Consider the following 54562-nt stretch of genomic DNA (forward strand, 5'->3'; position numbering starts at 1 on the left):
GAGGACGCTGAACCTGGTGGGTGCGTAGACGACCAGCAGGTCTAGCCGACAGGCGCACCTATCTCCTCTATCGAGAGGATTCTCCCCTCCCGAACTCGCAGGGTTACCATGGTGCCGATTCGATACATGTCCTGCTTGATTTCCAGCCCATCTTCCAGCGGGTAGCACTGGACGGCTTTTACATCACTCGGATTGGGCGCTTCGATGCATGCCTGCTGCCTGTCCAGCGAACGCAAGGGCCCGGACAGCTGGGACGCGGCGGTCGTACATGAGACCAAGAGAAGTCCGGCCAGCACCATGAGGCTGCTTTTGGGTGCATGCACAGCTTCTCCCCATTGAGTCGATCAGCCGAGTGTGAAGGGGAGCCTTGCGGCCAGCTCGCCGAGTTCTGCCTTTTCGGCCGCGGCCGGGGCACGCCGCCCCGTGCCGACCAGCAGCGCGTCCGTGTCGGAGAACGACGCGGGGAAGGCGGCGCCGGCGATCTTCTCCAGCATCTCACGCGACCGGGCGAGCCCCTCGGGGGGCGGTCCCGCCACGTCAGGGAGGTGCGCGACCAGGTCGAGGTGGTGCAGGGTCCACTCCAGGACGTACGCAGAAAGGTAGTCGCCGGCGGTGAGAACCTCGCCCCGGGTGCCGACCCGAAGTCGCGGGTCGGCGAGCCCCGCGGCGCGGCCTGCCGCGGAGCCGACGTCGTCGAGGTGGAACTTCAGCAGCCGGGGCTCCTCATAGGCGGCGGCCAGCCGGACGATCAGCGCGTCGAGCGGATCATCGCCGGTCGGCGGCGTCGCCGAGACCTCCCAGTAGGTCACCGCGTCACGGGTCGGTTCCTTCTCCTCCGGGGTGGCCAAGGTGATCAGGACGTCCTGAGCGTCGATCACCAGATGGCACACCAGGTCCCGTACAAGCCAGCCGGCACATCCGGACGGCCGCGCGAAGTCCTCGTCCGGCAGTTCGGCGACCGCCCTGCGGAGTGCCGTCCACGAGTGCGCGAAGAGATCCACACCGGCACGGTAATGCGGTGCCTCTACGGCGGACAAACGCATTCGGGCGACCCGCTCGCGCGCTCGGCACGCGACAGCCGGCCCGCCACCCCGGCTCCCGCCGGCCCGAACGGGGTGTCGAGGCAGGCCCGGAAAACCGCCGGCGTCGCGAGACCGTCCGCCCCTACTGGTCCTGGTTCCCCTCCGTCTGACGCTGCTGCTCGCGGTAGGCGCGGCGCTGTTCCTCGGCCCGCTGGCGGCAGCGGCGGAGGAACTCCTCATCGTCGTCCGGATTGGCGGGGACGAACCTGCCCGGCCGATCGTACTCGGGGAAGGCCCCGGTGTTGCCCTTGTACGGCAGCCCGCCGGGCCGCGCCATGGTCTGCGGACGGCCCGCGAGCAGCCACAGGATCGACCCGACCTCGGGGAGGAACAGGACGATCAGGATCCACGCCCCCTTGGGCAGGTTCCGGCAGTCCTCCTCAGCCGTGACGATCACGTCGAGCAGACAGAAGATCCACAAGGCGAGCAGAACCAGACCGAACCCGCCATATAAGAGGGGCATCCCGAATCCTCCCAGTTTCAGACGCGCAGAGCGTAGCGGCTCCGACCTTCGTCCGACGGGACCTTCGCCGACACGTGATCTTTCCCGATGCGGCAAATCCCCGCGCCCACGGTGGCGCGGCCGCACCCGCCCGTGCCAGACTCACTGTTATAGAACTCTCCAATGAGTTATAGAACGACAGGAGCACGACATGCGAGACGTGTTGCCGTGGCGTGAGCCGGCCCCGCCCGACGGGACGATGGGCGAGCCGGGAGCGCGGGGCCGGTTCGGCGAGTACGGCGGGCGGTACGCGCCGGAATCCCTGGTGGAGGCGTGCCGCGAGGTGGGCGAAGCGTTCCGGGAGGCCTGGGCCGATCCGGGGTTCCGCGGCGCCCTGGCACGGCTGCTCGCCGTCCACGCCGGGCGGCCGACCCCGCTCACCCCGGCCCTCCGGCTGTCGGAGGAGCTGGGCGTGCGGCTCCACCTCAAGCGCGAGGACCTCACCCACACCGGATCCCACAAGATCAACAACGTGCTGGGCCAGGCCCTGCTGGCCACCCGCATGGGGCGGCGCAGGCTGATCGCCGAGACCGGTGCGGGCCAGCACGGGGTGGCCACCGCGACCGCCGCCGCGCTGCTCGGGCTGGAGGCCACGGTGTTCATGGGCGAGCGCGACATCGAGCGACAGGCGCTGAACGTCTTCCGGATGCGCATGCTGGGCGCCGAGGTGATCCCGGTGACCTCGGGCAGCCGTACGCTCAAGGACGCCACCAGCGAGGCCATGCGGGCATGGGTGGGCGCGACCGGCGACTCCCACTACTGCATCGGCTCGGTCATCGGACCGGATCCGTACCCCTGGATGGTCAGAGAGTTCCAGCGGGTCATCGGCGACGAGGCCCGCGCGCAGTGCGCCGCCGAACTGCGCACCGGCGTGCCGGACCACGTGGTGGCGTGCGTCGGCGGCGGCTCCAACGCGGCCGGCACGTTCGCCGGATTCGCCGACACCCCGGCGCGCCTGGTCGGCGTCGAGGCGGAGGGCGGCGCCGGGGCGGCCCGCGGCCGGCTCGGCGTCCTGCACGGCTGCCGCTCGCTGTTCCTGCAGAACGGCGACGGGCAGATCACCCAGGCGCACTCCATCGCCCCCGGGCTCGACTATCCGGGCGTCGGCCCGGAGCACGCCCACCTGCGCGACCTGGGCCGGGCCCGCTACGTCACGGTGACCGACGACGAGGCGGTCGCCGCGGCCGTACGGCTCGCGCGCACCGAAGGCATCCTCCCCGCGCTCGAATCGGCGCACGCCCTCGCCTGGGTGATCCGCGCGGCGGGCGGCGGCGAGCTGCCCGCGGGATCGACGGTGCTGATGACGTTGTCCGGCCGAGGCGACAAGGACGTCGCCGCCCTGAAGGAGCTGCTGTGACGAACCCCACCCTGGCCGCGGGCGCGGTCGAACGCCACCTGCGCGCCCAGCGCGACACCGGCCGCGGGCTGCTCATGCCGTACGTCACCGGGGGCATCACGCCCGGCTGGACGGACTGTCTGCGCGCGTTCGCCGACGCAGGGGCGGACGCGATCGAGGTCGGCCTGCCCTTCTCCGACCCCACGCTGGACGGCGTCACCATCCAGCAGGCGAGCGACCTCGCGCTGGCCCGGGGGGCGAGCACCCGCCGGATCCTCGACGACCTGTCCGGCCTGCCGGACCTGGGCGTGCCGCTGGTCGCCAGCACCTACTACAACCTGGTGCTGCACGACGGCCCCGAGGCGTTCTGCGCCGCGCTGCGCCGGGCCGGCGTCACCGGCCTGATCGTGCCCGACCTGCCGGTGCACGAGGCGGACGAGCTGACCGGCGCAGCCGCCGACGCCGGGATCGAGCCGGCCCTGCTGGCCTCGCCCGCGACCCCGCAGCCGCGGCTGGCGGAGATCGCGCGCCACAGCCGCGGATTCGTCTACGCGGTGTCGCTGATGGGCACCACCGGTGAGCGGGCCGCCCTGGCCGCCTCGGCGGCGGAGCTCACCGGGCGGATCAGGCGCGTCACCGACCTGCCGGTCTTGCTAGGATTCGGCATCTCCACCCCGGACCAGGCACGCGAAGCCCGCCGGCACGCCGACGGCGTGGTGGTCGGTGCCGCGGTCATGCGGCGGGTGCTCGACGGGGCCGGACCGGACGACCTGCGGGTCTTCCTCACGACCCTGCGGCAGGCCCTCGACCAGGAGTGTGACCTACCACGATGACCCCCGACGCCGGCCACGAGGCGAGATACCGCGCCATCGCCGCCGACCTCGCCGCGAAGATCCGGTCGGGACACTACGCCCCGGGGGAGGCCCTGCCGCCGCAGCGCGAGCTGAGCGCCTCCTACGGGGTGACCCTCATGACGCTGCGCCAGGCGTTGCGGCAGCTCAGCGACGAGCGGCTGATCGTGCAGCAGCCCGGCAAGGGCACGTTCGTCGCCCCGCCCCATCTGGCGTACCAGCTCGACTCTCTCCGCAGCCTGGTCGACGACCTGCGCAAACAGGGCCACGACGTACGCACCTCGGTGGCCGGGCGGGCGGTGCGCCGGGCCCCCGCCCGGATCGCCGCCGAGCTGCGGCTGCGTCCGGGCGAGACCGCGCTGCGGCTGGAGCGGGTCCGCGAGTTCGGCGGGCGCCCCGCCGTGCACCAGGTGTCCTGGGTCCGCCGGCCGGTGGCCGACCGGATCCGCGACCGCGACTTCACCGTCGTCTCCCTCTACACGGCCCTCGCCGACGCGGGAGTGACGGTCGCCCGGGCGTCCGAGGTGGTGCGGCCCGGTCTGCTCGACGCCACCGCCGCCCGCCACCTCCACGAGCCGCCGGGCAGCCCGGTGCTCGTCAGCACCCGCATCACCTACACGCTCGACGCCACGCCCGTGGTGTCCGACCATGCCACCATCCTCGGCAGCATGATGGAGATCCGCACCGAACGCGCCGCCACCGGCCTGTCCCTCACCTGGGGCGCCACCAGCTGAATCGTGCCCGGCCTCGCCGGGCCCGTACGGCCGTCAGGTGGCCGGCGCGACCCACAGGCGGACCGCCAGGCCGAGGCCGATCAGGGCGACCAGCCAGCGCAGCAGCCCGGCGGGCAGACGCCGGGTGACCAGGGGACCGAGCGTCGACCCGGCGAACAGGCCCACGGCGAGAGGGACGACGGCGGCCCACTCGACGGGCCCGAAGAGGACGAATCCGGCGGCCGAGACCAGGGCGCCGGCGCCGAGGAGCATGTTCTTGAGGGCGTTGGCGGCGGGCAGCCGCGGCTCGGCGGTCACCAGGAGGAGGGCGAGGATCATCACCCCCGACCCCGCGCCGAAATATCCGTTGTAGACCGACAAGGCGGTCAGCCCGAGCGGCAGGACGGCGTCGGGTGAACCACGCCGTTCGTGCCGCAGCGCGAGCCGGGGCTGTGCGAGCAGCGCCAGCGAACCCGCGGCCACGAGGAACGGCACGACGCGGGCGAAGACGCCGGGCGGGGTGGACAGCAGCAGCGCCGACCCGGCCGCCCCGCCGAGCGCCGCCAGCGGCACCCATCTCCGCAGCCACGGCGCCCTCCCGCGCAGCTCGGGCTGCGATGCCAGGGCCGAGCCTGGCCAGCAGGCGACGACCGCGACGATGTTGGCCACGTTCGCCGCGAGGGCGGGAAGGCCCGCCGCGAGCAGGGCCGGATAGGAGATGAGCGAGGTGATGCCGCCCGCGGTGCCGACCAGCCCGGCGAGCACTCCGGCGGCGGCCAGCAGCGCGGCGTCTCCGAGCCCCGTCACGAAACCGGTCACGAGGCCGGGCGTGCCCCGGCGTCCGGCGGGGGCGTCTCGACCGGGAACAGGATCGGGCTGAGCAGATGCCGCCTGCGCCGAGGCTCGGGCTCGTTCGTCATCCGCGCGACGATGACCGCACGCAACTCCGCGATCATCTCGGCGCGTTCCTCGGGGCTCAGCCACAGCACGTGCTGCCGATACCCCACCTCGTCGGCCACGGGATCGGCGCCGTCCAGGCCGAGGTAGGCGTCGAACTCGGAGATCAGGGCGGCCATCGCCGTGGCGAACGTGCGCCGGTGGTCCTCCGGCGTCATCGCCGCCACGGTGCCGGCGTCGATCACCACACGCTCGCGCAGCCGGTAGCGCCGTTCCACCGCGCCGCGCACCCGGTGCTCGCCGTCCACCTCCAGCACGCCGGCATCGGCGAGCGCGGCGACGTGGCGATAGACGGTCGCCTTGTGCACCTCCGATATGCGCTCGCACAACTGCGCGGTCGTGAGAACCCGCCCACCGGCGAGCGCCTGCACGACGCGCAGCCGTACCGGATGCGCGAGCACCTCCATCACGTCCATGGTCCGAATGATCGCACGTGTGCTACCGTTCGCAGAAATGCGAACGATCAGAGGAGAGGGCGGCATGGGACGACCGGCATCGGAGACGACGGCCCCGCCCCTGGGGCGCCTGTACGACGTCGGAGAGCGGCGGCTGATGCTGCACCGCTCGGGCTCGGGCGGGCCGAGCGTGGTGTTCCTGCCCGGCGCGGGACTGGTGGGCCTCGACTTCCTGAACGTCCATGAGGGCGCCGCGGCGTTCGCCACGAGCGTGCTGTACGACCGCGGCGGCACGGGCTGGAGCACGCCGGCACCCCTCCCCCGCCGCGCGGCCGAGGTCGCCGCCGAACTGCGCGACCTCCTGCGGGCCGCGGCGGTCCCCGGGCCGTTCCTCCTGGTCGGCCACTCCCTCGGCGCGTTCTACGCGCGCCGCTACGCGCAGCTCTTCCCTGACGAGGTCGCCGGGCTCCTCCTGCTCGACCCCGGCCACGAGGACATCCTCGGCCACATGCCGGCACAGGCCGCCGAGCTGGCCGAGCAGATGCGGCCCGACCCGGCGCGGATGCCGGAGCTGACCGGCGAGCAGCGCCAGGCCGCCCGCGAGGCGTACGCCCGCCTGTACGCCGAGTGGCCCGCGCCGGTGCGCGAGGCGCTGATCGGCCACCACCTGGCGTCGTGGCGGACGAGCCTGCGCGAGACGGAGAACTTCGAGACCGAGGTCTACGACGAGCTGCGGGCCGGTGGGCCGCTGCCCGGCGTCCCGTTGATCGTGCTCACCGCGGGCGGCGTGAACCCCTACTGGGCGAAGTTCCTGCCCGAGGAGGTGATGCGCGAGGCGCACGACGGGGTGCGCGCGCTGCACGCGGCGATCGCCCGCTCGGTGCCGGGGGGACAGCAGCGCGTGGTGGACGGCGCCTCCCACCAATACCTGCACGTCGAGCGGGCCGATGAGGTGCTGCGGGCGATCCGCGACCTGACGGCGGCCGCCTGACCCCTGCCGTCTTCACCCACGGCGTCACGAGACGGCCCGGATCTCCTCCAGCAGGACGGAGAGGTCGGCCTCGGTCGTGTCCGGGTGGAGCACGCAGGCGCGCAGGGCCGCCGCGCCGCGCAGCCGGGTGCCGGTGAGGAAGGCGCGCCCGCGCCGCTGCACGGCGGCGGGAATCGCCTCGTTCAGCGTCTCCACGGCGGCGGAGTCAAGGCCCGTGGGCCGGTGCCGGAACGCGACGACCGAGGTGACGACCGGGGCGAGCAGGTCGAAGTCGGCGGAATCCTCGATCATCGCGGCCAGGACGCGCGCCAGCCGGGTGGTGTGCCGCACCAGCCCGGCGACGCCGTCGCCGCCCAGGTGCGCGATGGTGGCCCACACGCGCAGCGCGCGGAACGGCCGGGTCTGCTCCGGACCGTACTCCGAGAACCACCCCAGCTCTCCGGCGTCGTCGTCCCGCAGGTAGGGCGGGACGAGGCTGAACGCCTCGCGCGCACCGGAGGGGTCGCGGAACAGGACGCATCCGCAGTCGACAGGGACGCCGAGCCACTTGTGCGGGTCCAGCACGAGGGAGTCCGCCAGCTCCAGCCCGGCGTACGCGGGCCGGCACTCGTCCGCGAGCACGCCGAGCGCGCCGTAGGCGCCGTCGATGTGGAACCACAGCCCGTGCTCGCGCGCCACCTCGGCGACGTCTACCAGGGGATCGACGGCCCCGGTGTTGACCGTCCCCGTGCTCGCCGCCACGAAGAGCGGGCGCACTCCCGCCTCACGGTCCGCCACGACGAGGCGGCGCAGCGCGGCGGTGTCCATGCGGAACGCGTCGTCGACGGGGACGGTGCGGATGTGCCGGCTGCCCAGGCCGAGCAGTTCGGCCGCCTTGCGCAGGCAGCTGTGGCCCTCCTCCGACAGATAGAGAGCCAGCGGAGGGTGCCCGGACAGGCCCGTCTCCCGTACGTCCGGGACGGCGCGCTGGCGGGCCGCGGCGAGCGCCACGACGGTGGCCATGGACGCTCCGCTGGTCAGCAGCCCGCCGGCCGGCCGGTGGGGGAAGCCCGCCAGCTCCGCCAGCCACCGGACGGCCGTCCGCTCCAGCAGGACCCCCGCGTGCTCGCCCCCGGCGCAGCTCGGGTTCATCGCCGCGGCCAGCGGGGCGACCACGACACCGGCCGCCGAGGGCGGGGAGTTGACCCAGCCGAAGAACCGGGGGTGCCCGTTGCCCATCGGGTAGGGCAGCACGTGCCGGTCGACGTCGCCGAGCAGCTCCGCGAGTGGGCGCCCCACGGCGGGGAGCGGCTGCCGGGTCAGCCATTCGACGTCCGAGCCGGCCACCGGACGCCACACCGGCCCGCCGGGAACGGCCGCCAGGTGGCCCGTCGCCGCGTCCGCGGCCTGACGTGCCGCCTCGCGCAGGTCGTCCGTCATGGCGTCACGGCGCCGACCGCCGCACGGCATCGATCACGGCACGCTCCTCGGCGGGGTCGAGCCCGGGCGGGAACGCCGGGATCTCGTCCGGCCCGGTCAGCCACGCCCAGGTGTCGGCGACGGTCTCCACCACCGGACGGCACCGCAGGCCCGTGGCCAGGGCCCGGCCGACGTCGGTGCGGATGAACCCGGCCAGCGCGGGACCGGGCGGGATCCAGCCCGGCAGCGCCGCCCACCGGTCGATCCCGGCCGCCTCGATCGCCTCGGGCTCGACCCAGACCGGCTCGGCGAGCCCGCCGGTGACCGCGACCGCGGACTCCAGCAGGTCGCGGGTCGTGCAGTGCCCCTCCGGGTTGACCAGGTTGACCGGGCCCCGCACACCGCGCTCGGCCGCGTCGAGCAGCCAGGCGACGAGGTCGCGTACGTCCACGTAGCGGAACGGCTGGCCGGCCGGGCCGGGAGCGAGCATCTCCCCGCCGCGCGCGGCCCGCAGCAGCCAGCGCGGCAGCTGCCCGGGGCGCTCGTGCGGCCCGAGGATCAGCCCGGCGCGGGCCAGCACGGCCCGCTCGCCGAACGCCTCCTCCACAGCGAGCTCGCCGCCCCGCTTGTTGTGGGCGTAGTCGACGTCCTCGGCGTCCGACGACGCCTCGACCGTGGGCCAGTCCTCGTTCAGGCCGGCCGGCGTCGGGGGCGCGTACACCGCCCTGCTGGAGACGTACACATACCTGTCCGCGCACCCGGCCAGCGCGCGGGCGCTGTCGCGGACGACCCGGGGCGCGCCGGCCCAGGTGTCCACCACGGCGTCCCACCGGCCCTCGGCGAGCGGGGCCAGGTCGGCCGGGCGGAGCCGGTCGCCGGTCACCGCCTCCGCCTCGGGGTGGGACCATCCGGCGCGCCCGCGGGTGAACGTGGTGACGTGCCAGCCGCGCTCCACCGCGGCCGTGACCACCCACCGGCCGACGAACGTCGTGCCGCCCAGCACGAGCAGCCGCATGCCGTTCATCACTGCCTCCTGATCCGGTACAGAACGTGGCGGCGCAGCGGGTGACCCGCGGGGAGCGCCGGGTGGTCGAAGTCCTCGGCCGGGTCGTGGGTCATCCCGAGCCGCCGCATGACCGCCTGCGAGCGGACGTTCGGCACCGCCGTGAACGAGACGACCTCGGTCAGACCCACGCGCCCGAACCGGTCGTCCAGCGACGCCCGCGCCGCCTCCGTGGCCAGCGTCGCAGCACGAGCCGTTCTGTTCTGATCGAATCGGCCACCCGCCGACGATAGTGCACGCAGGCTTTGGCCCCCGATGACGGTCCCCGATGCGGGGGGCGGGAGAAAGCAGAGGCGGAAGTCGGCTAGAGTCGTTCCTGGCCGATGTGGTTTGTGTCCCCCGGGCCGCAATCACTGCCTTCACGGAATACCGTCCGGCTGGAGCCGTGTTGTGCATCTCGCCGAGGAGGCGACCGCCACATCGGCCCTCGACGTGGGCGCCCCGCGAGACCCGTTCTCGCGGGGCGCCGCTGTCTTTTCCCGGCCTTTTCCCGCCTCCTGTCTTCTCACCAGGCCCGGCCCGAGGGCAGGCCCGCCAGGCCGGGCGCGGACAGGTGCAGCACCTCGTAGCGTTCCGCGTCCCCGTACGCGCCCGGCACCTCCCGCTCCCACAACGCGAACGTCAGCAGCCGCCAATGGTGCGGGTCAACGGCGAGGGCGGCGGTGTGCAGGCCCTCGGCGCGGCCCAGCTCACGCAGTTCGGCGAGGCCGTCGGCCACCTGCTCTTGCAGGTCGGCCGTGGCGGGCAGCTCGGTCAGCCGGCGCGACGCCGCGCGGGGCCGCGTCCCCCGGGCCTGCCCCGCCTCGGCGGCCAGACCCGTCCAGTGCCGCACGACCGGCCTGCCGAAGTCGGCGACGATGCCCTGGAAACCGCCCCCGCCGACCAGGAACTCGCCCATCCTCCCGGGGTCGTTCCACAGGTAGAAGGGCGCGTACTGGTTGACCGGCGACCCGGCGACGCCCCGCTCGCGGATCAGGTAGGCCTTCAGTCCGAGCCCGGCCCGGTCGTCGAGGGCGTGGCCGCGGGTGGCCGCCCGCTCGCGGATGATCGTCATGTCGTAGTCGGCGGGCAGGGTGATCTCGTACTGCATCGCGTACACGGCGGGTTTCTCCGGCGGCTCAGGGGTGGGACAGCAGGGCGAGCACGCCCTCGATGGCTTGATGGAACGGCTCGGGCGTGCCGGCCGCGCGGGCCAGGACGTATCCGCCCTGCAGCACCGCCACGATCGTCGCGGCGGTCGCGCCCGGATCGAGACCGGCGTCGAGCTCGCCCAGGTCGCGCCCCTCGGCCAGCACCTCCGCGAGCCGGTCGCGCAGCCACGCGAACGTCTCCTCCACGGGCCACCGCAGCGCCGGATCGGCCATGACGTCGGGGTCCTGGGTGAGCCGGCCGATCGGGCAGCCCCGCAGCACCTCCCGCTCGCGCCGCAGGTAGGCCGACACGCGCTCGACGGCCGTGCCCGGGCCGCCCAGGATCTCCTCGACCCCGGCGCGCATCTCCTCGGCCGTACGGGCGATCGCGGCCAGCGCGAGGTCGGGTTTGCCGGAGAAGTGGTGATACATGCTGCCCTGACCGGCTCCCGCCCGCTGCTGGATGGCCCGCGGGCTGGTTCCGACGTAGCCGCGTTCCCAGAGGAGTTCCCGGGTGCTCTCGATCAGGCGGTCCGGCGTGCTCATGCCGTACATACTAGTAGGTACAGAAAACTGTTGGTGAAGCCGTACAAAACACGAGGCGGTGTGTTGCAGGGGTCATACACCTGAACGGGGGTCAGGGCGGCCTAGGGTATTCCCGTCGGACCGGAGAAGGAGAGGCCGTGCTCTACCCCGCCCTGAAGTTCGTCAGCGTTCCCGTCATGCACGCACTGTGGCGGCCGCGAATGGAAGGACGCGAGCACGTCCCCGCTCACGGGCCCGCGATCCTCGCCTCCAACCACCTGTCCGTGCTCGACTCGTTCTTCATGCCGGCCGTGGTGCCGCGCATGGTGCGGTTCGTGGCGAAGAAGGAGTACTTCACCGGCAACCTCGTCGCGGCGGCGTGGATGCGCGCGATGGGGGCGATGGAGATCGACCGGGAGAACGTCTCCGCCGCCCAGGACATGCTCGACGCCGCGGTGGAGGTGCTGAAGGCGGGCGAGCTGTTCGGCATCTACCCCGAGGGCACCCGCTCCCCCGACGGCCGGCTCTACCGGGGGAAGGTCGGCGTGGCCTGGCTGTCGCTGACCACCGGCGCCCCGGTCGTGCCCGTCGCCATGATCGGCACCGAGAGGGTGCTGCCGCCCGGCACGTCGGTGCCGCGCCTGCACAGCATCGGCGTGCGGTTCGGGGAACCGATGACCTTCACCGGCGACGCGGGCAACGCCCGGGACCGGCGGAGGGTGACCGACGAGGTCATGGCCGCGATCCAGCGCCTGTCCGGCCAGGAGTACGTGCCCCGGTACGGCGCCAGCGTCAAGGGCGCAGGCGAAGCCGGAGTGTGAACGACGACGGACCCCGCTAGGCTCTGAACCCGACCGCAGGGCCGTCGTTGGGAGTGCGCGTGCCGCGAGGACGTACCGTCGCGATCTCGGCTGCCGTGGCCGTCGTGCTGGCCGGGGCGGCCGCCGGGGGCGCCTACTACGTGTTCCACACGCGCGGCACGCCGCAGGAGACGGCCGCGCGGTTCGCCGCGGCCTGGTCGAAGGGCGACCTCGCGGCGATGAAGGCCGAGCTCGCCTCCCCCGCCGCCGGCTTCGACGCGGCCTACGCCGAGCTCACCAAGAACCTCGGCGTGGCGAAGGTCGCCGTGCGCGACGTGCGGGCCGGCGCGGCGAAGGACGACCGGGCGACCGCCTCCTACACCGCCACCGCCACGGTGAAGAACGTCGGCGACTGGACCTACAAGGGCTCGCTCAGGCTCGTGGTCAAGGACCACTACTGGAAGGTCGACTGGTCGCCGTCCGCGGTCCATCCCGCGCTCGACGGGACCAACCACCTGGCGCTGAAGACGTCGTGGCCGCAGCGGGCCGCCATCACCGACGCCGACGGCGACCGCATCGACGGCGGCGACGTGGGCGGCTCGGTGCAGCAGCTCGTGGGCTTCCTGGACAAGGCGACGGACAAGGACGTCGAGAAGCTGGGCACCGCCTACAAGAAGGGCGACGCCGTGGGCCGCGGCGGCCTGCAGGAGACGTTCCAGAAGCAGCTCGCCGGCACACCCACCACCGAGATCCAGGTGGTGGGCGACAGCCGCAAGACCCTGCACACCGTCACGGGCTCGCCCGGCAAGGACCTGCGGACCAGCCTCGACCTGAAGGTGCAGCAGGCCGCCGCCGACGCCGTACGCGACCTGGACAAACCCACCTCGCTCGTCGCCGTCAGACCCTCGACGGGCGAGATCCTCGCCGTCGTGAACAACCGGGGCGGGTTCAACCGCGCCCTGGACGGCAAGTACGCCCCCGGATCCACGTTCAAGACGGTCACCGCCGCCGGGCTCCTGGCCGAGGGACTGACGCCGTCGAGCCGGGTGACCTGCCCCAAGGAGGCGGTCGTCGGCGGGCTGAAGATCCGCAACTCCGACCACGAGGCGTTCGGGTCGCTGTCGTTCCTCGACTCCTACGCCCACTCGTGCAACACGACGTTCGCGCCGCTCGCCGCGGAGAAACTCGGCGCGCGCAAGCTGTACGACATGGCGACGGACCTGGGCTTCAACCGGCCGCTGCGCATCGGCGTGCCGGCGACCCCCGGCAGCATGCCGAAGGCCACCAGCGACGCCGAGCTCGCCGCGGAGTCGTTCGGGCAGGCCAGGATCACCGCGAGCCCGCTGGTGATCGCGACCGTGGCCGCGGCGGTGGCCGACGGCTCCTGGCGGCCGCCTACGCTGGTGCCCTCGCTGGAGCAGAAGACCGCTCCCAAAAAACTGCCGGACGAGGTCGTCGAGAACCTGCGGTCGATGATGCGGGCGGTCGTCACCAAGGGCACCGCCCACGCCGCCGGGCTGCCCGCGGGGACGGCCGGCAAGACGGGAACCGCCGAGTTCGGCACCGGGCCCGAGCTCGACTCGCACGCCTGGTTCATGGGCTTCCGCGGCGACGTGGCCTTCGCCGTCGTCGTGGAGGCCGGCGGCATGGGCGGCTCGGTGGCCGCCCCGGTCGCCGCGCACTTCCTCAAGTCCCTGTCCTGAGGCCCGGCCGGCGCGAGTCAGAGCGTGCGCCGCCTCACGGCCGCGTCGAGGTTGTCGAGCTCGTTGCCGCGATGGGCGCGGTGCTGCCGCGTCCAGGTCTCGTCGTGGAGGGGATCGAGCGTCATGACCAGGTTCGTACGGTCACCGGCGGGCTCGATGTCGATGGTCGTCAGGTGCTCGTACGGCTCGTGGCCGGGCACGAAGTCGATCAGTGACAGGTAGGCGAGGCGGGTCGGCGACGCGACCTCGGTGAACGTCTTGCGAAACTCCGTCGACAGCGCGTTGTCGGTGTTCCGCAGGAACTCGACCTGTTCCGGCGAGGTCGCGGTCAAGGTGTAGCGCAGCAGGCCGCCGGGCCTGAGCTCGATATCGCTCACCCGGATGTCGAAACCGTCGGGGACCCACCACTCTTCGAGGCCGGCGGCGGTGGTCAGCAGCTCCCAGACGAGCTCCGCCGGAGCGTCGTAGGTGCGCGCGATTCGCGCGGCGTCCGAGCCGGGCGGGCGTTCGGTGATCATCGGTTCTCCTCTTCTCCGGGTTCCTGCGGTTATGAGTGCCTGGGGGGCTTCGGAGGTCTGCCGGTCTGCCCGGCGGATCCGCATCAGTGACGAACGGGCGAGCGCCGGACGGACACCCCCGATGGAAAAAAATCGGCCGGCGGTCGCTGTCCGTCCGCGGCGACGCCGTTCGTCTGATACTTGACGCGGCACCGGCCCGTGACTGGAGGACTCATGCAGTACGCGTTGCTCGCCTACAACCCCTCGGAGGACACGGACCGGGCGAGCCGTCCGATATCGGGTGCTCTCGCCGGCATGCTCGACCGGCCGGACGTCACCGGCTGGGCACGGCTCCACGCCGCCGGGTCGGCGACGACGGTGCGCAACGACGAGGGACGGATGCTGCTGACCGACGGACCGTTCGTCGACAGCAAGGAGTATCTCGCCGGCCTGATCCTGATCGAGGCCGACGACCTCGACGGCGCACTCGCCACCGCCGCGGAACTGCTCGGGACCACAAGGCCCGGCACCGCGATCGAGGTGCGGCCCATCCTCGACGGGCGCTTCCGTGGCGCTTGACGCCGTCTTCCGCGACCAGTGGGGGCGCGTGCTGGCGACCCTGGTCGGCATCCTCGGCGACATCGAACTGGCCGAGGACGCCGCCGCCGAAGCGTTCGCCGTCGCCGCGGAACGGTGGCCGGGCGACGGGGAACCGGCCAATCCCACCGGCTGGCTCGTCACCACCGCGCGCAACCGCGCGATCGACGACCTGCGCCGGCGGCGGATCCTGGCCGGCAAGACGAAACTGCTCATCCGCGACATCGAGACCGGGCCGCGGCCGCAGGGGGCAGTCATGGACGAGGCCACCGTCATCCAGGACGAGCGGCTGGAGCTCATCTTCACCTGCTGTCACCCGGCGCTCGCCCTCGATGTGCAGGTGGCGCTCACGCTGCGCACCCTCGGCGGCCTGTCCACCGACGAGATCGCGCTGGCGTTCCTCGTGCCGTTCGAGACCATGAGCAAGCGGCTGACGAGGGCGAAACACAAGATCCGCGACGCCGGCATCCCGTTCGCCGTGCCGCCCGATCATCGGCTGCCCGACCGGCTGGCGGCCGTGCTCGCCGTGGTCTACCTGATCTTCAACCAGGGCTGGGGCGGCGGCCGCGTCGACCTCGCCGCGGAGGCGATCCACCTCGGCCGGGCGCTCGCCGGCCTGATGCCGGACGAGCCCGAGGTCCTCGCGCTGCTGGCGCTGATGCTGCTGCACGACGCGCGAAAGGCCGCCCGCCTGCGCGACGGGCGGATCGTCCCCTTGGACGACCAGGACCGCTCTCTGTGGGACACGCGGCAGATCGACGAGGGCCGGGCGCTGCTGCGGCGGGCCATGGCACGAGAGCGCTCCGGCCCCTACCTGGTGCAAGGGGCCATCGCCGACCTTCACCTGCAGGAACCACGCGACTGGCGGCAGATCGCCGCGCTCTACCAGACGCTCGCCCGGCAGACCGGATCGCCGATCGTCGAGATGAACCGGGCCGTCGCCGTGGCCGAGATCGACGGGCCCCAGGCCGGCCTTGCCGTCCTCGACGGCCTCGACCTCGGCCACTATCGCTACTTCCACTCCACCCGGGCCGAGCTCCTGCGTCGCGCCGGCCGTGACGCCGAGGCGCACCACGCCTACCGCCGAGCGCTCGACCTCGCGCAGACCGAGCCGGAACAGCGTTTCCTCGCCGACCGGCTGGCCGAGACGGCACCCTCCCCTAAACCGGGAGAGCGGCGGCGTCGTGCCGCAGGGCCATGACCAGCAGGGTCGCGATCAACGTGGCGATGAGCAGCCAGCTCACCGCGATGATCACGGTGGAGCGGCCCGGCAGGCGGCGGCCCGCGCCTCGCCCCTGCCGTCCGCGCTCCGCACGGTGGTTGAACGACTCGAGCCTGGCCGCAAGCTTCGGGTCCTCATCGGTGAGGTGCCGCTCGATCATCGCCAGCATCCGCTCTTCGTCCTGCGACCAGGCCATCGCGCAACTCTCCCAGAACGCAAGGTATGTGCCGACGTTCTGCCCAACGATGAAGATCGTTAGCCGTTTCCAGGGCCGCCATTTACGACGTGTTGCATGTTGCGATCTCCATCGAACCTCTGTTCTAATCGGAGGGTGCGGTGGGACGGGTTGCGCCTCGAAACGGGGGAAGGCGAGCAGGGGGAGACGACTCCCCTGTTCGCGCGGTCGGCCGTGACCCGGACCTTCGACACCCCCGAGTTCCGGGGCGTCACCTTCTATGAGATCCACGCGCGGTCGATCATCAACCGGGTCCCCTCGGCAAGCCGGGTCCCGTTCGAGTGGACGATCAATCCCTACCGAGGCTGCACGCACGCGTGCACATACTGCTTCGCCCGCAGGACCCACGAATACCTCGACCTGGACTCCGGGCGGGACTTCGACTCGAAGATCGTCGTGAAGGTCAACGCCCCGGACCTCGTACGCAGGGAACTGGCGGCGCCCCGGTGGGGCGGGCACCCCGTCGCCATGGGGACCAACGTCGACTGCTACCAGCGGGCCGAGGGGCGCTACCGGCTGATGCCGGGCATCCTCGCGGCCCTCCGGGACGCCCGCAACCCGTTCTCGATCCTCACCAAGGGCTCACTGATCCTGCGCGACCTCGATCTGCTCGCCGAGGCCGCAGAGGTGACCGACGTCAGCACGGCCGTCTCGATCGGGTTCACCGACGAGTCGCTGTGGCGGGCCGTCGAGCCGGGCACCCCCTCGCCGCGCAAACGGCTGGAGGTGTGCGCCACGCTCAACGAGCACGGCATCCCCTGCGGCGTGCTCATGGCGCCGATCCTCCCCTACCTGTGCGACTCTCCTCAGGCCCTGGAGACCACCGTGCGCCGCATCGCCGAGACCGGCGCGACGCACGTCACGCCGATCGTGCTCCACCTGCGGCCGGGCGCGCGCGAGTGGTTCATGGCCTGGCTGTCGCGCGAGCACCCCCGGCTCGTCCCCCGCTATCTGGAGCTGTACGGCCGGGGCGCCTACGCCCCCAAGGCCTACCAGGAACGGATCGGCCATGCCGTGCGCGCGCTCGCCCGCACGTACGGCATCGGCCGCTCGGCCCCGCGCGGCGACCGCGCCCCAGAGGCGGGCGGCGGCGATCGCCGGCTACCGGCGCGCGGCGGCGCCGCAACGGGGACACGCGGTAGCGCCGCGGCAGAGGCGCGTGGCGGTGCCGCATCGGAGTCGGGTGGCAACGCCGTGACAGAGGCGGGTGGCACCCGTTCCTGGCGACGGCCCGGCGAGCGACCGGCTCCCCCGCCCGCGCCGCCCGAACAGCTCACGCTCCTCTAGCCGGCCGCTTCGATCCTCCTCGTGGGCGGATAGCCCCACCGCCGGGTTGTCCGTGCGGATACGATCGGCGGCCGTGGGGGACGTCGCCGAGGACGCTGAGGACTTCGTCTGTGCGCATACCCGGCTCGCGGCCGTGCCGTACGTGCCGGAGATACGGCTGCGCCTGGTCACGCACGGCGCCATGCCCGGTGCCATGCCCGGTGCCATGCCCGGTGCCATGCCCGGTGGTGCGCCCGGTGCCATGCCCGGTGGTGCGCCCGGTGGCGTACCCGATGGCGTGCACGGCGTCGCGCCGGACGCGGGCGGCGACGACCACGTGTACGAGTTGTGGGAGCGCGCCGGGCGGCTGCCCTTCTGGGCCTGCCCCTGGGCCGGAGGGCAGGCGCTGGCCCGCCACGTGCTCGACCATCCGGAGATCGTGCGGGGCCGCACCGTCCTGGACCTCGCCACCGGCTCGGGGCTGGTCGCGATCGCCGCGGCGCTGGCCGGAGCCGCCCTGGTCGTCGCCAACGACGTCGACCCGTACGCGCTGGCGGCGGTCGCCATGAACGCCCGCGCCAACGGCGTGGCGGTGCGGGTCGCCGGGGGCGACCTGCTCGACGGGACGCCGTCCCAGCAGGTCGTGCTGGCGGGGGACGTCTACTACGAGGAGCCGCTGGCCCGCCGGGTCACCCCGTTCCTGTCCCGGGCCGGCGGCGAGGTCCTTATCGGGGCGCCCGACCGCGCCTGCTCCTATCTCCCGGAGGGCGTGTTCGAGCAGGTGGCCGTGCATCAGGTGCCCGCCTTCCTGGAGGACACCCCCAGCAAACGGACGACCGTATATCGACTTTCCAGGCGCTCTGTGACCTAGCTCACAACAACGCGACAGCTGCCGGTTACGTCACAGGGAAAGGGGATCTTCACCTGACACGAATCGGGGCGTAACAGTGTCTTCTCTTCACCGCATGGTGGCCAGGAAAGCGGCGAGGGCGGTCGTACGGGCCCTGGAGGCCCGTGACCGGCGGCGTGCCCGGTCGGCGCCGCCGCCCGACGGTCACGAGATCCGCATCCTGCTGCTGCACGCCAACGGCATGGGCGGCACGATCCGCACGGTCTTCAACCTCGCCGGACATCTGGCACACACCCACGACGTCGAGATCGTGAGCGTCGTACGCGAACGCGAGGAGCCCTTCTTCCCCGTTCCTCCCGGCGTGCGCATCCGCTACCTCGACGACCGGCTGCCCCGCCGCAAGGGCCTGCTGTCGCGGTTCCCGAGCAGACTGGTGCCGAAGGACGAGGCGGCCTACCACTGGTTCACCCTGCGCACCGACCTCAAGCTCGTCCGCTACATCCGCTCCCGCCGCCGCGGCATCCTCATCGGGACCCGGCCCGGCCTGAACCTGATCGCCGCGCGCTTCGCACCCCCGGAGATCATCACGGTCGCCCAGGAGCACGGGAACCTGGCTTCGCACCAGCCGCAGGTGCGCAAGCAGATCACCCGCGGCTACGGCAGGCACGACGCGGTCGTCACCCTCACGCAGGCCGACCTGCGCGTCTACGAGCGGACCTTCGAGAAGGCGCGCACGGACCCGCCCGCCGTGCTGGCGCAGGTGCCCAACGCGACGCCCCGCCTCGGCGGCGGCGTCTCCCCGCTCACCGAGAAGACCGTCGTCACGGTCGGCCGGCTGACCTGGGGCAAGGGCTACGACCTGCTCATCCGCGCGTGGGCGCATGTGGCCGCCCGGCACCCGGACTGGACGCTGCGGATCTACGGCGGCGGCCCCCGGCAGGAGAAGCTCCAGGCGTCGATCGACAAGCGTGGGCTGTCCGGGCGGGTGTTCCTCGAAGGCCCGGCCGAGGACGTCGGCGCCGTGCTGGCGGACGCGTCGATGTTCGTGCTGAGCTCCCGCCACGAGGGCATGCCGATGGTCATCCTCGAAGCGATGAGCAAGGGCGTCCCCGTCGTCAGCTACGACTGCCCGACCGGCCCCAGGGAGATGGTCACCCACGGCCACGACGGCCTTCTGGTGAAGGCCGAGAAGATCCACGCGATGGCCGACGCCATCTGCACCCTGATCGAGGACGAGGACCTGCGCCGCCGGATGGGCGCCAACGCGCTGAAGACGGCCGCCCGCAACGACATCGACGTCATCGGCGCCCGCTGGGAGGACCTGCTGTCGGACCTTGTGGCCCGGCGGCGGGGTCTCCCGCCCGGCGGCCCGCTCGCGTACGAGCCGGCCGGGGCGGGCGACCACGACAGCGGGGAACGGTCCGGCTCTCCCGACGCCGCCGCGCTCCACGTCGCCCGTACGCCGGAGGGGCCGGTGGCACACCTCAGCCGGCAGGCGTGAGCCACGGGCGGGCGGCCGCGTCCGGGGCACGTGGCAGGACCACCGGCGGCTGCAGGACCACGGTCACATCCGGGAGCACGGTCACATCCGGGGGGACGGTCACATCCGGGGGGACGATCACAGGAAGATGCCGCCGGAGACCTCGACGCGCTGACCGGTGATCCAGCCGCTCCCGTCGGCGAGCAGGGCACTGATCGCGCCCCCGACGTCGGCGGGCTCCCCCACCCGTCCCAGCGCTGTCTGTGATGCGAGCATGGCGCGGAACCCCTCGTCGTCGCGCATGATCCCGCCTGCGAAGTCGGTGGCGACCGGGCCGGGGGCGACGGTGTTGACCGTGATGCCGCGCGGCCCGAGCTCCTTGGCGAGGTATCGCGTCAGCACCTCCACCGCGCCCTTCACCGACCCGTACGCCGCCTGCCCTGCGCTCGCGAACCTGGTCAGCCCGGTCGAGAGGTTGACGATCCGGCCGCCGTCCGCGATGAGGGGCAGCAGCTTCTGCGTGAGGAAGAACACGCCCTTGAAGTGCACGTCGATCAGGGCGTCGAAGTCGCTTTCGGTGGTGTCGGCGAACGCCGCGGTGACCGCGATGCCGGCGTTGTTGACGAGGAAGTCGAAATCGTCCCGGTGCCACCGCTCGCGCAGAGTGCGCCGCAACGTGTCCGTGAAGTCGTCGAACCCCGCCACAACCGCGGTGTCCAGCGGCAACGCCGCCGCGGTGCGCCCGAGCCGGGTCGCGGACTCGACGACCTCCTCGGCCTGGTCCTTGCCGGACCGATAGGTGACGACGACGTCGACGCCACGCTCGGCGAGGGCGAGTGCCGTGGCCCGTCCGAGGCCCCGGTTGCCGCCGGTGATGAGGGCGATTCGCGGAGAGGTCATGATGGAAGCTCCTGGTCATCGGGGGAGACGGCCCCTGGCGGGGCCGCCACGCCCAGTTCACCGGGTCGCGCGCCGGGCTGCCACGGCCCACATGTCCACGACTCACACAGCCATGACTCACACAGCCACGGCCCGCACAGCCGTGGCCTTCTTATCCGGGGATCGGCAGGCCGTGGATACGCGGTGACCGGCGCGCAAGGATGAGCGGAGATGTGAGAAGGCGAGGAGGCAGAGGGTGGACCGCGAGGGACTGGCGGACTTCCTGCGCAAGCGCAGGGAAGCCCTGCAACCCGAGGACGTCGGGATGGTCCGCGGGCCACGCCGGCGCACCAGCGGCCTCCGCCGGGAGGAGGTGGCCGCTCTCTGCGGCATGTCCAGCGACTACTACAGCCGTCTGGAACGCCTGAAGGGACCGCAACCGTCGGAGCAGATGCTCGCCGCGATCGCCCGCGGGCTGCGCCTGACCCTCGCCGAGCGCGACCACCTCTTCCGGCTCGCCGGGCACAGCGCACCTCAACGGACGCTGCGGGGCGACCACGTGAACCCGGGGATCATGCGCGTCCTCGACCGGCTCTGCGACACACCTGCCATGGTGACGACCGCACTCGGCGAGACGCTCCGGCAGACCCCGGCCGCCGGGGCCCTGTTCGGCGACCAGACCGTCTTCGGCGGCATGGCGCGCAGCCTGTTCTACCGCTGGTTCACCGACCCCGGCGAACGGCGCCTCTACCTGGCGGACGACCACCCCCTGTACGGACGGGTGTTCACCTCCCTGCTGCGGGAGGCCGCCACGCGCGAGGGGCCCCGCTCCCGGGCCGCCGCCCTCGCCCGCGATCTCCTCGGCCGCAGCGCCGAGTTCGCCGCGCTCTGGGACAAGCACGAGGTCGGTCTCGGGCACCCGGACACCAAGCGTCTCGTGCACTCCGAGCTCGGTGTGCTGGAGCTGCAGTGCCAGACGCTGCTCGATCCCGACCAGTCGCAGGCGCTGCTCGTCTACACGGCCACGCCGGGCACCGAGAGCTACGACAAGCTGCGCCTGCTCGCCGTCATCGGCAGTCAGACGCTGGGCAACGGCGACTGGCGGTAGCCTCGGCCGCGCCTGACGAATACGCCGGCTGCCACGTCAGCCCTCCGGAGCCCGGTCGGCCCACTGCTCCAGACGACGCGCGAGCGCCCGGACCTCTTCGCGCAGCTCGGGCGGGCCGACCACGGTGAACGGCACGCCGAGGCCGGCCAGCACCTGGGCCATGCCGTCCAGCCGTTCAGCGCGGCCGGTCATCCGTACGCCGCCGTCCACGGGAGCCAGGGCGGCCACCGCCGGCGGGATCCGCCGCCGGGCCTCCTCCATCGTCATGGCCAGCACCACCTCGACCTCATACCGGTAGGGCACGGCGGCCAGCGAGTCCATGACGTGGGCGACCGCGTCGAACTCCCCCGGCGCGGGAAACTCCTCCTCCGTCGTCTCCGCCCGGCCGATCCGGTCGAGCCGGAACGTCCGCACCTCGCCCCTGCGGTGGTCGTGGCCGGTCAGATACCAGCGGCCCGAGTGGAACACCAGCCCGTACGGATCGACCGTCCGCTCGCTGTCCTGTCCCCGGAAGGACCGGTAGGCAAGTCGCACGCGGAGACGACGGCGGGCGGCGTCGGCCAGCGTCAGCAGGGTGGCGCCGCTCGGCCGGGTGGTCGCGGCGGTGCGGGCGGTCAGGCCGACCATCTCCTCGACGGCGCCGACGCGGTCGCGCAGGGCGTCGGGCAGCACCCGCTGGATCTTCGCGAGCGCGCTCCCGGCCGCCCCCTCGCCCACGGTGAGGCCCGCGCGGCGGCCCGCGAGCAGCCCGAGCACGACGGCGGCGGCCTCGTCGCCGGTCAGCATGAGCGGCGGCAGCCGATATCCCGGCCTGAGCCGGTAGCCGCCGTAGCGTCCCCGCTCGGCCTCCACCGGAATGCCGAGGTCCTCAAGCCTGCGCACGTAGCGGCGCACGCTCCGCACGTCCACCTCCAGGCGCTCGGCCAGCTCGGGGCCGGTGAGCCCCGGCCTGGCCTGGAGCAGCTCCAGGAAGGCGAGGATGCGATTGGTGGACATATCAGGACCGATTCTGCCCTGTTTCGGCCCTAGCGTCGACCCATGACGACATACGTACTCGTTCCTGGTTTCTGGCTCGGCGCGTGGGCGTGGCGGGACGTGACCGCCGCCCTTCGCGGCATGGGGCACGAGGTCCACCCGCTGACCCTCACCGGCCTCGCCGACCGCGCCCACCTCGCCTCCCCCGCCCTGGATCTGGACACCCACATCCGCGACATCACCGGCCTCGTCGAGGCCGAGGACCTGCGCGACGTGGTCCTCGCCGGCCACAGCGGCAGCGCCGCCGCGGTCACCGGGGCCGCCGCCCGCGCGGCCGGCCGCGTGAGCCGTGTCGTGTACGTCGAGAGCGGCCCGGTGCCGGACGGCATGGCCCAGATCGACCTGACCGGGCGGGAGTTCGTCGAGAAGCGCGTCGGAGACGACTGGCGCTACCCCATGCCGTCGTGGGACGAGCTGCAGGAGTCGGGCGCGAGCCTGGAGGGGCTGGGCGAGCGGGAGCGAGCGCTGATGGCCGCCCGGGCCACCGCGCAGCCGCTCGGCACGATCACGCGGCCCCTCACTCTCGGTGACGACGGCGCCGCGTTCGCCGCGCTGCCCAAGACGCTGGTGACCTGCTCGTTCCCGCTCGCCCAGGTCACGGAGCTGATCGCGGCCGGGCATCCGGCGTTCGCCCCGCTGGGCGAGCCGGAGTGGGAGCTGCGTGAGTTGCCCACCGGTCACTGGCCAATGCTTTCTCGCCCCGGCGACCTGGCTGTGCTTCTCGCCGAGCTGGCGTGAACCAACCCGGCGCCTTTACATCGTAGATTTCCTGGGCAGGACAAATGTCCTGCCCAGGGCTGTATCGATCTCTCTACCTGGGCCGACGGCGCCTGCCTACCGTCGTTTCCATGACCACGAATACCGCGGACGCCGTGTCCCTGACCTCGGCGACCAAGCGCTTCGGCCCCGTACGGGCCGTGGACGGGCTCACGCTCGCCATCCCCCGCGGCCAGACGGTGGCCCTCCTCGGCCCCAACGGCGCGGGCAAGTCGACCACCATCGCGCTGCTGCTCGGACTGCTGCCGCCCGACTCCGGGCAGGCCGCGCTGTTCGGGCTCGACCCCGAGCAGGCCGTGAGGCAGGGCCTGGCGGGCGCGATGCCGCAGGAGGGCGGCCTGGTGCCCCGGGTCACGGTCCGCGAGTTGCTGACCTTCGTGGCCGGGACCTATCCCGCTCCCCTCCCCCTCGACCGGGTGCTCGCGCTCGCCCGGATCGACGACCTGCGCGACCGCCGGGTGGACCGGTTGTCCGGCGGGCAGGCGCAGCGCGTGCGGTTCGCGATGGCGGTGTGCGGCGACCCCGACCTGATCGTCCTCGACGAGCCCACCGCCGCGCTCGACGTGGAGGCCCGGCGCGAGTTCTGGGACGGCATGCGCGGGCTGGCCAGCCAGGGCAAGACCATCCTGTTCAGCACCCACTATCTGGACGAGGCCGACGAGCACGCCGACCGCGTCGTCGTGCTCGGCCACGGCCGGGTGATCGCCGACGGCACCAGCGCGGAGATCAAGCGGGCGGCGGCGCTGACCACGGTGAGCGTGGCCGCCGACGGCGAGTCCGCCTGGCTCGCGACCCTGCCGGGCGTGCGCCACATGGAGATCAGGGGCGGCCGGGTGCACCTGCGCACCGGCGACTCCGACGCCACCGTCCTGGCCCTCGCCCGCGCGGACGCCGTCCGCGATCTGGAGGTGGCCCCGGCCGACCTGGAGGACGCCTTCGTGGCCCTCACGACGAAGGAGAACGTGTGATGTGGGGATACGTACGCCTCGAACTGACCAGGACCCTCCGCGACGGCGGCTATGTGATCTTCGGGATCGTGATGCCGGTCGTCATGTATCTCGTCTTCACCAACCTCGGCCTGGCCCCCGGCGACAAGCACGACGCCGCGATCTACACGATGGTCAGCATGGCCGCGTACGGCGCGCTGGGCGGCGCGTTCAACAACGGCAGCGGCATCGCCGAGGACCGCGCGGCGGGATGGCTGCGCCAGCTGCGGCTCACCCCGCTGACCCCGGCCGAGGTCGTGGCGGGGAAGGTCGTGACCGGTGCGGTCGCCGTCGTGCCCGGCATCGCAGCCGTGCTGCTGGCCGGCGTGCTGGTCAACCACGTCTCGCTCCCCCCGCAGCGGTGGCTGGCGATCGTCGCGCTCCTGTGGGCGGGCACCGTGCCGTTCTCCCTGCTCGGTCTCGGCAACGGTTACCGCTTGTCAGGCCAGTCCGCGGCGATGGCCAACATCGCGACCATGCTGACGCTGTCGATCCTCGGCGGCCTGTGGGTGCCGGTCGGGAAGTTCCCGTCCTGGCTGGCGGCGATCGCCGAGTGGACCCCGTCGAACAGCTACGCGGGCCTGTCGTGGCGGATCGCGTTCGGCGACGTCCCGACCCTCCGTCAGGTCGTGCTCCTGTCGGCCTGGCTGCTCGTTTTCGGCGTCTACGCGGTGTACGGCTACCGCCGTGCCGGTCGCCGCGCCTGACCGCTAGTGTGACGTTCCCGATGACGACAGAACGCGGCACCTGGCTCGACCCGCTGCGCGAAGGCGAGCGCGGCCCCGACGCCAAGGGCATGTACATGTGGGTGGCCGTGACTGCGGCGCCCGTCTGGGACATCGCGCACGGCCGGTCCCATCCCCTCTGGCTGGCCTGGCCGGCCGCGCTGGCCGCCGCCGGGCTGTACGTGGCCACCACGCACTTCGCCTTCGCGGACCGGCGGCGCGCCCTGCCGGTGCTGGGGCTGCTCGCGGTGGTGGTCCTGGCGTCCGCCGCCGGGTTCGAGGGCAACTGGCTCTACCTGATCATGATGCTGGCCGTCGCCACCGGGATCACCGTGCGCGGCAAGATCCTGCCCGTGGTGCTGCTCGCCGTGTGCGCCGCCGCCCTGGCCGTGGCCGTACGGGCCGACACCGGCCTCACCGGCGTGCTCTCCATGATCTGGGGCACGTTCACCGCGGGCCTGATCCCGGCGATCATCATCCGGCTGTGGGAGGCCATCCACGAGCTCAAGGCCACCCGCGAGGAGCTGGCCCGGGCCGCGGTGACCGAGGAGCGGCTGCGCTTCTCCCGCGACCTGCACGACCTGCTCGGACACACCCTCTCGATCATGGTCGTCAAGGCCGAGGCCGTACGCCGCCTGACCCGGGTGGACGCCGGCGCGGCGGCCGAGCAGGCGGCCGACATCGAGCAGATCGGGCGGCAGGCGCTGACCGAGGTGCGGGCCGCCGTCACCGGCTATCGGGGCAGGGGGCTGACCGCCGAGCTCGACGCCGCCCGCGCCGCGCTCGCGGACGCCGGCATCGAGGTCACCGTCCGCGCCTCCGCCGTACGGCCCGGTCCCGAGGCCGACGCGCTGCTCGGCTGGGCCGTGCGCGAGGGCGTGACCAACGTCGTACGGCACAGCCGCGCGTCGGCCTGCGAGATCGGCCTGTGCGACGACGGCGGGCTCCTGGTGCTGGAGATCCACGACGACGGCCCGCCGCAGAAGGCCCACGGGCACGGCAACGGCCTGATCGGCCTGCGTGAACGCGTGAAGGCCGCCGCCGGCACGGTGGAGACCACGGCGCCGCCGGACGGAGGCTTCCTGCTCCGGGTGGCCGTGCCGTACGCGAGGGAGGACGGCCGGTGATCAGGGTGCTGCTGGCCGAGGACCAGGGCATGATGCGCGGCGCACTGGCCCTGCTCCTCGACCTGGAGCAGGACATCGAGGTCGTCGCCCAGGTCGGCCACGGCGACGAGGTGGTGGACACCGCTCTGCGCACCCGGCCCGACGTGGCCCTGCTCGACATCGAGATGCCGGGCCGCGGCGGGCTGGAGACCGCCGCCGAGCTACGCGAGTGCCTGCCCGGATGCGCCGTGCTCATCCTCACGACGTTCGGGCGGCCCGGCTACCTGCGCCGGGCCATGGAAGCCGGGGCGCGCGGGTTCCTGGTCAAGGACGGCCCGGTGGAGGATCTCGCCGACGCCGTCCGCCGGGTGCTGCGCGGCGAGCGGGTCATCGACCCCGCGCTCGCGGCGGCGGCGTTGAGCACCGGCCCGAGCCCGCTGACCGACCGGGAGCGGGACGTGCTCGCCGCGGCGGCCGACGGCTCGACGATCTCCGACATCGCGGCCCGCCTGCACCTGTCGGAGAGCACGGTGCGCAACTACCTGTCGTCGGCCATCGGCAAGACCGGCACCAGGAACCGGATCGAGGCCGCCCGCGTGGCCCGCCACAACGGCTGGCTGTAGCGGCTCACTGCACGTCGAACTCGTTGCCCTCGGGGTCGGCCATGGTCACGTGGTGGCTGCCGGGCTCCTGGACGACGTGCAGCACGGTGGCGCCGAGCGCCTTGAGCCGGTCGACCTCGGCGTCCCTGCGCTCGGGGCCCGCGTGCAGGTCGATGTGGAGGCGGTTCTTGCCGGCCTTCGGCTCGGGGACCGCCTGGAAGAGGATCCGGCGGCCGAGACCGGTGCCGGTGTCCTGGTCGACCGGGTCGTCCGGGTGCCGTACGGCCCGCAGCGTGCGGAAGGCCGTGTGGTCGGGGGTCACCGCCTCCTCCCCCACGACGCCGCCTGCCAGGAGCCGGCCGACGATGGCGCTGTTGTCCTCCACCTCATAGCCCAGGGCCTGCGCCCAGAACGCGGCCTGTGCGTGCGGGTCGGCACAGTCGACGACGAGCTTCCATTCGAGAGTCATGTAACCCTTTATAGTGGTTACGTGAGTTTGACGCTACATCCGCGCAGCGGGGGCTCCTTCCGGTTCGATCCGGGCGCCCTCTGCCTCGAGTTCCTGGTGAGCGGCGGCGTGGGGGTCTACGCCCACTACGAGACGCTGCACGAGCCTGCCGACCTGGCCCGGTGGGCCGCCGTGTCCCGGCTCGGCCTGGCGGAGGCGGACACGACGGCCGACGAGCTCGCCCGGGCGAAAGCCCTGCGCGCGGCACTGTGGGGGCTGGCCGGCGACCACGTCCACGGACGTACGCCACGGCAGGCGGACGTGGACGCGATCAACAGTGCGGCGTCGGCGCCACCGCTGACGCCCGTGATGACGGCGGACGGGCGGCGGTCCTGGGCCGCCCCCGCGACCGGCGGCCAGGTGGTCGCGACCGTCGCGCGGGACGCGATCGAGCTGTTCACCGGCCCGATGGCGGATCGCGTGCGGGAGTGCGCGGGGGACAACTGCGCGCTTGTCTTCGTCGACACCTCACGCCCGGGGAGCAGGCGCTGGTGCTCCATGGAGCGGTGCGGCAACCGCCACAAGGTCCGCACGCACCGCTCCCGTGAAGGGTAGACCCCGCGGCGACCGGCGGCCGGCGTACGGGGCCTGGCCGGGTCTCAACCGGCGACCGGTGGGGAGTAGGGGACCAGGCGTCGCGCACCCCACCACGGACCGGCGAGGAGCGCGACGAGCACCTGGGCGGCTCCGGCGGCGACGAGAGTCGGGCCGGCGCCGGCCATGCCGATGACCGCGCCACCGGCGAGCAGGCCGATCGAGACCGCCCCGTCGTGCACGAGGCTCTCCGCCGCGAAGGCCGCTCGCCGTTCCGCCCCGTCGGTGCGGGTGCTGATGAGCCGGTTCAGCGCGCCGATGCCGAGCGGCATGGAAAAGCCCCCTATCGCGGCCACGCATCCCAGGACGACGAGGGACGACGCCGCTGCCGGCATGACGACGAACGTCACGCCGAGGACGGCCCAACCGGCCGCCATGGTGGCCAGGGCCGGCATCCGGGGCACGAGCGCCGGCGCCAGGAGGGCACCGGCGAGCGAGCCCAGGCCATATCCGGTCATGCCGGCCGAAATGAGCAGTCCGGGCCGCCCGGTCTCGGCCCCGAGGATCGCGAGGCCGAGCGTGAAGGCGAACCACACGAGTCCGCCGACTCCCGACATGGTCACCGCGCGCCGGATGTCCCCGTGCCGCGCCAGCACCTGACGCAGGGCCGGGGCACCGGCCCGGGTGCCGGCCGGGCCGCCGGGCGAGGCCGGGCCGTCGGGCGAGGCCGGGCCGTCGGATGCGGCGGAACCGACGGGCGGGGCAGGCGTCGCGGTGCCGCGGACGGTGCACAGGAGGGCCGCTCCCACGCCGGCACCGGCGGCCTCGGCCCAGAGCAGGGGCGACGGCCCGCCGACGGCCACGGCCCACCCCGCCGCGGGTGGCGCCAGGATCATCGTGATGCGGTGCATGAAATCCTGCCAGGCCAGCATCTTCGTCGTGACGGCGGAACCGAGGGGGTCGCAGATGTCCGAGAGCAGGGCACGTTGCCCCGGCCCGCTCAGCGCGGTGGCACACCCGGTGATGACACCGGCTGCGGCGAGGTGGACCGCGCCGACCGTGCCGACGGCCGCGCCCACCGGAACGACGAGCAGCCCGGCCACCTGCACCGCGAGCACGCAGGCGAGGGATCTGCCGGTGGTCAGCCGCTGACGCAGTCCTCTGGCCCACCAGGGGGAGGTGAGCATGGGCAGCCCGACCGCTCCGCCGACCAGCCCGGTGGACCAGGTGGATCCGGTTTCGGCGAGCGCGACGAGCGGGAGCGCCACGGCGGTCGTGCGCTGCCCCATCCAGGTCACGAACGTGGTTGTCAGCATGGCGACGATGTCGCGTGGGGTGTTCACGCCGTCATCCTCCGGGCGGGCAGAATCCGCCGGTAGGCGGCGAATCGCCATCGCCACTCATAACATCGGGCTATGAGCTCATTCCCCTCGGTCGAGGACCTCCGGCTGGTCGAGGCCATCGCCCGGCACGGCTCGGTCGGGGCCGCCGGAAGGGAACTGCTCATCAGCCAGCCGGCCGCGAGCAAGCGCCTCGCGGCACTGGAACGGCGGGTCGGCGAGCGGCTCTTCGACCGCGACACGACGGGGGCGCGGCCGACGTCGGCCGGTCGTGCGCTGTGCGCCGAGGCGGCCCACGTGCTCGATCACCTGGGCCGGATCTTCGACCGGGCGCGGGCGGCGGCGCAGGCGAGGACGTTCAGCGTCGGCACCTTCGGCAGCCTCGCCCCGTTGCTCTTCCCCGCGCTCGCCGAGCTGATGGACGGCTCGGTGGTCGACCAGGTGACCGACCACGGCGACCGGCTCGTGGAGTGGGTGGGCGAAGGCTCGCTGGACGCCGCGTTCGTCGCCGTCGCCGACCAGATGCGCCTGCCCGCCACCGTCAGCGCCACACCCGTCGCCACCGACCGATTGGCCGTCCTGACGCCGGCGGGCGCGTCGGCGGGAGACGGCCGACGGCCGTTCGCCGATCTCGACGTCGTCGCCTACACCTACGACATGTCCGCGGACACGCTGCACCGGCGGCTGTCCGGCCTCGGCGCCAGGCCGCGGGCGGCGGCCACCGCGGAGACCGCCGTACGGCTCGCGCGGCTGCTGAGATGCCCGGCCGTCCTGCCCCGCGGGCTCGGGCTCGCGTACGCCCAGGAGGGAGATCGCATATCGGCCGCGCCGCTGCCCGGCCGCCTCACGCTCTTCATGGTGACCCGCCGCCCGGCTCCCCGCGAGCTGACGGCTGTGGCCGGGCCGCTTCCCGGGCGCCTCGGCCTGCGGCGCCCGGAGGCGAGACGACCCGAGTGACCGGCACGCGCACCGGCTCGGCGCGATCACCGGAAGCCTCTGACGGCCTCCGCTCCGAGCCTCCTTCGACGGCGCGGACGACCACCTGGGGTGGGCACCCGGATGCCCGCGGTGCGAAACTGCGCACTATGACGGAGAACGAGCCTCGGTCGCTGATTCCCAGCATGCGGCTGGACGACCTGCTGGCGGAGTTGCAGTCGCGTCTGGAGGCCGTGCTGGCCACCCGTGATCGGGTGCACGCATTGCTGGAGGCGGTCGTCTCGATCGGCAGCGACCTCGATCTCGAGGTCGTGCTGCGGCGCATCGTGGAGACCGCCACGACGCTGGTCGACGCGACGTACGGCGCGATGGGCGTGATCGGGGAGGAGAACACGCTCATCCAGTTCGTTCCGGTGGGTCTGAGCGAGGAGGAGATCGCCAGGATCGAACACTGGCCGCACGGGCTCGGTCTGCTCGGCCTGCTGATCAAGGAACCGCAGACGCTGCGGCTGGCGGACATCTCCGAGCATCCCGAGTCGTACGGCTTCCCGCCCGGTCACCCGCCCATGGGCAGCTTCCTGGGGGTGCCGGTCCGGGTGCGCGACGAGGTGTTCGGCAACCTTTACCTCACCGAGAAGCGCGGCGGCGGGAACTTCGACGAGGACGACGAGGCGATCGTGGTCGCCCTGGCCACCGCCGCGGGCGTCGCCGTCGAGAACGCCCGCCTGTATGAGGAGAGCCGCCGCCGGGAGACCTGGTTGCGGGCGTCCTCCGACATCACCACACGGTTGTTGTCGGGGGCCGAGCCACGGGAGGTCCTCACGCTGATCGCCCGGCGCGCCCGCGAGATGGCCGACGCCGACGCCGTGGCGATCCTGCTGCCCGACCGCACCGGCGAGGTGCTGCGCGTCGCCTTGCAGGAGGTCGGGCCGCCCGAGGGCGACGGGCCGGCGGTCCGGCTCGTCGATGACGAGGTCGCGGTCGAGGGCTCGCTGTCGGGCCGGGCGTTCCTGAGCGGTGAGCCGCTGGCGCTGGACGATCTCGACCACGGTCAGGTGCACCTGATCTGGGCCGGTGATCTGGAGCCCGGGCCGGTGGCGGCCGTGCCGCTGGGCGCACCCGGGGCCGTACGCGGGGTGCTGTCCCTGGTCAAACGCTCGGGACGGATGCCGTTCAGCCAGTCGGAGCTGCGCACCCTGCACGCCTTCTCCGGGCAGGCGGCCGTCGCGCTGGAGCTGGCCGAGACCCGGAGGGACGCCGAGCGGCTCGGCCTGCTGGAAGACCGCGACCGCATCGCCAAGGACCTGCACGACGTGGTCATCCAACGGCTGTTCGCGGTGGCCATGACCCTGATGAGCGCGGTGCGCCTGGTCGAGCGGCCGGAGGCCTCCTCCCGGTTGCAGAGCGCGATCGACGAGCTGGACACCACCATCCGGCAGATCCGCTCGACGATCTTCGCCCTGCAGACCCCGCACGAGGACGCCTCGCCCAGCCTGCGCGCCCAGGTCGTCGACCTGGTCGAGGGCGCCCGGGGGCACCTGGGCTTCATGCCCGGCCTGAGCCTGGAGGGCCGGCTCGACAACGACGTGCCCGCCGAGGTCGCCGAGCACCTGCTCGCCGTCCTGCGCGAGGCCCTGTCGAACCTCGTCCGCCACGCCAGGGCCACCCGCGCCGACGTCGCCGTCCACGCCTCCGACGGGCGGCTGACCCTCGTGGTGGAGGACAACGGCGTCGGCATCCCGGCCGAGGGCCGCCGCAGCGGCCTGCGCAACCTCGCCGACCGGGCCGAACGGCTCGGCGGCACCCTCGCTCTCGCCTCTCCGGACGGCGGCGGCGCCCGCCTGGAGTGGAGCGTCCCGCTGGGCTGATCGCCTCATGTCCTGCGGAACACCGAGCGCCTCTACAGCCTGCTCAGCACCTGCATGGCGTCCTGCTCCAGCCGCGACAGATCGTGGAGGACGGCCCCGGCCTGGCGGAGGCATCCCGCGTCGCCGCTCTCCCCCGCCTTCGCGATCAGGGCGGACACCTGCGTCCAGAGGACGGCGGCCTCGGCGTACATCCGGTGACCGGCACGGAGGTCGCGGTCGTCGATCAGGTGGGTGCACTCGCCGAGGAAGTCGCGATAGAGGGCGCGGAACAGGGCGCCGCCGGTGCCGCCCCTCTCCATGAGGAGGGCGGCCTGCGGCAGATCCTGCCGGGGGTCGGCGGCACGCTGCAGCCAGCCGGGCACCTTCTTACCGGCCTTCTCGATGCCGCGGTGGCCCAGGTTGGCGATGGGAGCGGCGAGGAAGGCGTCGGCGCACGCTCTGATGGCGGGGACGATCCGGTCCTGCCAGGAGAGGGGGTGAGCCGGCGCCGTGAGGGTGAAGGATCGGTTCCTCGCGGTCATCGGGCCGCGCTCGGCGCGTGCCCTGGCGAGGGCGGCACGGCTGGTGCGCACCGCACCTCCCTGCTGCTCGGTGTCCACGAGATGGACGTCGTGGTCGTCGTAGCCGTACATCGCGACGACATGACCGCCGAAGTGCACCTTGGACCGGAAATAGTCCAGGTGATAGCAGTCGAGCTGGAGCCCGACCGGCCGGCCGGCGTCGATCTGGGCGGCCACGTTCTGCCACGCCTTGCGCGGTGAGGTGGTCTCCTCGGTCGCCAGCGTCAGCCCCAGCCGGGCGGCCAGGTTCCTGGTGAGGTCGAACGGCCTGACGCGGCCTCCGAGGAAGGGGAACGGCATGCCCTTGGCGTCCCAGTAGACGAACGACAGGCCCGAGCCCAGCCCGAACAGCATGGGCTCGGACAGGTCGAGCCCCTCGTGCCGCAGGAGCACTCCCAGCGCCGTCGTCTCGCAGTGGTGCGTCCCACGGGCCTCGACGCCCTCCACGACGGCCATGCTCACTCTCCTCGTCCTGACGGCGGCGCACGCTCGCCTCGCCCCGATCCCTGACCGACAGCCTCGGGCCTCCCACAGTGGGAGAGTCCACTCGGGAGGCCCTCCGGCCACGCGGCCCGGCTACCCCTGCGACTCCCGCTGCCCGGCGAGGGCGCGGTTGACGGCGGCGAGCACCGCGCGGACGGACGCCGTGACCGCGTCGGCGTCCTCGCCCGCCCCCCAGACGGGGGTGCCGCCGACGCGGCACCGAGCGTAGGCGACGGCGCCGCCCTCCACCGGATGCCCGCCCTGCCAGAGCACCCGCACCGCGGTTGCGGACGCCTCCAGGGTCCCGGCCGCCTCCAGCGCGGCGGCGAGGGCCGCCATCGGCTCGGCGCCGGTCCCCCCGCTCTCGCGCCCGTCGTGCCGCACCAGGCAGTGGAAGCCGTCGCCCCCCGCGGTCAGCGACGACAGGGTGACCGGCCCGTCCGCCGCCATGTACGCCTCACGGAACAACCGGAGCAGGTCCTTCGGCGTGGCCTCCCGCCCGCTGCGGTCCGTCGCGTCCTGGACGACCCGGGAGAACTCGGCGCGCAGCGCCTTCGGCAGGTCGAGCCCGTGGTGGACCTGGAGGAGATGGGCGATGCCGCCCTTGCCCGACTGGCTGTTGACCCGGATGACCGCCTCGTACGTGCGGCCGACGTCGGCCGGGTCGATCGGCAGGTAGGGCACCGACCAGGGCGCCTCCCCCACCGGCACGCCCCGCTCGGCCGCCGTGCGTTCGTGGTGGGCGAGGCCCTTGCTGACCGCGTCCTGGTGGGTGCCGGAGAAGGCCGTGTAAACCAGGTCTCCCCCGTACGCATGCCGCACGTGGACCGGCAGGCGGTTGCACTCCTCGACGGTCCGCCGGATGACGTCGATGTCGGAGAAGTCCACCATCGGGTCGACGCCCTGCGCGTACAGGTTGAGCGCGAGGGTGACGAGGTCGACGTTCCCGGTGCGCTCGCCGTTGCCGAACAGGCAGCCCTCGACGCGCTGGGCCCCGGCCAGCATGGCGAGCTCCGCACAGGCCACCCCGGTGCCCCGGTCGTTGTGCGGGTGGACCGAGAGGATGACGGCGTCACGCCGTTCGAGGTGCCGGTGCATGTACTCGATCTGGTCGGCGTACAGGTTCGGCGTGGCGATCTCGACGGTGGCGGGCAGGTTGTGGATCACCGGCCGGTCGGGCGAGGCGTCCCACAACCGGGTGAGGCCGTTGCAGACCTCCAGCACGAAGTCGGGCTCGGTGCAGTTGAAGACCTCCGGGGAGAATTCGAACCGCACCGCCGTCCCCGGCATGGCGTCGGCGAGCCGCGCGACGTGCCCGGCGGCCTCCCGGATCAGCGCGTGCAGCCCGGCCCGGTCCTGTCCCAGCACGACGTCGCGCCAGACCGGCGCGGTCGCCGTGTAGAGGTGCACCACAGCCCGGGGCATGCCCTGGATGGAGGCGAAGGTCTGCTCGATGAGGTCGCGGCGGGCCGCCGTGAACACCACGGGCGTCACGTCGTCCGGCACCGCGCCGCTCTCGGCCAGGTGGCGGACGAAGTCGAAGTCGGTCCGGCTCGACGACGGATAGCCGACCTCGATCTCCTTGAACCCCATCGCGACGAGGAGGTCGAACATGCGGCGCTTGCGCGGGGTGTCCATCGGCTCGGCCAGCGCCTGGTTGCCGTCACGCAGGTCGACGGGCACCCACAGCGGGGCCCGCTCGAGCCTGCGCCCCGGCCAGGTGCGGCGGATCTCGGGGATCTCGACCCGCTCGTGGGCGGGCCGGTAGCGGTGGTGGGGCATGGCACTGCCCCTCTGAGGGTTCCAGGCGGGAGCGTCGGCGGGCACCGGGCCGGCCGGGGTGCGAATCGTGGGGAAAGCCGTGGAGACGGCGGAGACGACGGTCACGACGGTGATCCTTCGGTCGGAGGGCGACCGGCGGCACGGCACCCCGCGGCGGGGTGCCGGTCATCGGATCAAACCCCGCCGCGGCGGCCGAGAAGCAGGCCGGGAAGACGGCCGGAGGACCGATGCGACGACATGGCGGTAGACTAACCACACGACAACTCCTCAGACAACCTGAGAGGTGAAAGGTGATGGCGCTCGGCGCGCTCCACCGCAGCCCCCTCGTCGACCAGGCCGTCGAGAGCCTGCGCGAGCAGATCACGCAGGGCCTCTGGCCGGTCGGCACCCGGCTGCCCGGCGAGACGACCCTGGCCAAGACCCTGGGCGTGGGCCGTTCCACGGTCCGCGAGGCCCTGCGCGCGCTGGCCGGCGCTGGGCTGGTCCAGGCGCGGCAGGGCGCCGGAGTCTTCGTCATCGCCACCAGCCCCGCCGAGGACTGGACGGCTCGCCTGCGCCGTGCCGCCGTGGCCGACGTCTACGAGGTGCGCATGCTGGTCGAGGTGCAGGCCGCCCGGCTGGCGGCGCGGCGCCGTACGCCGGACGACGTGACGGCGATGCACGCGGCGCTGGAGGCCCGGCGGGGCGCCGCCCGGGACACCGACGCCGCCTTCGTCGACGCCGACATCGCCCTGCACGCGGCCGTCGTCGCCGCCGCGCACAACCCCGTGCTGACCGACCTGTTCGCCGAGTTCGTCCCCCGGCTACGCGAGGGGCTGGTCGCCCTGGTGGACCTGCTCGACCTGCGGGCCGGCGACCCGAACCCCGGAGACGCCACTCATGCGGCGTTCGTCGGTGCCGTCGAGCGCGGCGACCCCGATGCCGCGGGCCGGGTGCTGCAGGAGGAGCTGGAGCAGACCCTCGACCGCCTCCGCCGCGCGGGCTGAGGATCCGGCACGGTGCCCGATCAGGGCTCGACGCCGGATCAGGGCTCGACGTCGGATCAGGGCTCGACGTCGGCGAAGAACTTGGCGTCAAAAGTTATCTTGGCGAGCGCCTTCTGCCCGTCGGCGTTGGGGTGGAAGTAGTCCCACGCGCTCACCTGCTTCAGCGTGAAGGGATAGGCGAAGACCGCGCCCCCGTCGTAGCGGCAGGCCGGGCCGTAGCTCTCGCACGCCTGCCTGAGCTGCTCGTTGTAGCCCATCACCCGCTCGCGCACCCGGTCGCGCCTGGCCTCGTCCTTCTTGGCCGTGGACTTCGGGTTGGCCAGCAGTGACTGGCAGATGCGGCCGATCCCCCAGAAAAGGCGCGCCCACGTGTTGTCCTTGCCGACCCGCCACAGGCGTTTGACGTCCGGGATGCTCGCGACGTAGACCCGCGCGCCCGTTGGCCGCAGCACGTCGAAGGCGGCGTCGATGTTGCGCCGGAAGGCGGCCACGGGGGTCATCTCCTTCTCGGAGCCCACGCAGGCGTCCTGCGCGCCGATCAGCACGGTGACATAGCCGGCTCCGGCGTCGACGGCCTTCCGCGCCTGCTCGGCCAGGTCGGCGCTGGTCGCCCCCGGGGAGGCGAAGTTGCGGTTGTGTCCCTTGATCCCGCCGCTCATGGCGAGCAGGCGCAGATAGTGGCTGTTCACCGATGGCGAGTCGCCCGCGGACCACGAGCGGGACGTGCACGCGACATACCAGCCGCAGGCGTTGAACCCCGCGCTGATCGAGTCGCCCAGCGCCGCCATCACGGCGGGCGTCGTACGGGCGTGAGCGGCGGTCGGCACGAGCAGGACGGCCGTGGCCAGGACCGGCGTGATCTTCTTGATCATGGGCACCTCCGGGAGATCAAAGGTAGGGATCGCGTGGAGGTGCGCTCTATCGCCACCAGGGAAGTCGAGCCTTCCATGACCAAGTTCCTATCGCGGCTTGACACAGGGAACCCGGGACCGCAAGGGGGGGCTCTTGTCGAACATGTTCAGATCGTGCGTAGAGTGAGTCGGGTGAGTGTCGCTCTTATCCGGCCCCTCGTGGTTCGCACGGTCGCGGTGAGCGACCCTGACGATCTGCTGGCGCGTCTGCCAGACGCCGCGCCGTACGCCTGGATCAGACACGGCGAGGGGCTCGTGGGCTGGGGAGAGGCGGCGCGGGCCGCGGTGCCGCCCGGCCCCGGCCGGTTCGACTGGGCCCGCGGCTGGCTCTCCTCGCTGTTCGCCGGCGCGCTCATCGAGGACGAGGTCGGCGTGCCGGGCTCGGGACCGGTCGCCTTCGGCTCCTTCACCTTCGACGGCGACGCCCAGGGAACCGTGCTGGTCGTCCCCCGTGTGGTGCTCGCCCGCCGCGACGGCCAGGCCTGGCTCACCACGATCGGCGGCAGCGCCTTCGATCTGGCCACCCCGCCGCAGGAGCCCGGCCGCATCCGCTACGCCGACGGGTCGCTGACGGCGCCCGAGTGGGAGCACCGGATCGCGCGAGCCGTACGGCGGATCAAGGCGGACGGCATGCTCGACAAGGTCGTGCTCGCCCGCGACCTGACGGCCGTCGCCGAACGGGACATCGACCCCCGCGTGCTGCTGAGCCGGCTGGCCGAGCGCTACCCCGAGTGCTACACCTTCTCGGTGGACGGGCTGGTCGGCGCGACGCCGGAGCTGCTGGTGCGGCACACCGGCCAGGAGGTGGAGTCGCTGGTGCTCGCGGGCACCACGGCGCGGGGCGGCGGCCCGGCCGAGGACGCCGCCCGCGGCGCCGCGCTGTACGCCTCGCAGAAGGACCGTCACGAGCACGCCTGCGCGGTCGCCTCGGTCCGGGAGGCGCTCGCCCCCCTGTGCTCGGCCCTCGACGTCCCCGACGAGCCCGAGCTCCTGGTGCTGCCCAACGTGCAGCACCTGGCCAGCCGGGTCACCGGGCGGCTGTCCGACGGCGCGTCGGTGCTCGACGTGGTGGCGGCCATGCACCCCACGGCCGCCGTCGGCGGGACGCCCACCGGCGCCGCGCTCGGCGTCATCCGCGAGCTGGAGGGCATGGACCGCGCGGGCTACGCCGGGCCGGTCGGCTGGATCGACTCCCGCGGCGACGGCGAGTGGGGCATCGCGCTGCGCTGCGCGTACGTCTCGGGCAGACGTGCCCGGCTGTTCGCCGGCTGCGGCATCATGGCCGGATCGGACCCCGCCGCCGAGCTCGCCGAGGCGCAGGCCAAGCTCCGCGTGATGCGGTACGCCCTGGAGGGGTGAGCACCTTCGCGCACGCCCGATCACCGTTCACCACGGCGTCGCGCTCAGCGCGTCGCCGGCTCGCCCTTGGTGACCGCCATCTCCTGCCGTTCGTCCCATGCCGGTGGTCCATATGCCCGTTTGTCCGGTTTGAGGTGCGGGTAGAGCCCTGACTCTGACGCACCTTTCGAGGAGGCGGGCTCGATGGTGGAAACGGGTTACTCGTCTTTCAACGCCACGGTCGACAAGACCAACCGCCTGCTGAAGGAGATCGAGCAGGCCTACGGGTGGCCGCATGAGAGGCGGAACCAGTCCTATGCCGCCTTGAGCGCGGTCCTGCACGCGTTGCGCGACCGACTACCCGTCGAGGAGGCCGCCCAGCTCGGCGCTCAACTGCCGATGCTGGTCCGCGGCATCTACTACACGGGATGGGATCCCAGCAAGGTTCCCGTGAAGATGCACAAGGAGGAGTTCCACGCGCGGGTGCGCCGGGATTTCCCCTACGAGGTCGAGGGCGGGATCGAACAGCTGATCAAGACGGTCCTCAAGGCCCTGCGGCTCTACGTCACCGAGGGCGAGTGGGACGACATCAAATCGAGCATGCCCCGCGAGCTGGCCGACGAGCTTCCGTGACACAGCGCGCCCCAGTGCTCCGGCCGTAGATCGCGATCGTGTGCGCGATCTACGGCTGAAGTATCAGCGGGCGAGGTGGACGGTGCCGCCGCGGACGGTGTCCGCCCGCCCGGCGGTGATCGACGCGATCCACTCCTCGAAGACGGGCAGCCGGTCCTCGGCCACCGCCACCTCGAAGGCGACCTTCGAACCGTAGTCCACACCCCGCAGCGCGTACGGCGAGGCGCGCAGGTCGCTTTCCAGCCTCCCGGCCTGCGCGTGGCCGACCGACACGGTCACGACCGCCGCGGGAACCATCTCGACCACCGCCGCCCGGTCGAGCGTCTCCCCCACCGCGCCGCCGTACGCCCGGGCGAGGCCGCCCGCCCCCAGCAGCACGCCGCCGAAGTAGCGGGTCACGACGGCGGCCACGTCGGCGAAGCCGCGCCGGGTGAGCATCTCTAGCATCGGCGTGCCGGCCGTGCCGCCGGGCTCCCCGTCGTCGTCCGCCCTGCGCACACGCTCACCGACGACGTACGCCGAGCAGTTGTGGGTCGCGTCGGCGTAGAGCCGCCTGCGCTCGGCGACGAACGCCCGCGCGGCCTCCTCCGTGGCGGCGGGGGCGAGCGCGCAGATGAAACGTGAACGGCGGATCTCGATCTCGTGCTCGACCGTGTGCTCGATCGTCTGGTAGGGCGCTGCCACAAGGTCAGCTTATTCAGCGGGCCGCCTTTACAAAGTAATGTTGGGCCTTTGTGGGACCGGACGAACATCGCGCGGCTCTTTGGTGCGACCGGATGAATTGCCCCGCCACCTCCCTGCCGTACCGTCAACGGGGTGTCAGTCGAACTCCCCTCCTCCCTCCACCGCCGCGCGGTCGTCGCGGACACGCACAACGACCTGCTGATGGCCGTCGCCGAACGACCGCCGGCCCGCTGGGCGGCGTTCTTCAGGGAACGGTGGCTGCCCCAGTTGCGGGACGGCGGGGTGGACCTCCAGGTGCTGCCGGTCTTCGTCGACGACCACTACCGCCCGGAGGGCGCGCTGCGCCAGACCCTGCGCATGATCGAGTGTGCGCACACGCTGGCCGAGGGCAACGCCGACGCCGTACGGCTGTGCCTGGACGGCGCGCAGGTCGACCGGGCGCTCGACGACGGGGTGATCGCGCTGGTCCTCGCGCTGGAGAGCATGCCGGGCCTGGACTCCTCCGTCGAGCTGCTGCCCACCCTGCACCGGCTCGGCGTACGGGTCGGCTCGATCGCCCACTGGGGGCGCACGCCGCTGGCGGACGGCAGCGGCGAGGACGCCACCGGCGGCCGGCTGACCCACGCCGGTGTGGCGGCGGTCCGCGAGATGGAGCGGCTCGGCATGATCTTCGACATCTCCCACCTGGGGGCACGCGGAGTCGAGCACGTGCTGGAGCTCGCCGGCCGTCCGGTGATGGCGACCCATTCGTCCGCCCGCGCCCTGCGCGACCACCACCGCAACCTCACCGACGAGCAGATCCGCGGGGTCGCCGCCACCGGCGGGGTCGTCTGCGTCAACTTCTTCCCGTTCTTCCTCGCCGACGACCCCGGCGGCCACACGGTGGACCGGCTGGCCGACCACATCGAGCACGTCGCGGAGGTCGCCGGCATCGACCACGTGGGGCTGGGGCCCGACTTCGTCCGCGAGGTGATCCGCGACGTCACTCCCCCGTGCTGTGAGGACTTCGGCCTGGACGGCATCGACCCCTACGCCGCCCTGCCCGGGCTGGACGGGCCGCGCGGGCTGCCCCTGGTCACCGAGGCCCTGCTGCGGCGCGGCCTGGCGGAAGACGATGTCCTGAAGATCCTCGGCGGCAACGTGCGGCGGCTGTTCCAGGCCGAGCTGGGCAGGCCGCTGTGACGACGGCGGTGGACCTGTCCGCCATGCTCGCCGACCTGGAGGAGCTCGTCTGCTGCGAGTCGTTCTCCGCCGACCGCGAGGCGGTGGCCCGCAGCGCCGCCGTCGTCGCCGGTCAGGGGCGCCGCCTGCTCGGCGCGGCTCCCGAGACCATCGTGATCGACGGGGTGACGCACCTGCGATGGAGCTTCGGCGAGCCGCGCGTGCTGCTGCTCGGCCACCACGACACGGTCTGGCCGATCGGCTCCCTGCGTACGCGGCCGTGGTCGGTCAGCGGCGGGATCGCACGGGGGCCCGGGGTGTTCGACATGAAGGCCGGGCTGGTGCAGATGTTCCACGCGCTGGCCGCGCTGCCCTCCCCCGACGGCGTGTGCGTGCTGGTCACCGGGGACGAGGAGCTCGGGTCGCCGTCCTCCCGCGCCCTGGTCGAGGAGTCGGCGCGCGGCTGCGCCGCGGCCTTCGTGCTGGAGGCGAGCGCCGAGGGCGGTGCGCTGAAGACCGCACGCAAGGGCATCTCCGCGTACGAGGTGGTGGTGCACGGCCGGGCCGCCCACGCGGGCCTCGACCCCGGCAAGGGCGCCAACGCCGGAGTGGAGCTCGCCCACCAGATCCTCGCCGTCGCCGCGATGGCGACCGCCGGCGGGCTGGACGGGACGACGGTCACGCCCACGCTGTTGTCCGGCGGCACCACCATGAACACCGTGCCCGCGCTGGCCCGCCTGGCCGTGGACGTCCGCGTGCCGACCGTCGCGGCCCAGCTCCGCGTGGACGCGCTGATGCGGGCGCTGTCGCCCCGGACGCCCGGCACGCGCCTGGAGATCCTCGGCGGCCCGAACCGCTCACCGCTCGAACCGGCCTCGTCGGCCGGGCTGTTCGCGCTCGCCCAGCGGGTCGCCGCCGGCCTCGGCCTCGCTCCTCCGGCGGGCGCGGCCGTCGGCGGCGCGTCGGACGGCAACCTCACCGCCGGGGCCGGCTGCCCCACCCTCGACGGGCTCGGCGCGGTCGGCGGCGGCGCGCACGCCGACGACGAGCACGTGCTCGTGGCCGAGATGCCGGGCCGTACGGCGCTGCTGGCGGGCCTGGTCGAAGCGGTGCGCGGATGAACAGCAGTGTGATGAGCAGCAGTGTGATGAACACCACCCCCGGGACGAACACCACGGGCATGGAGGCCACGGGCATGAAGATCACCGGTATCGAGCTGCGGCGGATCGCGATGCCGCTGGTCGCGCCGTTCCGCACGTCCTTCGGCACCGAGACGCGGCGTGACGTGCTGCTGCTGCGCGTCGTCACGCCCGACGCCGAGGGCTGGGGCGAGTGCGTGGCCATGTCGCAGCCGCTGTACTCCTCGGAGTACGCCGAAGGCGCGGCCGACGTGCTGCGCCGCTTCCTGATCCCCGCGCTGCCCGCCCGCCCCGGCCCGTACGCCGTCAACGAGGCGCTGCGCCCGATCAGAGGGCACCGCATGGCCAAGGCGGCGCTGGAGACGGCGGTGCTGGACGCCCACCTGCATGCCGCCGGGCAGTCGCTCGCCGATTTCCTCGGCGCCACGCGGACCCGGGTGGCCGCCGGGGTCTCGGTCGGCATCATGAACTCCGTCCCCGAGCTGCTCGACGCCGTCGCCGGCTATCTGGACGAGGGCTACGTCCGCATCAAGCTCAAGATCCAGCCCGGCTGGGACCTGGAGCCCGTACGCGCCGTGCGCGAGCGGTTCGGGCCCGATCTGCAGTTGCAGGTCGACGCGAACGCCGCCTACACCCTTGCCGACGCCCCGCGCCTGGCGCGGCTCGACGCGTTCGGGCTGCTGCTCATCGAGCAGCCGCTCGCCGACGACGACATGGTCCAGCACGCCCGGCTGGCCGCCTCGATCAGCACCCCCGTCTGCCTGGACGAGTCGATCGAGTCCGCCGAGCACGCGGCGGCGGCCATCTCCCTCGGCGCGTGCTCGGTCGTCAACATCAAGCCCGGCAGGGTCGGCGGCTATCTCGAAGCCCGGCGCATCCACGACCTGTGCCGCGCCCACGGCATCGCGGTCTGGTGCGGCGGCATGCTGGAGACCGGGATCGGCCGGGCGGCCAACGTCGCGCTGGCCGCGCTGCCCGGCTTCACCCTGCCCGGCGACACCTCCGGCTCCCGCCGCTACTTCCACACCGACATCACCCCGCCCTTCGAGCTGGAGGACGGGCATCTGACCGTGCCCACCGGCCCGGGCATCGGAGTCGAGCCGATCCCGTCGCTGCTGGACGAGGTCACCGTCGCCACCGAGTGGATCCCGCTCTGACGCCGACCGGGTGATCAGGCCCGCGTTTCCGGCCGCCGCCGGCTCATCCGGCGACCACGTCCTCGGGGGCGGCCTCGGGCGGGAATCCCGCACTGACCCCCCACATCTCCGCGAACCGGCCGTCGTCGATGCGGAAGATCTCGAACAGCATGGGCCGCGCGTCGCCGTCCGGGGCCGTGATCCCCTCGACCGTCGAGCGGACGGCGGCCTTGTCGCCGTCGGCCACGATGTCCTGGGCGACGACGCGGATGCCCGGATAGCGCGCGACGAGCGCGTGCCAGGCCCGCTTGCCCGCCTCGAACCCGGGGGCGCCGAGCGGATGGCTGAAGAAGCCGGGGGTGAACAGGCCGGCGGCCTGGTCGAAGCGCCGGCTGTTGAAGCACTCCTGCATCCGGAGCACCAGGGCGGTCGCGTCATCGCGTGTGGTCATCGGCGTGCTCTCCCCATGGCCTGCGGATCGGGTCATGAGCGGCGCACGGCCTAACCGGTGCGCCGCCCCGCTTTCGGCCATACTATGCGGTGCGGCGCCCCGGTTATGCTGATCCGGATATGTCCAGTCAGCCACCCGAACCAGTCCCGGCGAACCCGGCGGGTCCCGGAAGCGACCGGGAGCTGCGCGCCGACGCGCGCCGCAATCGCGAACGCGTCCTGCGGACCGCGCAGCGGCTGTTCGCGACCGAGGGCCTCGGCGTCTCACTCGACGAGATCGCCCGCCGCGCGGGCGTCGGCCCGGGCACCGTCCACCGGCACTTCCCGTCGAAGGAGGCGCTCTATCTCGCCGTCGCGATCGACCAGCTCAGGAAGCTGGTGGCGGAGGGGGAGGCGCTCGCCGCCACCGGCGATCCCGCCGCCCTGTTCACGCTGCTGTCGGCGATGATGGCCGGCGGCGCGGAGAACGTGGCGGTGAAGAGTGCGCTGGTGGCGGCCGAGTTCGACCTGCGCACCGCCGCTCCGGACGTCGCGGCGGACCTCACACGGAAGGTCGCGGACCTGCTCGACCGCGCGCGAGAGGCCGGCGCCGTACGCCCCGACCTCACCGTCGACGAGGTGATGGCCCTGGTCGCCGGCGCCTTCGCGGCGATCCGTCACGCGGGAGCGGAGACCAGCCGCGAGCGCTCCGCGCACATCGCCCAGCTCATCCTCGACGGGCTGCGGCCCCGGTAAGCGACGCCCCGGCCCGGTTGCAGCAGCTCGCCGGCGCCGATCCGTTCGGTGCCGTCCGTTCGGTGCCGTCCGTTCAGTGCCAGTCGCTGATCTGCACGTCCCGCGGCGCCGGCGCGCCCTCGCCGGTCTCCACCAGTGACTTCAGGCTCATCAGGTAGGTGGCCCACTTGGTGCTGCAGTGGTGCATGAACTCCACGGGCTCCCTCCAGCCCTGGTGCTTGAACAGCACGATCGTGTAGTCGCCGTCCTGACGGAGGTCCCAGTCGATGGTCGTCCCGAGCCATTCCTCGGGGCCGTCGACCACCCGCCACGCCACCCGCTCGGACGGACGCAGCTCGACCACCTCCATGTCGAAGCCGCCGGGTGGGAACCGGAACTCCAGCACGCCGCCGGCCTCACCGCTCCCCTTCGTGTCGTCGGTCCACCAGCCGGCCAGGCCGTCGACGGTCGTCAGCGCGTCGTACACCTTCTCCGGCGTCGGGACCTTGACCCCGATCCTGTGCAGAATGTCCGCCATCTTCGGCTCTCCTCGATCTCGTCAGTCCTGTTGGGTGCGCTGGATCGCCTCGGCGATCCGCTTGATCCGCCGCAGCCGGGCGTCCCACGCCGCCCCGACGGACGACAGCTGGGCCACCGCGCGGGCGAGCTGGGCGTCGTCCACCCGATAGCGCTTCTCCCGGCCCGCCGGCGTCCCCCGCACCAGGCCGGCCCGGTCGAGGACGCCCAGGTGCTTGGCCACCGCCTGACGGGTGACCGGAAGCCGCTGGGCCAGCGAGGTCGCGGTGCCGTCGCCCTCGACGAGCAGCAGGTCGAGCATCCGCCGCCGGGTCGGGTCTCCGATCGCCGACCAGAGGTCGTCGTCGACGTCCTCGGCCGCCGGAGCGCTCACGGCCGCACCCGCAGCGTCGCGATGTACGGCGCCAGCCGGGCCAGGTAGAAGTCCCAGCCGCTGACGTGATCCCGATACTGCTGTTCGAGGACGGCGGCCTCCCAGCCCATCTCGCGGAAGCCGGACTCGGTCATCTTCAGCAGCGTCCCGGCCCCCGAGGGGGTCAGGTCGAAGGTGACCAGCAGCGAGTTGCCCTCGGCCGCCGTCTCGCCGGCCGGGTGCGTCCAGCGGAACGAGAACGTGCGCGGGGGCCGCACGTCGAGGACGGTGAACGACACCACCGCGCCGCCCGCGTCCCGGTCGCCGAAGACGAGCTTCCCCGTCGCCCCGGGTATCCGCTCGAACCCGGCGTCGTCCGGCCACCACTCCTTGAGGTGGCCGGGACTGCTCACCACCTCGAAGACGATCTCCGGTGACGCCTCGATGTAGATCTCACGCTCGATGGTGCCGAACTCCATGTCCGCCTCCTGCAACCTTTGGTTGCGCATGAGACTATCCGGACGGCGGCTTTCACGCAACCATCGGTTGCACGTCGGCGGAGGGCCGCCGGAGCTTCGTCCGCCTCAGCGAACCGGCGCATCGCCCGTAGCGGGATTCCCCGGCCCGCCGCGCCGCACCTCGAACAGGAAGCAGCCGAACTCCACGGCCCGCACGTGGACCAGCGCCGTCTCCGGGTCCTTCAGCAGGGTGTCCAGCAGGATCGACGCCGCGACGGGGTCGGCCGACCGGTGCGCGTCAACGAGGTGCCCGTCCAGGATGGAGCCGTCGGCGCCGTAGGTGCGGAAGACCCGCCGCGGGCCGCCCATGGCCGCCGGATAGCCGGGCCCTGTCTCCTGCCGGGGGCCCTCGCAGGGCTCCTCGTGGACGAACACCGGGCCGACCTCCTCGTACGCCCCGGGGTCGGCGCCGGTTTCCTGCGCCCAGCGGCGCAGCGGCGCGTAGGCCGCGAGCAGGATCGCCTCCCCCGGCCGGGAGCGGCGCAGGCAGCAGCGCAGCGGGCTGCCGCCCTCCACCTCGACGATCCGGCGCGGCGTCCGCCCGGCGTCGTCGGTCTTCCTGAGCTGGTCGAGCACGTCGGGCGCGATGGCCCTGATTTCGAACGTCATGCCCTCATCGTGGCCGTGCGCCCGTCCGTGAGGCTGGCGGAAAACGGACGGCGCGTTACGAGGCGCTGACGGTCTCCGGCACGGTCTCCTCCTCGCCCGCGGCCTTGGTGGCCTTGCGCTTGAGCCAGACCGTGGTGCCCAGACCGACCAGGACGGCGGCCACCAGCCCGACCCAGGAGAAGCCCTTCAGCCACTTGTCGGCCACCACGCCCAGGTAGTAGATCGCGGCCGTGGTCCCGCCGGCCCACACGACGCCGCCGAGCACGTTGGCGACGAGGAAGCGCCAGTAGGGCATGTGCAGGGCCCCGGCCAGCGGCCCGGCGAGGATCCGCAGCAGGGCGATGAAGCGGCCGAAGAACACCGCCCACATCCCGTGGCGGTTGAACACCCGCTCCGCCTTGGCGATGTGCGCGGGGCCGAAGTGCTTGGGGAAGCGCCGTCCCAGCCGGTCGAACAGCGGCCGGCCGCCCTTGCGGCCGATCATGTAGCCGATGGAGTCGCCCACGATCGCGCCGCCGCTCGCGCACAGGCCGACGACCACGGGGTCCACGACCCCTCTGGACGACAGCAGTGCGGCGCTCACCAGCACGATCTCGCCCGGAAGCGGAATGCCGAGGCTCTCCAGCCCGATGACGGCGCCCACGAGCACGTAGACCCAGACGGACGGGATGGTCTGCAGCCACTCGTCTACGTGCATCTCACTCCCTCAACGCGGCGACAGCCCCCATTGTGCCGTCGCCCTCCGGGTGCGGCATCCACCGCGAGGACCATGGTGGGTAACCCCGCAGAAGGACGCGTCCGCCGTCCCCGGCAGGGAGAGGATCAGTCGCGCATCGCGGCGCGTACGGCGTCGCGCATCGCGGCGTGGACGGCCGCGTTGCCCACCCGGTCGGTGCGCGCCTCCACGATGCGCAGGCCGTCCCCCTTGATCGCCCTGGACAGCTCCTCCGGCTCCTCGACCAGCGCGTACGGCAGGCCGTGCGCGGCGGCGACGTGGCCGAAATCCACCCCGTGGGGCGTGCCGAACACCCGCTCGAACGGGTCCTCGAGAGCGGCCTGCGGCAGCAGCGAGAAGATCCCGCCGCCGTCGTTGTTCACCACCACGAAGCACAGGTCGGGCCGGGGCTCGCGTGGCCCGAGGATCAGGCCGTTCTGGTCGTGCAGCAGCGTGAGGTCGCCGATCAGCGCGTACGCGGGGCCGTTGTGGGCGAGCGCCGCCCCGACGGCGGTGGAGACCAGGCCGTCGATGCCCGACGCGCCCCGGTTGGCCATCAGCCGCAGCCCCCGCCGGGGGCGCATGGCCTGGTCGAGGTCGCGGATCGGCATGGACGACCCGCAGAACAGCAGCGAGCCGTTGGGCACCACCTCGGCGAGGTCCCTGGCGAGCCGCGGCTCGGTCAGCCCCGAGGAGTCGAGCACCTCGTCGATCGCCTGGCGGGCCACGTGGTCGGCGTGCCGCCAGGCCCGCAGCCAGGCGTCGCCCCCGGCCGCGATCGGGATCTCCACGGCCTGGGCCACCTGAGTGGCCGAGCGGGTCGGGTCGGGCCACCGGGTCAGGTCGGGGGAGACCACGATGTGCTCCTCGGCCCGGCGCAGCCATGACAGCAGGGGGCGCGACAGCCCGGGGCGGCCGAGGGTGACCACGACGTCGGGCCGGTGGGCGTCGGCCCACTCCTGGTCGCCCAGGAGGAAGTGGTAGGTCGAGACGGCGTGGTCGCCGTACCGGCCGCCGCCGTTGGGCTCCGACAGCACGGGCCAGCCCGCCATTCCCGCGGCGGCGACGTACCGCCGCACGTTGGCGGCGCCGTCGCCGACGACCAGCACTCCGCGCCGGGTCGGCGGGATGTGCAGGGCGGCGGAGGGCGGCGCGACCCGCGCCCGGAACCACGCGCCGGAGGCGTCGCCGTCCAGCGGCTCGCTCCAGGTCGTGTCGCCGTCGGGGATCAGCGGCTCCCGGAGGGCCACGTTGAGGTGCACGGGCCCGGGGTCCGGCGGCCCGGCGGCGCGCTGGCAGGCCCGGCACACCAGCGACCGCCAGTAGGCCACCTGGCCCGGCCGGTCCTCCGGCACGCCGACCTCGGCGAAGAAGCGCACGGCCGAGCCGTACAGCTTGATCTGGTCGATCGTCTGGTTGGCGCCGGTGCCGCGCAGCTCGGGCGGCCGGTCGGCGGTCAGCAGGATCAGCGGCACGCCCGACTCGGACGCCTCGATCACGGCGGGGTGGAAGTTGGCCGCCGCCGTGCCCGAGGTGCAGATCAGGGCCACCGGCCGCTCGGACCGCTTGGCCAGGCCGAGCGCGAGATAGGAGGCCGACCGCTCGTCCACGCGCACGTGCAGCCGCACCCGCGACTCCGCGTGCGCGGCGAGCGCCAGCGGCGCGGACCGGGACCCCGGGGCGAGCACCACATCGGTGACCCCGCAGCGCACCAGTTCGTCGATCAGGACGGTCGAGAGGGCGGTCGCCGGGTTCATCGCCGCGCCTCCGAAACGCCCCGGTCGGCCCGGTTTCTGTCCACCCGCGCGTCTCCTCCCGTTCCCGCAGGCGCAAGCGTACGGCAAAAAGGAGTGGCCGCCGTCATCACGCGGCCCTCTACGGGCGGCGGGGGAACTTCGAGAAGTCCGGCTTGCGCTTCTCCTTGAACGCGTCGCGGCCCTCCTGGGCCTCCTCGCTCATGTAGTAGATGAGCGTCGCGTCGCCGGCGAACTGCTGCATGCCGGCCGCGCCGTCGGTCACCGCGTTGAGCGCGCCCTTGAGCATGCGCAGCGCCAGAGGCGACTTCTCCAGCAGCTCGCGGGCCCACTGGACGGTCTCCTCCTCCAGGCGCTCCAGCGGCACCACCGCGTTGACCAGGCCCCACTGGAGCGCGGTCTCGGCGTCGTACTGGCGGCACAGATACCAGATCTCGCGGGCCCGCTTGAGGCCGACCGTCTCGGCGAGCAGCCAGGAGCCGTACCCGCCGTCGAACGAGCCCACCTTGGGGCCGGTCTGGCCGAACCTGGCGTTGTCGGCGGCGATCGTCAGGTCGCAGCAGACGTGCAGCACGTGGCCGCCGCCGATGGCGTAGCCCGCCACCATGGCGATCACCGGCTTGGGACAGCGGCGGATCTGCACCTGCAGGTCCAGGACGTTGAGCCGGCCGATGCCGTGGGTCTTGTCGTCCACGTAGCCGTCGTCGCCGCGGATCTTCTGGTCGCCACCGGAGCAGAACGCCCTGTCCCCGGCGCCGGTGAAGATGATCACACCGACCTCGGTGTCCTCCTGGGCGCGGTTGAAGGCCTCGCGGAGCTCGAACAAGGTCGTGGGCCGGAAGGCGTTGTGCCGCTCGGGGCGGTTGATGGTGATCTTCGCCATCCCCTCCGCGGTCTCGTAGATGATGTCCTCGTACTCGCCCGACCGCTTCCAGTCGACCCCGCTCGTCACACCCGCTCCTTCGCCGTCATCAACCAGGCGCCGTCACCGACCGCGCGCCGCCGAACCAGGCGGTCGCCTCCGGCCACCGCGCCGGGACTAACCTTACGACCGTGCTCAGCCCTCACGGACATCGCCCGGGACAGCGTCCCGTGCACGCTCTCGTCCTGCCGCCGGGGCCCGCGCTGTCCGAGGCCGTACGGCAGGCCCTGACGGGCGACGGGCCGGCCGTGCTGCCGCTGTCGCCCGACCTCCCGCGGCCCGCGATGGAGGCGACGCTCGCCGCGCTGCGCCCCACCCACGTCGTCACAACCGACGGCGTGCGGCGGGAGCCGGACGGCGAGCCGTCCGACGCCGCGCTGATCATCGCGACCTCCGGCTCGACCGGTACGCCGAAGGGAGTGGAGCTGACGGCCGAGGCGCTGCTCGCCTCGGCCCGCGCCTCGCTGGCCAGGCTCGGCGCCCGCGACGGCGACCGCTGGCTGTGCTGCCTGCCGCCGTCGCACATCTCGGGCGCGCAGGTGCTCATCAGGTCGCTGCTGTGCGGCACCGAGCCGATCATCCATGCGCGCTTCTCCCCCGCCGACGTCGCCGCGAGCGGCGCCGACCACGTCTCGCTGGTGCCCACCCAGCTGCGGCGCATGCTCGACGCGGGGGCCGGCGTCGCGGCCTTCGGCACGATCCTGCTCGGCGGGGCCGCCGCTCCCGCGGGCCTGCTCGCCGAGGCCCGCGCGGCGGGGGCCAGGATCGTCACCACGTACGGCTCCAGCGAGACGAGCGGCGGGTGCGTGTACGACGGCGTGCCGCTCGACGGCGTCGAGGTCAAGATCGGCGGCGACGGGCGGGTGCGGATCGCGGGTCCTGTGCTGTTCTCGGGCTACCGGCTGCGCGAGGAGCGGCCGTTCGAGGGCGGGTGGTTCGTCACCTCCGACCTGGGCTCCATCGAGGACGGGCGGCTCACCGTGCTGGGCCGGGCCGACGACGTGATCAACACCGGGGGCCGCAAGGTCGTGGCCGGCGCGGTCGCCGAGATCCTGGCCGGGCACCCGGCCGTACGCGACGTCGTGGTGGTCGGCAGGCCCGACCCCGAGTGGGGCGAGATCGTGGTCGCCGTCGTGGTCCCCCGGGAGGCCGGCGAGGTCACGCTCGGCGGGCTGCGGGACTTCGCCAAGGAGCGGCTGCCCGCCTACGCCGCGCCGCGCGCCGTCGAGTTGGTGTCCCAGATCCCGCTCCTGCCCAACGGCAAACCCGATATGGTCGCACTCAAGAACCGGAACCGCGGATGACCTTCGTGCGTCTGTAAGAGCAGGGGGAAGGGGACGCCGCATGCAACCGATCCGCCTCACGCCGGCCCAGAAGATGATGGCCTCCGCCGTGCTCGTCGGCGTCGTCATCGTGGGCGGAGCGTCGGTCACGGCCGCCGCCTTCGCCGGCCGCCTGGACGACGTCGCGAAGGCGGGCGACGCCCCCGCCGCCAAGCTCGGGCCGGGCGGTCACCGGGGAACGGTCGAGGTCTCCCCCGACGCTCCCGCCCAGGGCGACCTCACCAGGGCACAGGCCACTCCCGAGGTCGACCCCGACGTGGTGCTGAAGGAGCTCACCGACGACCCGGACGGGGTCGCCGACTATTGGACGCAGGAACGCATCCAGGGCGCGAACCCCATGCCGATGCCCCAGGTCAGCATCAGCATCATCCCCGACTGACCGGCCCGCCCGGGGCGGGTGTGTCAGTCTCCCCCGCGCGGCGAGGGAACAAACCAGGCGCGAGAGCGTTATTGATACTGGTGCGCTGAGCGGCCGGACGCCGCGGCCCCGATCGCAAGCATCAAGACCTCGATCATCCACGAACTCCGCAAGGAGGAGGTGTCCTCATGCCCCGGACCGCCGTGGCGGACTCGCCCGAGCGCGAGGTGACCCCGACGACGCTCGACCTGCTCTTGGAGCGAGGCCGTGCGCAGGGCCGCCTTTCCCTGTCGGAGCTGCGCGAGGCCTTCGCTAAGGCCGGCGTCAGCCCCGCCGAGGGCCGCTCGATCCTGCGCGAGCTCACCGAGGCGGGCGTGAACCTGGCCTCCGACAACGCCGCGGAGAGCGAGCCGGGCGAGAAGACCGAGGCCGCCCCCGCCAAGGCGCCGGCCAGGAAGTCCCGCCGGGCCGCCCAGGCCGCGGCGCAGGCCAAGAGCGCCGCGAAGAAGACGGCCAAGACCGCCGACGAGGAGCCGTACGACGAGGAGCTCCAGGCCGACGAGGCCGAGGTGGAGGACAGCGGGACGCTCGACCTCGACGACACCTCCTCGGTCATGGGCGACTCGGTCCACACCTACCTGAAGTCCATCGGCCGCCGCACGCTGCTCACCGCCGCCCAGGAGGTGGAGCTGGCCAAGCGCATCGAGGCCGGGCTGTACGCCGAGTACAAGCTGGAGACCGCGCTCGAGAGCGGCGAGCACCTGCCCCCGCACGTACGCGAGGACCTGGAGTGGGTCATCGAGGACGGCAGGCGGGCCAAGGACCACATGCTGGAGGCCAACCTCCGCCTGGTCGTCTCCGTGGCCAAGAAGTACACCGACCGCGGCATGGCCCTGCTCGACGTCGTGCAGGAGGGCAACCTCGGCCTGATCCGCGCCGTCGAGAAGTTCGACTACACCAAGGGCTACAAGTTCTCGACGTACGCCATGTGGTGGATCCGGCAGGCCATCCAGCGCGGCTTCGCCGACTCCGCCCGCACGATCCGGCTGCCCGTCCACGTGCTGGAGATGCTGTCGAAGCTGTCGCGCGTCGAGCGTGACATGCACCAGCGGCTCGGCCGGGAGCCCACGCCGGAGGAGCTGGCCGTCGAGCTGGACAAGACCCCGGACCAGATCGAGGAGCTGCTGCGCACCAGCCGGCAGCCGATCAGCCTCGACTCGACCATCGGCGAGGACGGCGAGACCAGGATCGGCGACCTCATCGAGGACGTCGACTCGCCCGAGGCGTCCGAGGTCGTCGACCGGCAACTGCTGGCCGAGCAGCTCAAGGGCGTGCTCAGCAACCTGTCGCCGCGCGAGGCCAAGATCATGAGCCTCCGCTTCGGCCTGGCCGACGGCAAGCCGCACACGCTGGACGAGATAGGCAAGCACCTGGGCCTGACCCGGGAGCGGATCCGCCAGCTGGAGAAGGAGTCGCTGTCCAAGCTGCGCCACCCGAGCAACACCCGCCCGCTGCTCGACTGGGCGAGCTGATCCCGTCGCACGTACGGCCCGCATCCCTCCGGGGTGCGGGCCGTACGGCTGTCTGTGCTCAGCGACCGGCGGCGGCCAGGCCCTTGCGCACGTCGCGCGGGGTCAGGCGGGCGGGGTCGCCGGTCTTGGAGGCGCGGGGCACCCGCGGGATGCCGCTGAGGCGGTGCGCCTCGCGCAGCGTGCGCAGGCGGTTCACCTCGTCGGTCCACAGCGCACCCTGGGGGGTGGCCTTCGCCTTGCGCCGGGCGATCCTGCTGTCGTAGGCCTTCACCCCGAGGGTGGCGCGCTGGCCCGCCTCCGCGGCGCGCAGCCCCTCGGTCAGGGCGGCGTCGAGGCTCAGGGCCGCCTCACGGAGCTCGGGGAGCGGCACGCCCGCCGCCTTCGCCTCCTGGAACCGCCGCTGCGCCACCCGGACCTTCTCCAGCACCTGGTCGAAGTCCTTCCGGATCTCCAGATCCGCGTGGTAGCGGACCTCCGCCTCCCGGCTCACCCGCGGACGGAAAAACGCCATCGTCAGCCCCTTCGGTATCGGACTCGCGCAATCGGATGTGCGCAATCGAACTCGCGTCGCAATCGGTAGCGTACGCGCTCCGCGCGGGGGCCCGCACCGCAGGGTGCGCCGCCCTTTACGAAGTAAGGACGACTGTGGCAGCATGATCGCCATGCCTGCCAAGCGACCACCGGTCCCCCTGTCCCGCGAGCGGATCATCGACGCCGCCCTGCACATCGCCGACGGTCAGGGCCTGCGCCGGCTGACCATGCGCCGGCTCGGCGACGCCCTCCAGGTGGAGGCCATGGCGATCTACCACCACCTGCCGCGGGGCAAGGAGGCGCTGATGGACGCCCTCGCCGAGCACGTGACGACCGTGGAGGTCGATCCGGCCACCGCCGCCGGCTGGCAGGACAGGGCGCGTGCCTGGGCCCGCGCGAGCCGTGCCGCGCTGCTGGAGCACCCGGGCGTGCTGTCGCTGGCGCTGACCAAGCCCCCGAAGGGGTCGGCCCTCATCGCGATCACGGAGCAGATCGAGCAGTTGCGCGAGGCGGGGGCGGGCGACCCGGCCGGGGCGGTCCGCGCGCTGCGGGCCTACGTGTTCGGCAGCGTGGCGGTGGAGGTCCAGCAGTCGGGGTGGGCCGACCCGGACGCCGAGGTGCGCGACGCGCGCACCGCCGAGGGCGAGCGCGATTTCGAGCATGGCCTCGACGCGCTGATCGCCGGCCTCGGCGGCTGAGACCTGGGGTTTTCCGGACCGTCCGCATCACGCGCGCCTGATGTCCGGAATCTGTGATCCCTCGGTTATCCGGCCGTCGGCGTGTCGAGGCCGGACCGTTGCCTCCATTGGGGCATTCTTGTGTAGTAGGTCACATCAGTGCGCGCGAGCCTGCTCGGGGGGTGGCCGGGTCCCCTGCCCGACCGGCGGAAATGCTCCGAACGGGCTATGTCGTACGATGCGGCCGAGCCGCAAACTGGTGTAGTCCAGTGTGGTGTGCGTCATACCCCACGGACGCCAGGAAGACAAAAACGAGCGAACGATAAAGACACGGAGCCCCGGCGATGTGCCCTCATGAACCGGCCTGTCCCAGCGCGGACGCGAAGGACCGAGAAGCCGCCCGCACGATAGCCTGTCACCCCGAGCAAGGCTGGAGCCTGCTCTGCAACGGCGTCGTGCTGTTCGAGGACACCGGCGAGCTGCTGCCCGACGGCGGCGTCATCGCCCCGCACCGCCCCACCGACATGGCCATCAGCGCGGCCTGAAGGTCCCGTTCCCCGGAGACGCCGAGGTGATCGGCGTTCCACCCGCACCGTGATCGGCGTGGGAGACCTGGGAGACCGGGGAGACGCGGCCGACGCGGAGTGGGGGCGGCCGATGCCCTCGCTCCCACCCGTGAGGACGACGCGGGCGACCGGTGGAGTAGTTATTCCATAGTCACCGCATGGTCACCCCGCAGT

60 protein-coding genes are annotated in these 54562 nt (G+C 72.8%); 32 read left to right on the forward strand and 28 right to left on the reverse strand.

Annotation, left to right across the window (positions count from 1 at the left end; translation table 11 throughout):
* Positions 1-344 precede the first annotated feature (344 nt).
* Positions 345-1001: a maleylpyruvate isomerase N-terminal domain-containing protein gene (locus tag FLX08_RS34190; RefSeq protein WP_142624399.1), complete on the reverse strand. Its 657-nt coding sequence runs from the start codon at positions 999-1001 to the stop codon at positions 345-347.
* Between the two features lie 163 nt (positions 1002-1164).
* The gene (locus tag FLX08_RS34195) at positions 1165-1545 is read right to left on the reverse strand and encodes a PLD nuclease N-terminal domain-containing protein (protein WP_142624400.1); all 381 of its coding nucleotides are present in this window, start codon (positions 1543-1545) and stop codon (positions 1165-1167) included.
* A gap of 190 nt (positions 1546-1735) precedes the next feature.
* Here FLX08_RS34195 and trpB point away from each other — a divergent pair, with 190 nt between their 5' ends.
* Genes trpB through FLX08_RS34210 form a run of 3 tightly spaced genes read left to right on the forward strand, consistent with a single transcriptional unit; the run spans position 1736 to position 4505 of the window.
* Complete coding sequence (gene trpB / locus FLX08_RS34200; protein ID WP_208761841.1) at positions 1736-2941, forward strand: tryptophan synthase subunit beta; 1206 nt, start codon at positions 1736-1738, stop codon at positions 2939-2941.
* Positions 2938-3753: a tryptophan synthase subunit alpha gene (gene trpA, locus FLX08_RS34205; RefSeq protein ID WP_142624401.1), complete on the forward strand. Its 816-nt coding sequence runs from the start codon at positions 2938-2940 to the stop codon at positions 3751-3753. The genes trpB and trpA overlap by 4 nt, the downstream gene beginning before the upstream one ends.
* Positions 3750-4505 carry a GntR family transcriptional regulator gene (locus FLX08_RS34210; protein WP_142624402.1) on the forward strand — a complete coding sequence of 252 codons (756 nt, stop codon included), beginning with the start codon at positions 3750-3752 and terminating at the stop codon, positions 4503-4505. Before trpA ends, FLX08_RS34210 begins: the two co-directional genes overlap by 4 nt.
* Positions 4506-4538: 33 nt before the next feature.
* On the opposite strand, the gene FLX08_RS34215 is transcribed toward FLX08_RS34210, so the two are convergent.
* Positions 4539-5303, reverse strand: a complete 765-nt coding sequence (locus FLX08_RS34215) for a sulfite exporter TauE/SafE family protein (RefSeq protein WP_244313101.1) — start codon at positions 5301-5303, stop codon at positions 4539-4541.
* A complete protein-coding gene (locus FLX08_RS34220) occupies positions 5300-5857 on the reverse strand; it encodes a helix-turn-helix domain-containing protein (RefSeq protein WP_142624403.1) in 558 nt (185 codons plus the stop codon). Before FLX08_RS34220 ends, FLX08_RS34215 begins: the two co-directional genes overlap by 4 nt.
* Before the next feature lie 64 nt (positions 5858-5921).
* Between FLX08_RS34220 and FLX08_RS34225 the strand changes: the two genes are divergently transcribed.
* A complete protein-coding gene (locus tag FLX08_RS34225; protein WP_208761842.1) occupies positions 5922-6827 on the forward strand; it encodes an alpha/beta fold hydrolase in 906 nt (301 codons plus the stop codon).
* Between the two features lie 24 nt (positions 6828-6851).
* Here the strand turns inward: FLX08_RS34225 and FLX08_RS34230 are convergent, their stop codons facing one another.
* The 5 genes from FLX08_RS34230 to FLX08_RS34250 all read right to left on the reverse strand — a co-directional run bounded on the left by FLX08_RS34230 (position 6852) and on the right by FLX08_RS34250 (position 10964).
* Positions 6852-8246, reverse strand: coding sequence for a pyridoxal phosphate-dependent decarboxylase family protein (locus FLX08_RS34230; RefSeq protein ID WP_142624404.1), 1395 nt, complete (start codon positions 8244-8246; stop codon positions 6852-6854).
* 4 nt (positions 8247-8250) lie between these two features.
* Positions 8251-9249, reverse strand: a complete 999-nt coding sequence (locus FLX08_RS34235) for an NAD-dependent epimerase/dehydratase family protein (RefSeq protein WP_244313102.1) — start codon at positions 9247-9249, stop codon at positions 8251-8253.
* Positions 9249-9638: a GNAT family N-acetyltransferase gene (locus tag FLX08_RS43135; protein WP_142624405.1), complete on the reverse strand. Its 390-nt coding sequence runs from the start codon at positions 9636-9638 to the stop codon at positions 9249-9251. The genes FLX08_RS34235 and FLX08_RS43135 overlap by 1 nt, the downstream gene beginning before the upstream one ends.
* A 155-nt stretch (positions 9639-9793) precedes the next feature.
* A complete protein-coding gene (locus FLX08_RS34245) occupies positions 9794-10378 on the reverse strand; it encodes a DUF4865 family protein (RefSeq protein ID WP_244313107.1) in 585 nt (194 codons plus the stop codon).
* Between the two features lie 28 nt (positions 10379-10406).
* Positions 10407-10964 carry a TetR/AcrR family transcriptional regulator gene (locus FLX08_RS34250; protein ID WP_142624407.1) on the reverse strand — a complete coding sequence of 186 codons (558 nt, stop codon included), beginning with the start codon at positions 10962-10964 and terminating at the stop codon, positions 10407-10409.
* A gap of 176 nt (positions 10965-11140) precedes the next feature.
* Between FLX08_RS34250 and FLX08_RS34255 the strand changes: the two genes are divergently transcribed.
* Complete coding sequence (locus tag FLX08_RS34255) at positions 11141-11764, forward strand: lysophospholipid acyltransferase family protein (protein ID WP_142624450.1); 624 nt, start codon at positions 11141-11143, stop codon at positions 11762-11764.
* Between the two features lie 59 nt (positions 11765-11823).
* Positions 11824-13446, forward strand: a complete 1623-nt coding sequence (locus FLX08_RS34260; protein ID WP_142624408.1) for a penicillin-binding transpeptidase domain-containing protein — start codon at positions 11824-11826, stop codon at positions 13444-13446.
* 17 nt (positions 13447-13463) lie between these two features.
* Here the strand turns inward: FLX08_RS34260 and FLX08_RS34265 are convergent, their stop codons facing one another.
* Positions 13464-13964 (reverse strand): SRPBCC family protein, encoded by a 501-nt coding sequence (locus tag FLX08_RS34265; RefSeq protein WP_142624409.1) that lies wholly within the window; start codon positions 13962-13964, stop codon positions 13464-13466.
* Between the two features lie 213 nt (positions 13965-14177).
* Between FLX08_RS34265 and FLX08_RS34270 the strand changes: the two genes are divergently transcribed.
* Both FLX08_RS34270 and FLX08_RS34275 read left to right on the forward strand, forming a co-directional pair.
* Positions 14178-14522: a YciI family protein gene (locus tag FLX08_RS34270; protein WP_142624410.1), complete on the forward strand. Its 345-nt coding sequence runs from the start codon at positions 14178-14180 to the stop codon at positions 14520-14522.
* Complete coding sequence (locus FLX08_RS34275; RefSeq protein WP_142624411.1) at positions 14512-15741, forward strand: RNA polymerase sigma factor; 1230 nt, start codon at positions 14512-14514, stop codon at positions 15739-15741. The genes FLX08_RS34270 and FLX08_RS34275 overlap by 11 nt, the downstream gene beginning before the upstream one ends.
* Here FLX08_RS34275 and FLX08_RS34280 read toward each other — a convergent pair.
* Complete coding sequence (locus FLX08_RS34280) at positions 15701-15958, reverse strand: DUF3040 domain-containing protein (protein ID WP_142624412.1); 258 nt, start codon at positions 15956-15958, stop codon at positions 15701-15703. The two genes, FLX08_RS34275 and FLX08_RS34280, sit on opposite strands and share 41 nt — an antisense overlap.
* A gap of 135 nt (positions 15959-16093) precedes the next feature.
* Here FLX08_RS34280 and FLX08_RS34285 point away from each other — a divergent pair, with 135 nt between their 5' ends.
* The 3 genes from FLX08_RS34285 to FLX08_RS34300 all read left to right on the forward strand — a co-directional run bounded on the left by FLX08_RS34285 (position 16094) and on the right by FLX08_RS34300 (position 19614).
* Positions 16094-17284 (forward strand): Rv2578c family radical SAM protein, encoded by a 1191-nt coding sequence (locus FLX08_RS34285; protein WP_244313104.1) that lies wholly within the window; start codon positions 16094-16096, stop codon positions 17282-17284.
* A 73-nt stretch (positions 17285-17357) separates the two neighbouring features.
* Positions 17358-18134, forward strand: a complete 777-nt coding sequence (locus tag FLX08_RS34295; RefSeq protein ID WP_208761843.1) for a class I SAM-dependent methyltransferase — start codon at positions 17358-17360, stop codon at positions 18132-18134.
* Between the two features lie 94 nt (positions 18135-18228).
* Positions 18229-19614 carry a glycosyltransferase family 4 protein gene (locus FLX08_RS34300; protein ID WP_142624415.1) on the forward strand — a complete coding sequence of 462 codons (1386 nt, stop codon included), beginning with the start codon at positions 18229-18231 and terminating at the stop codon, positions 19612-19614.
* A 117-nt stretch (positions 19615-19731) separates the two neighbouring features.
* Here FLX08_RS34300 and FLX08_RS34305 read toward each other — a convergent pair whose 3' ends face one another.
* Positions 19732-20493 (reverse strand): SDR family NAD(P)-dependent oxidoreductase, encoded by a 762-nt coding sequence (locus FLX08_RS34305; protein ID WP_142624416.1) that lies wholly within the window; start codon positions 20491-20493, stop codon positions 19732-19734.
* 235 nt (positions 20494-20728) lie between these two features.
* On the opposite strand from FLX08_RS34305, the gene FLX08_RS34310 reads away from it, so the two are divergent.
* On the forward strand, positions 20729-21580 hold the full coding sequence (locus FLX08_RS34310) for a helix-turn-helix transcriptional regulator (RefSeq protein ID WP_142624417.1): 852 nt from the start codon (positions 20729-20731) through the stop codon (positions 21578-21580).
* A 36-nt stretch (positions 21581-21616) separates the two neighbouring features.
* Here FLX08_RS34310 and FLX08_RS34315 read toward each other — a convergent pair whose 3' ends face one another.
* A complete protein-coding gene (locus FLX08_RS34315; RefSeq protein ID WP_142624418.1) occupies positions 21617-22576 on the reverse strand; it encodes a helix-turn-helix transcriptional regulator in 960 nt (319 codons plus the stop codon).
* A 42-nt stretch (positions 22577-22618) separates the two neighbouring features.
* Here FLX08_RS34315 and FLX08_RS34320 point away from each other — a divergent pair, with 42 nt between their 5' ends.
* From FLX08_RS34320 to FLX08_RS34340, 5 genes are all read left to right on the forward strand, one after another.
* A complete protein-coding gene (locus FLX08_RS34320; protein ID WP_142624419.1) occupies positions 22619-23353 on the forward strand; it encodes an alpha/beta fold hydrolase in 735 nt (244 codons plus the stop codon).
* 110 nt (positions 23354-23463) lie between these two features.
* Positions 23464-24360: an ABC transporter ATP-binding protein gene (locus FLX08_RS34325; protein ID WP_142624420.1), complete on the forward strand. Its 897-nt coding sequence runs from the start codon at positions 23464-23466 to the stop codon at positions 24358-24360.
* A complete protein-coding gene (locus tag FLX08_RS34330) occupies positions 24360-25085 on the forward strand; it encodes an ABC transporter permease (RefSeq protein WP_142624451.1) in 726 nt (241 codons plus the stop codon). Before FLX08_RS34325 ends, FLX08_RS34330 begins: the two co-directional genes overlap by 1 nt.
* A 20-nt stretch (positions 25086-25105) precedes the next feature.
* Complete coding sequence (locus tag FLX08_RS34335) at positions 25106-26230, forward strand: sensor histidine kinase (protein ID WP_142624421.1); 1125 nt, start codon at positions 25106-25108, stop codon at positions 26228-26230.
* Complete coding sequence (locus tag FLX08_RS34340; RefSeq protein ID WP_142624422.1) at positions 26227-26832, forward strand: response regulator transcription factor; 606 nt, start codon at positions 26227-26229, stop codon at positions 26830-26832. Before FLX08_RS34335 ends, FLX08_RS34340 begins: the two co-directional genes overlap by 4 nt.
* A 4-nt stretch (positions 26833-26836) precedes the next feature.
* Here the strand turns inward: FLX08_RS34340 and FLX08_RS34345 are convergent, their stop codons facing one another.
* Positions 26837-27280, reverse strand: coding sequence for a VOC family protein (locus FLX08_RS34345; protein WP_142624423.1), 444 nt, complete (start codon positions 27278-27280; stop codon positions 26837-26839).
* Positions 27281-27301: 21 nt separating this feature from the next.
* Between FLX08_RS34345 and FLX08_RS34350 the strand changes: the two genes are divergently transcribed.
* Entirely contained in the window at positions 27302-27874 is a 573-nt protein-coding gene (locus FLX08_RS34350; protein WP_167530681.1) for a CGNR zinc finger domain-containing protein, read from the forward strand.
* A 44-nt stretch (positions 27875-27918) separates the two neighbouring features.
* Here the strand turns inward: FLX08_RS34350 and FLX08_RS34355 are convergent, their stop codons facing one another.
* Positions 27919-29196 (reverse strand): MFS transporter, encoded by a 1278-nt coding sequence (locus FLX08_RS34355; protein ID WP_208761844.1) that lies wholly within the window; start codon positions 29194-29196, stop codon positions 27919-27921.
* A 72-nt stretch (positions 29197-29268) separates the two neighbouring features.
* Here FLX08_RS34355 and FLX08_RS34360 point away from each other — a divergent pair, with 72 nt between their 5' ends.
* Together FLX08_RS34360 and FLX08_RS34365 are read left to right on the forward strand one after the other, a co-directional pair.
* Positions 29269-30150 (forward strand): LysR family transcriptional regulator, encoded by an 882-nt coding sequence (locus tag FLX08_RS34360; protein ID WP_142624424.1) that lies wholly within the window; start codon positions 29269-29271, stop codon positions 30148-30150.
* A 128-nt stretch (positions 30151-30278) separates the two neighbouring features.
* The gene (locus FLX08_RS34365; protein ID WP_142624425.1) at positions 30279-31997 is read left to right on the forward strand and encodes a sensor histidine kinase; all 1719 of its coding nucleotides are present in this window, start codon (positions 30279-30281) and stop codon (positions 31995-31997) included.
* Between the two features lie 32 nt (positions 31998-32029).
* Here FLX08_RS34365 and FLX08_RS34370 read toward each other — a convergent pair whose 3' ends face one another.
* Both FLX08_RS34370 and FLX08_RS34375 read right to left on the reverse strand, forming a co-directional pair.
* Positions 32030-33013: a BtrH N-terminal domain-containing protein gene (locus tag FLX08_RS34370; RefSeq protein WP_142624426.1), complete on the reverse strand. Its 984-nt coding sequence runs from the start codon at positions 33011-33013 to the stop codon at positions 32030-32032.
* 120 nt (positions 33014-33133) lie between these two features.
* Positions 33134-34822 carry a 2-isopropylmalate synthase gene (locus FLX08_RS34375; RefSeq protein ID WP_142624454.1) on the reverse strand — a complete coding sequence of 563 codons (1689 nt, stop codon included), beginning with the start codon at positions 34820-34822 and terminating at the stop codon, positions 33134-33136.
* Between the two features lie 293 nt (positions 34823-35115).
* Here FLX08_RS34375 and FLX08_RS34380 point away from each other — a divergent pair, with 293 nt between their 5' ends.
* Positions 35116-35808, forward strand: a complete 693-nt coding sequence (locus FLX08_RS34380; protein ID WP_142624427.1) for a FadR/GntR family transcriptional regulator — start codon at positions 35116-35118, stop codon at positions 35806-35808.
* 56 nt (positions 35809-35864) lie between these two features.
* Here FLX08_RS34380 and FLX08_RS34385 read toward each other — a convergent pair whose 3' ends face one another.
* A complete protein-coding gene (locus tag FLX08_RS34385; protein WP_142624428.1) occupies positions 35865-36680 on the reverse strand; it encodes a GDSL-type esterase/lipase family protein in 816 nt (271 codons plus the stop codon).
* A 171-nt stretch (positions 36681-36851) separates the two neighbouring features.
* On the opposite strand from FLX08_RS34385, the gene FLX08_RS34390 reads away from it, so the two are divergent.
* Together FLX08_RS34390 and FLX08_RS34395 are read left to right on the forward strand one after the other, a co-directional pair.
* Entirely contained in the window at positions 36852-38078 is a 1227-nt protein-coding gene (locus tag FLX08_RS34390; protein ID WP_142624429.1) for an isochorismate synthase, read from the forward strand.
* A gap of 183 nt (positions 38079-38261) precedes the next feature.
* On the forward strand, positions 38262-38690 hold the full coding sequence (locus tag FLX08_RS34395) for a DUF2267 domain-containing protein (protein WP_142624430.1): 429 nt from the start codon (positions 38262-38264) through the stop codon (positions 38688-38690).
* Positions 38691-38753: 63 nt separating this feature from the next.
* Here FLX08_RS34395 and FLX08_RS34400 read toward each other — a convergent pair whose 3' ends face one another.
* Positions 38754-39374, reverse strand: a complete 621-nt coding sequence (locus FLX08_RS34400; protein WP_142624431.1) for an IMPACT family protein — start codon at positions 39372-39374, stop codon at positions 38754-38756.
* A gap of 132 nt (positions 39375-39506) precedes the next feature.
* Between FLX08_RS34400 and FLX08_RS34405 the strand changes: the two genes are divergently transcribed.
* From FLX08_RS34405 to menC, 3 genes are all read left to right on the forward strand, one after another.
* A complete protein-coding gene (locus FLX08_RS34405; protein WP_142624432.1) occupies positions 39507-40556 on the forward strand; it encodes a dipeptidase in 1050 nt (349 codons plus the stop codon).
* Positions 40553-41656, forward strand: a complete 1104-nt coding sequence (locus FLX08_RS34410) for a M20 family metallopeptidase (protein ID WP_244313105.1) — start codon at positions 40553-40555, stop codon at positions 41654-41656. Before FLX08_RS34405 ends, FLX08_RS34410 begins: the two co-directional genes overlap by 4 nt.
* Before the next feature lie 74 nt (positions 41657-41730).
* On the forward strand, positions 41731-42831 hold the full coding sequence (gene menC / locus FLX08_RS34415; RefSeq protein WP_142624456.1) for an o-succinylbenzoate synthase: 1101 nt from the start codon (positions 41731-41733) through the stop codon (positions 42829-42831).
* A gap of 43 nt (positions 42832-42874) precedes the next feature.
* Here the strand turns inward: menC and FLX08_RS34420 are convergent, their stop codons facing one another.
* Positions 42875-43261, reverse strand: a complete 387-nt coding sequence (locus tag FLX08_RS34420; RefSeq protein WP_142624433.1) for a nuclear transport factor 2 family protein — start codon at positions 43259-43261, stop codon at positions 42875-42877.
* A 119-nt stretch (positions 43262-43380) separates the two neighbouring features.
* Between FLX08_RS34420 and FLX08_RS34425 the strand changes: the two genes are divergently transcribed.
* Complete coding sequence (locus FLX08_RS34425; protein WP_142624434.1) at positions 43381-43995, forward strand: TetR/AcrR family transcriptional regulator; 615 nt, start codon at positions 43381-43383, stop codon at positions 43993-43995.
* 73 nt (positions 43996-44068) lie between these two features.
* Here the strand turns inward: FLX08_RS34425 and FLX08_RS34430 are convergent, their stop codons facing one another.
* The 7 genes from FLX08_RS34430 to menB all read right to left on the reverse strand — a co-directional run bounded on the left by FLX08_RS34430 (position 44069) and on the right by menB (position 49411).
* Positions 44069-44512: an SRPBCC family protein gene (locus FLX08_RS34430; RefSeq protein WP_142624435.1), complete on the reverse strand. Its 444-nt coding sequence runs from the start codon at positions 44510-44512 to the stop codon at positions 44069-44071.
* 21 nt (positions 44513-44533) lie between these two features.
* Positions 44534-44884 carry an ArsR/SmtB family transcription factor gene (locus FLX08_RS34435; RefSeq protein ID WP_142624436.1) on the reverse strand — a complete coding sequence of 117 codons (351 nt, stop codon included), beginning with the start codon at positions 44882-44884 and terminating at the stop codon, positions 44534-44536.
* Positions 44881-45342, reverse strand: coding sequence for an SRPBCC family protein (locus FLX08_RS34440; protein ID WP_142624437.1), 462 nt, complete (start codon positions 45340-45342; stop codon positions 44881-44883). Before FLX08_RS34440 ends, FLX08_RS34435 begins: the two co-directional genes overlap by 4 nt.
* 105 nt (positions 45343-45447) lie before the next feature.
* A complete protein-coding gene (locus FLX08_RS34445) occupies positions 45448-45990 on the reverse strand; it encodes a DUF1203 domain-containing protein (protein ID WP_142624438.1) in 543 nt (180 codons plus the stop codon).
* 55 nt (positions 45991-46045) lie between these two features.
* On the reverse strand, positions 46046-46687 hold the full coding sequence (locus FLX08_RS34450; RefSeq protein ID WP_142624439.1) for a DedA family protein: 642 nt from the start codon (positions 46685-46687) through the stop codon (positions 46046-46048).
* 125 nt (positions 46688-46812) lie between these two features.
* On the reverse strand, positions 46813-48462 hold the full coding sequence (gene menD, locus FLX08_RS34455) for a 2-succinyl-5-enolpyruvyl-6-hydroxy-3-cyclohexene-1-carboxylic-acid synthase (RefSeq protein ID WP_142624440.1): 1650 nt from the start codon (positions 48460-48462) through the stop codon (positions 46813-46815).
* Between the two features lie 118 nt (positions 48463-48580).
* Positions 48581-49411: a 1,4-dihydroxy-2-naphthoyl-CoA synthase gene (menB, locus tag FLX08_RS34460; protein WP_142624441.1), complete on the reverse strand. Its 831-nt coding sequence runs from the start codon at positions 49409-49411 to the stop codon at positions 48581-48583.
* A gap of 140 nt (positions 49412-49551) precedes the next feature.
* Between menB and FLX08_RS34465 the strand changes: the two genes are divergently transcribed.
* From FLX08_RS34465 to FLX08_RS34475, 3 genes are all read left to right on the forward strand, one after another.
* Positions 49552-50685, forward strand: coding sequence for an AMP-binding protein (locus tag FLX08_RS34465; protein WP_142624442.1), 1134 nt, complete (start codon positions 49552-49554; stop codon positions 50683-50685).
* A gap of 40 nt (positions 50686-50725) precedes the next feature.
* The gene (locus FLX08_RS34470) at positions 50726-51103 is read left to right on the forward strand and encodes a hypothetical protein (protein WP_142624443.1); all 378 of its coding nucleotides are present in this window, start codon (positions 50726-50728) and stop codon (positions 51101-51103) included.
* A 167-nt stretch (positions 51104-51270) separates the two neighbouring features.
* Positions 51271-52614, forward strand: coding sequence for an RNA polymerase sigma factor (locus tag FLX08_RS34475; RefSeq protein ID WP_142624444.1), 1344 nt, complete (start codon positions 51271-51273; stop codon positions 52612-52614).
* Between the two features lie 58 nt (positions 52615-52672).
* Here FLX08_RS34475 and FLX08_RS34480 read toward each other — a convergent pair whose 3' ends face one another.
* Complete coding sequence (locus FLX08_RS34480; protein WP_244313106.1) at positions 52673-53125, reverse strand: hypothetical protein; 453 nt, start codon at positions 53123-53125, stop codon at positions 52673-52675.
* Positions 53126-53267: 142 nt separating this feature from the next.
* Between FLX08_RS34480 and FLX08_RS34485 the strand changes: the two genes are divergently transcribed.
* Together FLX08_RS34485 and FLX08_RS34490 are read left to right on the forward strand one after the other, a co-directional pair.
* Positions 53268-53843: a TetR/AcrR family transcriptional regulator C-terminal domain-containing protein gene (locus FLX08_RS34485; protein WP_341874368.1), complete on the forward strand. Its 576-nt coding sequence runs from the start codon at positions 53268-53270 to the stop codon at positions 53841-53843.
* Between the two features lie 323 nt (positions 53844-54166).
* Positions 54167-54367, forward strand: a complete 201-nt coding sequence (locus FLX08_RS34490; RefSeq protein ID WP_079313908.1) for a DUF5999 family protein — start codon at positions 54167-54169, stop codon at positions 54365-54367.
* Positions 54368-54562 lie beyond the last annotated feature (195 nt).

It is taken from the genome of Microbispora hainanensis (genome assembly GCF_006874475.1).
GTDB classification, from domain to species: Bacteria; Actinomycetota; Actinomycetes; order Streptosporangiales; family Streptosporangiaceae; genus Microbispora; species Microbispora hainanensis.

Coding starts and splice junctions, on each gene's coding strand:
- FLX08_RS34370 (WP_142624426.1), bottom strand. CDS start 33,013: ATGGCCGTCGTGGAGGGCGTCGAGGCCCGTGGGACGCACCACTGCGAG.
- FLX08_RS34265 (WP_142624409.1), bottom strand. CDS start 13,964: ATGATCACCGAACGCCCGCCCGGCTCGGACGCCGCGCGAATCGCGCGC.
- FLX08_RS34280 (WP_142624412.1), bottom strand. CDS start 15,958: ATGGCCTGGTCGCAGGACGAAGAGCGGATGCTGGCGATGATCGAGCGG.
- FLX08_RS34430 (WP_142624435.1), bottom strand. CDS start 44,512: ATGGCGGACATTCTGCACAGGATCGGGGTCAAGGTCCCGACGCCGGAG.
- FLX08_RS34420 (WP_142624433.1), bottom strand. CDS start 43,261: ATGACCACACGCGATGACGCGACCGCCCTGGTGCTCCGGATGCAGGAG.
- FLX08_RS34315 (WP_142624418.1), bottom strand. CDS start 22,576: ATGTCCACCAATCGCATCCTCGCCTTCCTGGAGCTGCTCCAGGCCAGG.
- FLX08_RS34475 (WP_142624444.1), top strand. CDS start 51,271: ATGCCCCGGACCGCCGTGGCGGACTCGCCCGAGCGCGAGGTGACCCCG.
- FLX08_RS34255 (WP_142624450.1), top strand. CDS start 11,141: ATGCACGCACTGTGGCGGCCGCGAATGGAAGGACGCGAGCACGTCCCC.
- FLX08_RS34395 (WP_142624430.1), top strand. CDS start 38,262: ATGGTGGAAACGGGTTACTCGTCTTTCAACGCCACGGTCGACAAGACC.
- FLX08_RS34490 (WP_079313908.1), top strand. CDS start 54,167: ATGTGCCCTCATGAACCGGCCTGTCCCAGCGCGGACGCGAAGGACCGA.
- FLX08_RS34250 (WP_142624407.1), bottom strand. CDS start 10,964: ATGAGCACGCCGGACCGCCTGATCGAGAGCACCCGGGAACTCCTCTGG.
- FLX08_RS34270 (WP_142624410.1), top strand. CDS start 14,178: ATGCAGTACGCGTTGCTCGCCTACAACCCCTCGGAGGACACGGACCGG.
- FLX08_RS34305 (WP_142624416.1), bottom strand. CDS start 20,493: ATGACCTCTCCGCGAATCGCCCTCATCACCGGCGGCAACCGGGGCCTC.
- FLX08_RS34335 (WP_142624421.1), top strand. CDS start 25,106: ATGACGACAGAACGCGGCACCTGGCTCGACCCGCTGCGCGAAGGCGAG.
- FLX08_RS34450 (WP_142624439.1), bottom strand. CDS start 46,687: ATGCACGTAGACGAGTGGCTGCAGACCATCCCGTCCGTCTGGGTCTAC.
- FLX08_RS34380 (WP_142624427.1), top strand. CDS start 35,116: ATGGCGCTCGGCGCGCTCCACCGCAGCCCCCTCGTCGACCAGGCCGTC.
- FLX08_RS34470 (WP_142624443.1), top strand. CDS start 50,726: ATGCAACCGATCCGCCTCACGCCGGCCCAGAAGATGATGGCCTCCGCC.
- FLX08_RS34230 (WP_142624404.1), bottom strand. CDS start 8,246: ATGACGGACGACCTGCGCGAGGCGGCACGTCAGGCCGCGGACGCGGCG.
- FLX08_RS34485 (WP_341874368.1), top strand. CDS start 53,268: ATGATCGCCATGCCTGCCAAGCGACCACCGGTCCCCCTGTCCCGCGAG.
- menC (WP_142624456.1), top strand. CDS start 41,731: ATGAAGATCACCGGTATCGAGCTGCGGCGGATCGCGATGCCGCTGGTC.
- FLX08_RS34320 (WP_142624419.1), top strand. CDS start 22,619: ATGACGACATACGTACTCGTTCCTGGTTTCTGGCTCGGCGCGTGGGCG.
- FLX08_RS34445 (WP_142624438.1), bottom strand. CDS start 45,990: ATGACGTTCGAAATCAGGGCCATCGCGCCCGACGTGCTCGACCAGCTC.
- FLX08_RS34225 (WP_208761842.1), top strand. CDS start 5,922: ATGGGACGACCGGCATCGGAGACGACGGCCCCGCCCCTGGGGCGCCTG.
- menD (WP_142624440.1), bottom strand. CDS start 48,462: ATGAACCCGGCGACCGCCCTCTCGACCGTCCTGATCGACGAACTGGTG.
- FLX08_RS34210 (WP_142624402.1), top strand. CDS start 3,750: ATGACCCCCGACGCCGGCCACGAGGCGAGATACCGCGCCATCGCCGCC.
- FLX08_RS34360 (WP_142624424.1), top strand. CDS start 29,269: ATGAGCTCATTCCCCTCGGTCGAGGACCTCCGGCTGGTCGAGGCCATC.
- FLX08_RS34195 (WP_142624400.1), bottom strand. CDS start 1,545: ATGCCCCTCTTATATGGCGGGTTCGGTCTGGTTCTGCTCGCCTTGTGG.
- FLX08_RS34345 (WP_142624423.1), bottom strand. CDS start 27,280: ATGACTCTCGAATGGAAGCTCGTCGTCGACTGTGCCGACCCGCACGCA.
- FLX08_RS34440 (WP_142624437.1), bottom strand. CDS start 45,342: ATGGAGTTCGGCACCATCGAGCGTGAGATCTACATCGAGGCGTCACCG.
- FLX08_RS34480 (WP_244313106.1), bottom strand. CDS start 53,125: ATGGCGTTTTTCCGTCCGCGGGTGAGCCGGGAGGCGGAGGTCCGCTAC.
- FLX08_RS34325 (WP_142624420.1), top strand. CDS start 23,464: ATGACCACGAATACCGCGGACGCCGTGTCCCTGACCTCGGCGACCAAG.
- trpB (WP_208761841.1), top strand. CDS start 1,736: ATGCGAGACGTGTTGCCGTGGCGTGAGCCGGCCCCGCCCGACGGGACG.
- FLX08_RS34330 (WP_142624451.1), top strand. CDS start 24,360: ATGTGGGGATACGTACGCCTCGAACTGACCAGGACCCTCCGCGACGGC.
- FLX08_RS34385 (WP_142624428.1), bottom strand. CDS start 36,680: ATGATCAAGAAGATCACGCCGGTCCTGGCCACGGCCGTCCTGCTCGTG.
- FLX08_RS34365 (WP_142624425.1), top strand. CDS start 30,279: ATGACGGAGAACGAGCCTCGGTCGCTGATTCCCAGCATGCGGCTGGAC.
- FLX08_RS34425 (WP_142624434.1), top strand. CDS start 43,381: ATGTCCAGTCAGCCACCCGAACCAGTCCCGGCGAACCCGGCGGGTCCC.
- FLX08_RS34245 (WP_244313107.1), bottom strand. CDS start 10,378: ATGCAGTACGAGATCACCCTGCCCGCCGACTACGACATGACGATCATC.
- FLX08_RS34235 (WP_244313102.1), bottom strand. CDS start 9,249: ATGAACGGCATGCGGCTGCTCGTGCTGGGCGGCACGACGTTCGTCGGC.
- FLX08_RS34220 (WP_142624403.1), bottom strand. CDS start 5,857: ATGGACGTGATGGAGGTGCTCGCGCATCCGGTACGGCTGCGCGTCGTG.
- FLX08_RS34300 (WP_142624415.1), top strand. CDS start 18,229: ATGGTGGCCAGGAAAGCGGCGAGGGCGGTCGTACGGGCCCTGGAGGCC.
- FLX08_RS34375 (WP_142624454.1), bottom strand. CDS start 34,822: ATGCCCCACCACCGCTACCGGCCCGCCCACGAGCGGGTCGAGATCCCC.